At 51.8% G+C, this 57,671-nt stretch carries 42 protein-coding genes (1 of these 42 running past the window's edge); 25 read left to right on the forward strand and 17 right to left on the reverse strand.

Features of this window, described 5'->3' with window-relative positions; all coding sequences use genetic code 11:
* The coding region (locus JRI95_01570) for a single-stranded-DNA-specific exonuclease RecJ (GenBank protein ID MBW2060229.1) at window positions 1-1,131 on the forward strand (1,131 nt) is incomplete at its 5' end.
* 210 nt (window positions 1,132-1,341) lie between these two features.
* Here the strand turns inward: JRI95_01570 and JRI95_01575 are convergent.
* The 4 genes from JRI95_01575 to JRI95_01590 form a co-directional block, all read right to left on the reverse strand.
* Entirely contained in the window at window positions 1,342-2,202 is an 861-nt protein-coding gene (locus JRI95_01575; protein MBW2060230.1) for a protease modulator HflC, read from the reverse strand.
* A gap of 31 nt (window positions 2,203-2,233) precedes the next feature.
* Window positions 2,234-3,211, reverse strand: a complete 978-nt coding sequence (hflK, locus tag JRI95_01580) for an FtsH protease activity modulator HflK (GenBank protein ID MBW2060231.1) — start codon at window positions 3,209-3,211, stop codon at window positions 2,234-2,236.
* Window positions 3,212-3,388: 177 nt separating this feature from the next.
* Window positions 3,389-4,708, reverse strand: coding sequence for an amidohydrolase (locus JRI95_01585; GenBank protein MBW2060232.1), 1,320 nt, complete (start codon window positions 4,706-4,708; stop codon window positions 3,389-3,391).
* 112 nt (window positions 4,709-4,820) lie between these two features.
* Window positions 4,821-6,140, reverse strand: coding sequence for an amidohydrolase (locus JRI95_01590; GenBank protein MBW2060233.1), 1,320 nt, complete (start codon window positions 6,138-6,140; stop codon window positions 4,821-4,823).
* Between the two features lie 417 nt (window positions 6,141-6,557).
* Here JRI95_01590 and JRI95_01595 point away from each other — a divergent pair, with 417 nt between their 5' ends.
* The gene (locus JRI95_01595) at window positions 6,558-7,163 is read left to right on the forward strand and encodes a CBS domain-containing protein (GenBank protein ID MBW2060234.1); all 606 of its coding nucleotides are present in this window, start codon (window positions 6,558-6,560) and stop codon (window positions 7,161-7,163) included.
* Between the two features lie 124 nt (window positions 7,164-7,287).
* Window positions 7,288-8,466 carry a homocysteine biosynthesis protein gene (locus tag JRI95_01600; protein ID MBW2060235.1) on the forward strand — a complete coding sequence of 393 codons (1,179 nt, stop codon included), beginning with the start codon at window positions 7,288-7,290 and terminating at the stop codon, window positions 8,464-8,466.
* Window positions 8,467-8,597: 131 nt separating this feature from the next.
* Here JRI95_01600 and JRI95_01605 read toward each other — a convergent pair whose 3' ends face one another.
* Window positions 8,598-9,101, reverse strand: coding sequence for a TlpA family protein disulfide reductase (locus JRI95_01605; GenBank protein MBW2060236.1), 504 nt, complete (start codon window positions 9,099-9,101; stop codon window positions 8,598-8,600).
* Between the two features lie 49 nt (window positions 9,102-9,150).
* Window positions 9,151-11,298, reverse strand: a complete 2,148-nt coding sequence (locus JRI95_01610) for a U32 family peptidase (GenBank protein MBW2060237.1) — start codon at window positions 11,296-11,298, stop codon at window positions 9,151-9,153.
* Between the two features lie 405 nt (window positions 11,299-11,703).
* Between JRI95_01610 and JRI95_01615 the strand changes: the two genes are divergently transcribed.
* The 4 genes from JRI95_01615 to JRI95_01630 all read left to right on the forward strand — a co-directional run bounded on the left by JRI95_01615 (window position 11,704) and on the right by JRI95_01630 (window position 17,010).
* Window positions 11,704-12,654: an MBL fold metallo-hydrolase gene (locus JRI95_01615; GenBank protein MBW2060238.1), complete on the forward strand. Its 951-nt coding sequence runs from the start codon at window positions 11,704-11,706 to the stop codon at window positions 12,652-12,654.
* A gap of 756 nt (window positions 12,655-13,410) precedes the next feature.
* Window positions 13,411-14,727 (forward strand): AAA family ATPase, encoded by a 1,317-nt coding sequence (locus JRI95_01620; GenBank protein ID MBW2060239.1) that lies wholly within the window; start codon window positions 13,411-13,413, stop codon window positions 14,725-14,727.
* Window positions 14,728-15,420 carry a hypothetical protein gene (locus JRI95_01625; GenBank protein ID MBW2060240.1) on the forward strand — a complete coding sequence of 231 codons (693 nt, stop codon included), beginning with the start codon at window positions 14,728-14,730 and terminating at the stop codon, window positions 15,418-15,420. It begins immediately after the preceding gene.
* Between the two features lie 21 nt (window positions 15,421-15,441).
* A complete protein-coding gene (locus JRI95_01630) occupies window positions 15,442-17,010 on the forward strand; it encodes a VWA domain-containing protein (GenBank protein ID MBW2060241.1) in 1,569 nt (522 codons plus the stop codon).
* Window positions 17,011-17,477: 467 nt separating this feature from the next.
* Here JRI95_01630 and JRI95_01635 read toward each other — a convergent pair whose 3' ends face one another.
* From JRI95_01635 to JRI95_01670, 8 genes are all read right to left on the reverse strand, one after another.
* Complete coding sequence (locus JRI95_01635; GenBank protein MBW2060242.1) at window positions 17,478-21,173, reverse strand: SIS domain-containing protein; 3,696 nt, start codon at window positions 21,171-21,173, stop codon at window positions 17,478-17,480.
* A 285-nt stretch (window positions 21,174-21,458) separates the two neighbouring features.
* A complete protein-coding gene (gene moaC / locus JRI95_01640) occupies window positions 21,459-21,893 on the reverse strand; it encodes a cyclic pyranopterin monophosphate synthase MoaC (protein MBW2060243.1) in 435 nt (144 codons plus the stop codon).
* Window positions 21,894-21,964: 71 nt separating this feature from the next.
* Entirely contained in the window at window positions 21,965-23,074 is a 1,110-nt protein-coding gene (gene dnaJ / locus JRI95_01645; protein ID MBW2060244.1) for a molecular chaperone DnaJ, read from the reverse strand.
* 50 nt (window positions 23,075-23,124) lie between these two features.
* Window positions 23,125-23,388 (reverse strand): DNA-directed RNA polymerase subunit omega, encoded by a 264-nt coding sequence (locus JRI95_01650; protein MBW2060245.1) that lies wholly within the window; start codon window positions 23,386-23,388, stop codon window positions 23,125-23,127.
* Window positions 23,389-23,481: 93 nt separating this feature from the next.
* Window positions 23,482-24,894: a DUF4340 domain-containing protein gene (locus JRI95_01655; GenBank protein MBW2060246.1), complete on the reverse strand. Its 1,413-nt coding sequence runs from the start codon at window positions 24,892-24,894 to the stop codon at window positions 23,482-23,484.
* Entirely contained in the window at window positions 24,894-26,456 is a 1,563-nt protein-coding gene (locus JRI95_01660; GenBank protein ID MBW2060247.1) for a Gldg family protein, read from the reverse strand. Before JRI95_01660 ends, JRI95_01655 begins: the two co-directional genes overlap by 1 nt.
* Window position 26,457: 1 nt before the next feature.
* A complete protein-coding gene (locus JRI95_01665; GenBank protein MBW2060248.1) occupies window positions 26,458-27,225 on the reverse strand; it encodes an ABC transporter permease subunit in 768 nt (255 codons plus the stop codon).
* Window positions 27,218-28,186 carry an ATP-binding cassette domain-containing protein gene (locus JRI95_01670; protein ID MBW2060249.1) on the reverse strand — a complete coding sequence of 323 codons (969 nt, stop codon included), beginning with the start codon at window positions 28,184-28,186 and terminating at the stop codon, window positions 27,218-27,220. Before JRI95_01670 ends, JRI95_01665 begins: the two co-directional genes overlap by 8 nt.
* 219 nt (window positions 28,187-28,405) lie before the next feature.
* Between JRI95_01670 and JRI95_01675 the strand changes: the two genes are divergently transcribed.
* The 8 genes from JRI95_01675 to JRI95_01710 all read left to right on the forward strand — a co-directional run bounded on the left by JRI95_01675 (window position 28,406) and on the right by JRI95_01710 (window position 37,763).
* Window positions 28,406-29,938 (forward strand): YifB family Mg chelatase-like AAA ATPase, encoded by a 1,533-nt coding sequence (locus JRI95_01675; GenBank protein ID MBW2060250.1) that lies wholly within the window; start codon window positions 28,406-28,408, stop codon window positions 29,936-29,938.
* Between the two features lie 118 nt (window positions 29,939-30,056).
* A complete protein-coding gene (locus tag JRI95_01680; GenBank protein MBW2060251.1) occupies window positions 30,057-30,269 on the forward strand; it encodes a type II toxin-antitoxin system HicB family antitoxin in 213 nt (70 codons plus the stop codon).
* A gap of 715 nt (window positions 30,270-30,984) precedes the next feature.
* The gene (locus tag JRI95_01685; GenBank protein ID MBW2060252.1) at window positions 30,985-31,992 is read left to right on the forward strand and encodes a lysophospholipid acyltransferase family protein; all 1,008 of its coding nucleotides are present in this window, start codon (window positions 30,985-30,987) and stop codon (window positions 31,990-31,992) included.
* On the forward strand, window positions 31,934-33,055 hold the full coding sequence (locus JRI95_01690) for a hypothetical protein (protein MBW2060253.1): 1,122 nt from the start codon (window positions 31,934-31,936) through the stop codon (window positions 33,053-33,055). Before JRI95_01685 ends, JRI95_01690 begins: the two co-directional genes overlap by 59 nt.
* A 137-nt stretch (window positions 33,056-33,192) precedes the next feature.
* Window positions 33,193-35,046: an HD domain-containing protein gene (locus JRI95_01695; GenBank protein MBW2060254.1), complete on the forward strand. Its 1,854-nt coding sequence runs from the start codon at window positions 33,193-33,195 to the stop codon at window positions 35,044-35,046.
* Between the two features lie 212 nt (window positions 35,047-35,258).
* Entirely contained in the window at window positions 35,259-35,507 is a 249-nt protein-coding gene (locus JRI95_01700; protein ID MBW2060255.1) for a hypothetical protein, read from the forward strand.
* Window positions 35,508-35,531: 24 nt separating this feature from the next.
* Window positions 35,532-36,503, forward strand: a complete 972-nt coding sequence (locus JRI95_01705; protein MBW2060256.1) for a sulfite exporter TauE/SafE family protein — start codon at window positions 35,532-35,534, stop codon at window positions 36,501-36,503.
* Window positions 36,504-36,767: 264 nt separating this feature from the next.
* Entirely contained in the window at window positions 36,768-37,763 is a 996-nt protein-coding gene (locus JRI95_01710; protein ID MBW2060257.1) for an MBL fold metallo-hydrolase, read from the forward strand.
* A 150-nt stretch (window positions 37,764-37,913) separates the two neighbouring features.
* On the opposite strand, the gene JRI95_01715 is transcribed toward JRI95_01710, so the two are convergent.
* Entirely contained in the window at window positions 37,914-38,489 is a 576-nt protein-coding gene (locus JRI95_01715) for a carboxymuconolactone decarboxylase family protein (GenBank protein MBW2060258.1), read from the reverse strand.
* Between the two features lie 258 nt (window positions 38,490-38,747).
* Here JRI95_01715 and JRI95_01720 point away from each other — a divergent pair, with 258 nt between their 5' ends.
* From JRI95_01720 to JRI95_01765, 10 genes are all read left to right on the forward strand, one after another.
* On the forward strand, window positions 38,748-40,874 hold the full coding sequence (locus JRI95_01720) for an acetate--CoA ligase family protein (GenBank protein MBW2060259.1): 2,127 nt from the start codon (window positions 38,748-38,750) through the stop codon (window positions 40,872-40,874).
* A 222-nt stretch (window positions 40,875-41,096) separates the two neighbouring features.
* On the forward strand, window positions 41,097-41,783 hold the full coding sequence (locus tag JRI95_01725; protein ID MBW2060260.1) for a TVP38/TMEM64 family protein: 687 nt from the start codon (window positions 41,097-41,099) through the stop codon (window positions 41,781-41,783).
* A 126-nt stretch (window positions 41,784-41,909) separates the two neighbouring features.
* Window positions 41,910-42,839 carry a class II fructose-1,6-bisphosphate aldolase gene (gene fba / locus JRI95_01730; protein MBW2060261.1) on the forward strand — a complete coding sequence of 310 codons (930 nt, stop codon included), beginning with the start codon at window positions 41,910-41,912 and terminating at the stop codon, window positions 42,837-42,839.
* Window positions 42,787-43,713 (forward strand): cation transporter, encoded by a 927-nt coding sequence (locus JRI95_01735; protein ID MBW2060262.1) that lies wholly within the window; start codon window positions 42,787-42,789, stop codon window positions 43,711-43,713. Before fba ends, JRI95_01735 begins: the two co-directional genes overlap by 53 nt.
* Before the next feature lie 139 nt (window positions 43,714-43,852).
* Window positions 43,853-46,267 (forward strand): leucine--tRNA ligase, encoded by a 2,415-nt coding sequence (locus tag JRI95_01740; GenBank protein ID MBW2060263.1) that lies wholly within the window; start codon window positions 43,853-43,855, stop codon window positions 46,265-46,267.
* A 312-nt stretch (window positions 46,268-46,579) separates the two neighbouring features.
* Complete coding sequence (gene fdhF, locus JRI95_01745; protein ID MBW2060264.1) at window positions 46,580-49,321, forward strand: formate dehydrogenase subunit alpha; 2,742 nt, start codon at window positions 46,580-46,582, stop codon at window positions 49,319-49,321.
* Window positions 49,322-49,672: 351 nt separating this feature from the next.
* Complete coding sequence (locus tag JRI95_01750) at window positions 49,673-51,835, forward strand: TetR family transcriptional regulator (GenBank protein MBW2060265.1); 2,163 nt, start codon at window positions 49,673-49,675, stop codon at window positions 51,833-51,835.
* Between the two features lie 142 nt (window positions 51,836-51,977).
* Window positions 51,978-53,396 carry an amidohydrolase family protein gene (locus JRI95_01755; protein MBW2060266.1) on the forward strand — a complete coding sequence of 473 codons (1,419 nt, stop codon included), beginning with the start codon at window positions 51,978-51,980 and terminating at the stop codon, window positions 53,394-53,396.
* 91 nt (window positions 53,397-53,487) lie between these two features.
* The gene (locus JRI95_01760; GenBank protein MBW2060267.1) at window positions 53,488-55,086 is read left to right on the forward strand and encodes a hypothetical protein; all 1,599 of its coding nucleotides are present in this window, start codon (window positions 53,488-53,490) and stop codon (window positions 55,084-55,086) included.
* Between the two features lie 105 nt (window positions 55,087-55,191).
* Window positions 55,192-56,259, forward strand: coding sequence for an aryldialkylphosphatase (locus JRI95_01765; protein MBW2060268.1), 1,068 nt, complete (start codon window positions 55,192-55,194; stop codon window positions 56,257-56,259).
* Window positions 56,260-56,386: 127 nt separating this feature from the next.
* On the opposite strand, the gene JRI95_01770 is transcribed toward JRI95_01765, so the two are convergent.
* Both JRI95_01770 and JRI95_01775 read right to left on the reverse strand, forming a co-directional pair.
* Window positions 56,387-56,809 carry a cyclic nucleotide-binding domain-containing protein gene (locus JRI95_01770; GenBank protein MBW2060269.1) on the reverse strand — a complete coding sequence of 141 codons (423 nt, stop codon included), beginning with the start codon at window positions 56,807-56,809 and terminating at the stop codon, window positions 56,387-56,389.
* A gap of 324 nt (window positions 56,810-57,133) precedes the next feature.
* On the reverse strand, window positions 57,134-57,671 hold the 3' portion of the coding sequence (locus tag JRI95_01775; protein ID MBW2060270.1) for a hypothetical protein. The gene runs 995 nt beyond the window's last position; 538 of the gene's 1,533 nt are visible here — the last part of the coding sequence; the start codon falls outside the window, past its right edge; it ends in the stop codon at window positions 57,134-57,136.

Raw genomic sequence — 57,671 nt, forward strand, 5'->3', positions numbered from 1 at the left:
GTGGCCTTCTTCCTGGCCGGGGGATTGAGGAAAGTCATTCGAGACCGGGCCGAGGTTTCGTGCGCCCGCCTTCCGGAACTCACGTCTTATCTGGGCCTGGTGGCTTTGGGAACCGTGGCTGACATGGTGCCGCTGACCAGGGTCAACAGGATTCTCGTGAGTGAAGGTCTCAAACATTTAAGCAATTCGGCCTGGCCCGGCCTGGTTGCCCTTAAAGAGGTTAGCGACCTCGGTCCGGGCCGGCCGGTGACAGCGACCGATGTGGGGTTCAGGCTGGCGCCGCGCCTCAATGCCGCCGGGCGCCTGGATTCCCCGCAGCCAGGTCTCGACCTTCTTTTGACTCAAGATGCTGGCCAGGCGCAGGTCCTGGCGGCCATTCTGGAAAGCCACAACAATAAACGGAGACAGCTCCAGGAGCAGATCGTGCGCCAGGCCAAGGACATTCTACAGGACGATCTGTATGACAGGCGCAAGTTCATTATCCTGGCCCGTGAGAACTGGCACCGCGGCGTACTCGGTATCGCGGCTTCCAAGCTGGTTGAGACTTTTCACAAGCCCGCCATTCTGCTATCAATCAAAGACGGTCAGGCACAGGGCTCAGGTCGGTCAATCGAGGGTTTCAGTCTGTTTGAGGCCCTGAATCAATGCCAAACTATCCTGGATCATTTCGGCGGACATGACCAGGCTGCCGGCCTGGCTTTGATTGCGGAAAATGTTCCCCGGCTGGCCGAAGCCTTAGAAGAGATAGCTGTTCGGGAATTAGGTGAAAAAGACTTAAGCCCTGGGCTGCGCATCGAGGCGGAGCTGAGTCCGGAGGAGCTCACTCAGGGTCTGGTTCAGCAGCTTTTGAGACTGGCTCCCTTTGGTTCTGGGAATCCCGAACCCACCCTGGCTGTGGCCGGGCTTAAGGTTCTATCCTGCGCCATCGTCGGCCAGAACCACCTCAAACTTCGTCTCAAAGGCAGAAACCGTATCCTGGATATTATTGGCTTTGGTCTGGGAGATCTTTTACCCGACTTGGGACCTCAAGTATCAGTCGCTTTACGGCCGCTGACTTCGATCTATCAGGGCCAGGTCACTCACGGCTGGCAAGCTGTTGATATCAAGACAGAAACAGGTGAGGCGTCTTGATTGTGGCTGTTTTCAGCAGGAGACCGCGCCGCAGGCAGTGAGAAAACTCCCCCTTTTTAAAAGGAGAATTAAAGGGGTGATTACTTCGCGGAGCCTGTTAAGAGCGAACGCCAAGGGCTATAAATGACAAGCTCCAAGACATTTTAATCTTCTAATTTTGGGACATAACACTAGTAGCGGGGCCAAGCCTGCCTTTGTTTCGTGATTCTCCTATTGAGTAATTTTCTTCATATATTTGAGGAATTCGTCATCGTGAGTAAGCACCAAGGTAGTGCTCTCAGCTAAAGCCGTCCGGTAGGCCTCCAGGGAGCGTGTAAAGGCGTAGAATTCCTTGTCCTGGTTAAACGCTTCCGCATAAATGCGCGTTGCCTCGGCATCCCCATAGCCCTTGAGAGACTGGCTTTTGCGGTAACCCTCAGCTATAATTATAGTCCGTTTCCTCTCTGCGGTAGCCCTGAGTGTGATTGAGACCTCCTGGCCTTCAGAGCGGTATTTTTTAGCCTGACGTTCCCGCTCGGCCCGCATGCGGCCAAAAACGGCTCGTTCATTCTCCTGGGGCAGGTCAACCCGTTTTATTCGCACATCTCTGACACTGATCCCATATTCCTTGGCCTTGGTGTTAGAACGCTCGGTGACACTGTTCATGATATCCGAACGAAGCTTGGTAATGATATCAATCATGATGTGGCGACCTAGCTCGACCCTGAGTTCGGCATAGATAATGTCGTCCAGGCGGGCCATAGCCCCACTCACGTTACGCACGGTTTTATAGAACTGGAGCGGGTCAATAACCTGCCATTTGGCGTAGTTGTCCACCACGAGGTTCTTTTTATCCGCCGTGAGAATTTCCGCTGGAGCCGCATCATAGTCCAGGAGGCGTCTCTCAAAGAATTTGACCTCCTGTATGAAAGGCATCTTCATGTGCAAACCGGGGGCCTTGATGTCGCCGACCGGTTTCCCCAGCTGCAGGATAATGGCCTGTTTGGTCTCGTCCACGGTAAAGAAAACCATGTTGATGACAATGAGGGCCACAACGATAATGACCACGATTATTCCTAGTTTTTTGCTCATGTTTTTCCCCTCGTTGATTGAATGACGGTGATTACTTCTCTTCAGTCGCCTTCTGACCGGACCCAAAAGCTTGCAAGGGGAGAAGAGGCAGGACCCCCGCGGCGCCTTGAGACAGGATGAATTTACCGGATTCGGCCAGGATTTCCTCCATTGTTTCAAGGTAGAGCCTCTTGCGGGTCACCTCTTTGGCCTTGCGATATTCCGCCAGCAGTGCGAGGAATCGAGCGGCATCGCCCTGGGCGCGTTTGATCTTTGATTCTTTATACCCTTCAGCCTGCTGAACCATCTCGGCCGCCTTGCCTTTGGCTTTGGGTATGATGTCATTGGCGTACCCTTCAGCCTCGTTTATGTAACGATTCTGATCTTCCCGTGCTGAGGCTACATCTTTAAAGGAAGCAATAACCTGCTCCGGTGGCTGAACCTTTTGAAGCTGGACCGCAACCACCTCCAGGCCAGACTCATATGTGTCAAGGATTTTTTGGAGCGATTTTTTGGTGTCCTGCTGGATACGAAATTTGCCTACGGTGAGGACCTCGTCAATTTTGTTTTGGCCAACGACTTCTCGCATGGCCGCTTCAGTGGCATCCCTGATCGTCTTGACCGGATCGGCTACCTGGAAGAGGAAATTAGTCGGATGTTTGATCAGATACTGGACAATAAACTGAATATCAACGATATTCTCATCCCCGGTCAGCATGAGGGCCTCCACCGGAACGGGACGATACCTTGGTGGCGGACCCGGGTGCACCACCCGAAAGCCGATTTCAAAACGGCGCACTTGAGTCACCTTGGGCTTCATGACCGTTTCGATCGGATATGGTAGATGGTAATGGGGGCCGGGTCCGGTTTCCGATGTATAACGGCCGAATCGTTTAATCACGCCGACCTCGTCCGGAGCGACGATGTAAATTCCGGACAGGATCCAGATCAGGACCACGATGATGATCAGGATATAACCGGAAGGCAGCCTCTTGCGCAGACGATTGAAATCCGCCGCCAGTTTATCCATGTCCGGTGAGCCTTTTCCGTCTTTCTGCCATTTTTCCCAATCCATAGGTATAATTCCTCTTTTTTATTTAAAGGTTTTAATTACTGAAACAACATGTCCAAGCTTGAATAAAATAACCGTATATTGATATTAATATTATAGCCCATGTAGCAAGTCAAGACAAACCAACCAGGTGCGTTAACATTTTATCCGCGCCGCGATTTCCCGAACCCGCCCCATGATCTCGTCCAGGTCAAGCGTGTTTAGCCGACCGTCCTCGACCAGGACCTGGCCGCCCACGACAACGGTGCTGACCTCATGGCCGGAAGCGGCATAAACCAGGTGGGAGAAAGGGTTATACATGGGTTTGAGGTTGGGCTGGTTGAGATTCAAGACAATCAGGTCGGCCTGCCGCCCTGGGGTCAATGTCCCGATTCGGTCAGTCAGGCTGAGGGCCTCAGCCCCGCCTGATACGGCCAGGTTCAAAACCTGGGACGACGGAAGCGTGGTGGGGTCCCGGGTTGCGACCTTGTGCATCAACGCCGCGGTGCGAATCTCTCCGAAGAGATTGAGGTCATTATTGCTTGCCGGGCCATCGGTGCCTAAAGAGACACGCACCCCTCTTTTTAACATCTCGGGCACCCGGGCCAGTCCTGAAGCCAGTTTCATATTACTTTCCGGGCAGATAACCACCGGAACCTTTTTCTCAGACAAAAGATCAATCTCTTCATCATCTACGTGGACGCAATGCACGGCCAGGGTGGATTCATCCAGGAGGCCCAGGGCATCGAGGTAACGAACCGGCGTCTGACCCTGTTCCGAAAGGATTTGCCTGACCTCATTCTCAGTTTCAGCCAGATGAATTTGCAGGATGACACCGGTTTCCCGGGCCAGCTCCTTACTGCGCACCAGCGTAGCAGAAGAGCAGGTGTACGCAGAATGGCAGAAGACGGAAGGCCTGATCAGGTCGGAAACCCCGTTCCAGCGCTGTATAAACTCCCGCGCCTTGTTTACGTTTTCGGCTGGGTCCGGCTGGCCAGGCGCTGGAAAATCTATGACGCCCTGGCCCAAGACGGCCCGCATCCCCACTTCCTGAACCGCCCGGGCGGTCTGATCTTCAATAAAGTATCCATCCCCGACACAGGTGGTTCCTGAAAGGAGCATCTCGGCCAGGGCCAGTTTGGTTCCCCAGTAAACAAGGTCCTCGTTCACATGAGCGGCCTCAGCCGGGAAAATATGCTCATTCAGCCAGGCAGAAAGAGGCAGATCATCGGCCAGGCCCCGGAAGACGGTCATAGCGGCGTGGGTGTGGGCGTTGACCAGGCCGGGCATGATAAGGCCGGAATCAGTTGTGATGATTTTTTGGGCCTTGACTCCTTCCTGAAGGTCGGAAATGGACCCAACATTGACAATGATTCCATCGCGGATGGCAACGTACCCGCTGCTGATGGGAGCCGCCCCTGGCTCCAGGGTCAGGATCAAGCCGCCTTTAATGAGCACATCAATTTCTTGGTTCATTTCAAAATGCTTCCAAGGCGATCAGTTGGAACTAAGAAGGTCTGTCATTCGGGTTAAACATCCCCGCCTCTGACCAGGAAAACGCCTCGCAGCTTCGGCCGCATTTCGTGCCTTACTTCTTGATGACTTCAGCCATGATCTCAGAAATTTCAGCCATTTTAAGGAATAGCTCTTCCAGGTCCAGCGTCGTCAGACGACGATCCTCCATCAGAACCCGTCCGTGAACCACGGAATGAATCACATCCGCGCCTGAGGCGGCATAGACCAGGTGACTCCTCGGATTATAGAGCGGAGTCAGGTGCGGTCTATCCAGATCGAGAACGATCAGATCGGCGAGATATCCCGGGGCGAGGCGGCCGATTTTATCTCCCATACCGAGGACCCGGGCCCCGATGGTCGTGGCCATGTCCAGGACCGTATTGGCGTCCATGACCGTGGGATCGAGCCGGGACATTTTATGCAGCTTGGCCGTGATATCCATTTCACCAAACATATCAAGATTGTTGTTTGAAGCGGCGCCGTCGGTTCCCAGACCAACAGGCACGCCGGCGTCCAGTAATTCGGGCACCGGGGCTATGCCTGAGGCCAGCTTCATATTGCTGCTCGGGTTGTGAACCACCCTGACGCCGCGTTTGGCCAGAAGCTCAATTTCACCATCTTCAAGGACGACACAGTGATCGGCGATGAGATTGGGCGAAAGCAGGTCCAGGTTGTTTAAATGCTGAATCGGCGAGGCGTTATACTGTTTTTTAATGTCAGAGACCTCATGCGGTGATTCAGAAGCGTGGATGATCAGAGGCACCTTTTTTTTATCGGCCAGGTCTTTGCAGGCCTTAAGCAGGTCAGGGGAGCAGGTATAGAGCGCATGAGGTTCGACGGCGATGCTCACGCGCTCATGGCCGTGCCACTGGTCAATAAGCTTTGCCGTGAACTTGAGACTTTCTTCAGCAGGCCCATAATTAGGGGACGGGAAGTCATACAGAACTTCGCCCACCAGAGCCCTCAGACCCGACCGTTCGACCGCCCGGGCCACCTCATGCTCAAAGAGGTACATATCACAAAAAGTGGTGGTCCCTGAAAGAATCATCTCTGCACATCCAAGCAAGGCCCCCCAGTAAACCATATCGCCGGTCAATTTTTTTTCAGCCGGGAAGATCGCTTCGTTGAGCCAGGTTGCGAGAGGGAGGTCGTCGGCCAGTCCGCGAAAGCAGGTCATGGAGACGTGCGTATGCGCATTGATCAAACCTGGCATGACCAGAGTGCGGCCGCCGGTCAGAACCCGGGCGCCCGTTCCGTGAGCGGCCATAATTTCGTCTCGAGGCCCCACCGCCATGATTTTTGATCCGCTGACGGCTACCGCTCCGTTCGCAATGACTGCTCCCGGCTTGTCCTGGGTGAGGATGATATCTCCTGCTGCTATTAGATCGGCCATGGTCTTATTCCCCTTAAGTATTTAGGTCGGCTCGTTTCTTTAAATTCAGCGGCCCGGTTGTTAAATGTCCTGCCAGTATAGACATTTCCCCCGGCATTTCAAGACATTGAACTATCGCCTTTTAATAAGGTATTGACAACTACTTTGAGGCGCTATCATACTCAAACCTCGAAATTACGCCTCAGCCCTTTGGAGAGTTTTAATAATAGGCCTGACAAAGCTTATTTTAAGTGCCTGGCGGGCCGGGTATATAGCGCGCGGATTTTAATGTAGTGTTTAGACTTGGTTCCGCAGCCAGTTGAATCTGCCTGATTTGTTTCTATAATATAAAATATCTTTAAACCTTTTCCTTGAATTGTGCTCCGGTCTGATGATAGTCTGATTTCATGAAAAAATCTTTATCCCAAGGGATGGGAAATGCAGATTAATGAATTCATGAGCCGCGAGGTATTTACAGTCCAGGCAACGGCCAGCATCGAGGAGGCGGCAGCGTTGCTCAAGGAACACGACATCAGGCACCTGCCTGTGGTCGAAGGGAAGAAGCTGATCGGCCTGGTCACTGAGGGAGAGATTCGCGGTGCGATCTTTCCAGCCATGATCGAAGACATCGGAGTCAAAGACTTAATGAACACGGACCCCATAACCGTTCGCCCTGAGACCCGGCTCGAAGAGGCGGTCCGTTTGGTATATCAGCACAAAATAGGGTGCTTACCTGTAGTTGATCACGACGGGAATCTTATGGGCATCATAACCGTGGTTGACATGCTGGCTTCTCTGATCGAGCTGATGGGGCTTCTTTCAGAAAGCTCCCGGCTTGATTTGGCCCTGCCATCACGGCCCGAGGCCTTCGAGGAAGTTACCCATATTATTCAGGCCAATGGAGGCCAGATCGTCGGTGTGAGCCTGACGCAGGTGAGTGAGGGCCAGCCGGTTTATCTTTTTCGTCTTAAGAAAATGAATCTCGACCCTATGGTTAAAAAACTGGAGAAGGCCGGATTTAAAGTCATTTCCAAACTGGATTAAATTGTTGCTTCAAAGTTTTTATGCCAAAATCCAGCCAGAGAAAGATGATTCTGGTCAAATGTTTTCAAAACAGAGGATATAACCTTTACGCAGCCGATACGGGGCGACATGAAGCGAGGTCAATGTGGCTAGGAAGTACAAAGTAAACAAGACTTACCAGGAAATAAATGACCGGATCAAAAAGGGTAAGGCCGTCGTTTTAACCGCGGAAGAAGTCATGGCGGTGGTTAAAAAAAGCGGGCCGGTCAAGACGGCCCGAGAGGTGGATGTGGTTACGACCGGAACCTTCTCACCCATGTGCTCTTCAGGCGCTTTTTTGAATTTCGGACACACCAAACCGCCCATTAAGGCTTCCCGTGTCTGGATTAATGATGTGCCCGCCTATGCCGGTGTGGCCGCGATTGACGTTTATATCGGCGCAACCGAACCGGCTGAAGGCGATCCACTGAACAGTGTCTATCCAGGCGAGTTCAAATACGGCGGCGGACATGTTATTCAGGAGTTGACCGCGGGTAAGAAAGTCAGGCTTCAGGCCACAGGTTATGGCACGGACTGTTATCCGAGGCGAGATTTTGAGAAATCCTTCACCGTGAATGAACTCCCGGATGCGATCCTCTGTAATCCCCGCAATGGGTATCAGAATTACAACTGCGCCGTCAATTCGACCAGAAAGATAATTTACACTTACATGGGGCCTCTCAAGCCTCATTTTGGAAACGCCAACCACTGTACCTCAGGCCAGCTGTCCCCGCTTTTTAATGATCCATACTTCATGACCATCGGCCTGGGCACCCGGATCTTTCTGGGCGGGGCTCAAGGTTATGTCACCTGGCCGGGAACACAGCACAACCCTGACCCGCCGCGAGGCAAAAACGGCGTGCCTCTCAAGATCGGCGGAACGATGATGGTCGTGGGCAACCTTAAAGAAATGAACCCCCGCTATCTGGTCGGGGCCTCCATACTCGGGTACGGCTGCACTCTCACCGTTGGACTGGGTATCCCCATACCAATTCTCAATGAGGAGATAGCCCGGTTTGTGGGGGTTTCTAATGACAAGATATTTACCCAGGTCGTGGATTATGGTGTGGATTACCCCAAGGGAACGGGCAAGACGTTGGGCCAGGTCAGCTATGCCGAACTTTTTTCCGGCACGATTACCTTGGCTGGAAAGGAGATTCCAACCGTCCCTCTCTCTTCTCTGATAATGGCTCGTGAAATTGCCGAAATTCTCAAACAATGGATCCAGCAGGGTGAGTTCCTGCTGGGCGAACCCCAGATGCTCCTGCCTTCGGTTCGGAAATAGGAGAGACAAAGGCATTTTCTCAGGCCGAAATAAACCCCGTCGCTCGTCTGACCGCGCTTAAGCCAGGCAAATATGAGAGCAGGGTTTATCCCCGTGCGGACAGGTTCATTCGGAAAATTATTTTTTTTAGCTTAAAGCAGGGCCTTGATTTCCCTTTCCCAAAAATTCCTCTGGACAACTCCGGTCACCTGCCTCACGGTTTGACCCTGACGATTGATCAGGAAGCTGGTCGGTATCCCTCTAAAATTCCCGTAATCCCTTACAATCTTTTTTTTCTGCTCGCCAGCGTAAAGAACGATGTAATTGACCTTATACTGGGCTGCAAACTGCCTGACGCGTCCCATGTCCGAGGTGTCGAGCGAGACGCCGATGATGTTCAAGCCGGATGGTCCGTATTTCTCTTGGAGCTGCACGAAGTCCGGGATTTCTTCCCGGCAGGGCGGGCACCAGGTGGCCCAGAAGTTGAGAAGGATCACTTGGCCTTTAAAGTCCGACAGGCCGATCATCTTGTGCTCCAGGTTTGGCAGGATAAAGTCCGCGGCCCGGGGGTACTGCTTGTCATTTTCCGCAGTGCAGGAAAGCATCACTACTGACAGAGCCAGGAGCATGAACAAAAGGCGATAGGTTTTTTTCATTAACAATGCCTCTTTTTTGCTTATTTTCATAAATGTAACACGGCCTGGTTCAATGTAAACCCCGCCTGAGGTTGAATTTGGAGCTTCCCTTGATCGGCCGGCCCTTCCTGATGGCTTCCCTCACTTCACGGGCCGTTGTCCGGGGATGCGGATCGAATTCCAGGTCAATAATGAAGGCCTTCACACCGGCCAGGGACTTGAACTTAAGCAGCGGGGATAGAAACATGGGCTGTTCGGCAAAAACCTGGCAGATTCCACCATTAACATACAGCCTGAATCGTTCCCGGCGAGAACTCAACACCGGCAGGTTATCCCTGAGACCGGCTGGATTGAAACGCGAGGTGAACAAAGGAGGACGGCCATAGATATAGAGCAGACGGGCTATCGGGCCGGGCCGACTCAATATCCGCCTCAAGCCCTTTTCATCGTTTTCCACGGATAACGTCACTCCGTCCAGCCCCAGGACCTTAAGCTGCGCCTCGGCCTGAGTATTGAGGCAGTTGAGGCGGTGGTCGGCATAGATTTTCAGCCTGCGGCCCGGCCGCTTAATAAGGGACTGGCTCAACATATCAAGATGACCCAGATTGGAGATCATCAGCCCGGCGAAATTCATTCGTTTCAGAGCCGTCAGATCCTGACGGAGCTCCTCCGCTTCCGGACCGAAGAGCAACGGCGGCAAGGCCCAGATCACCCGTTCGAATAAATGACCCCGCCGCCGCTTGAGTTTCATGGCCCGTTTCAGGTTGGACCTGGTCAAAGGCAGGATGATTCTGCCCGGCTTGAGCTCGCTCAGGTCTGAAACTTCCTCGGTTCGAGCCACCCGGTACCAGGCCTCGGGCCTAGATCGGCCGGTCGGAGCCAGGGCTGTCCTGGACCTTGGTTTGAAATCGTTCAGGATTCGATTCAAGTTTTGGGAGGCCTTGAGCCTTGGGAGCGGAGCTTTTTTAAAATCCATGATAAAAGGGGAACGCAGGGATTCCTTTTCTCCGCGGGCGCTGTCCACCTTGAATATCAGGTCGCCGCTGGACAGTGGGAAGGGTGAGTTTAAAACGACTTCCTGCCTTTGAGCTGCTTTTTTAATCTTTGATTCGGCCTGTATCATTGCCTTGAGGGTAAAGGCCTGGCGCTCGCCGCCCCGCTTGAATTGCGCCCGGAGACGATCCCCGACCATGACTTCGGACTTCAGCTTTATGCGGCCGCCGCCTTGGACCGGTTCCTTGATCCGGCCCAGGTAGAGTCCTGATGTGGGGGAAAGGTCCGGGGCCAAGGCATCGGCCGGTTGAGAACTTAACAGGAAGCCTTTTGAACCTTTGCGCCCCAAACTCTTCTCGATCAGGCTTCTGGCCTCAGCCAGGGCCTGCTCCCAGTTCTCCTCTGAAGCGTCCACTAGTATTCGGTAGGCCTTGACCACAGTGGAAACATAATGAGCTCCCTTCATCCTGCCTTCAATTTTTATGGCAGCCAGGTTCAAATTTTTCATCGAGCGTATCAGCTCGGCTGCGTCCAGATCGGTCGGGGAAAAAAAGTAGGCGGTCCTCCGGCCGCTGGTATAACGCCGGCGGCAGGGCTGAGTGCAGGCTCCCCTCAGGCTTCCTTTACCGCCGAGAAAGCTGGACATGAGGCAGAGTCCGGAAAAACAAAAGCATAAAGCCCCATGGACAAATACTTCCAGGCCGAGGTCCGTATTTTGAGACAGCGCTTTGATTTCCTTCAGGGTTAGTTCACGGGCCAGGATGGCCCGATCAAACCCGAGCTTTTCCAGAATACGAAGTCCGGATAAGTTGTGGCAGCCCATCAGCGTGGAAGCATGGACTTCGAGGATGGGGAAGTGCTTTTTAATCATATTTAAAAGACCCAGGTCCTGAAGGATGAGTGCGTCCGGTTTGATTTGAACCAGGGCTTCCAGCGTTCGGGCCGCTGGTAAAAGGTCCTCCTCTTTGAAAAGGGCGTTAATAGCGATGTAAACTTTAACTCCACGTTCGTGAGCCACCGGAACCAGCCGGGCCAGATCCGTCAGGGAAAAATTTTCGGCAAAGGCCCGGGCTGAAAATTCCTTTAGGCCTAAATAAACGGCGTCCGCACCGGCATCAACGGCTGCGGCCAGGGTGGCCAGGCTGCCTGCCGGCGCCAGAACTTCCAGCTTGCGCCTAGCCATGTGACTTAAAAAGGGTCTGGATTGGTCTTTGGTTTTTTTCAAGCGCTGATTCCTCAAATTCGCTGACCTGCCTGGTGAGCATGGCCAATACGGTTGCGATCGTGATTAAGACCTCAGTGGATTTTGACTTTTTCAGCCTCTTTTGTCCATAAAAAATATTGCGCTTTTTCCTGAAGCCTGCCTGTTTTTTTATATATGTATTTTTTCGCGATGAAGGCAGGGGCCTTCATCGGGTAATCCTCAATCCAAATTTAATCTCTTGTTAAGTTTGAAGAGATGCTGGAAAGACCCCTTGTCAGCGGTCGGGCCGTTGAAATAGTCTGCGTTAAGATTAGACCAGCAATTATAGCTTGTGAATACCAATCGTATATGCTAACACTAACAACAATTCCTGATCAGAAAGGCCGCTTTACAGGGTAGAAACTCTGATGATAGCCGGGAGAAACGATGCTGGTGAAGTTCTGGGGGGTGCGGGGCTCAATTCCGGCGCCGATCCGTACAGAGCAGGTTAGCGCCAAGATAATAAAGGCCCTGAGCCTGGCTAAAAATGTAGACCTTGAAGACGAAGAAGCCATTAGCAGCTTTGTCCAAGGCCTGCCTTTTGAGATTAAGGGAACTTATGGCGGAAACACCGCATGTGTGGAGGTCCGCAGCGGAGAAACGATTATCATCCTGGATGCAGGTTCTGGGGTCAGGGACCTGGGGCTTTCCCTTATGAAAGACAAATTTGACGAGGGAGAAGGCACCGCCCATTTTCTCATCAGCCATACGCACTGGGATCACATTCAAGGCTTCCCTTATTTCGTCCCGGCCTTGGTTTCGGGCAATCGAATTCTGATATACAGCCCCAAAGAGGATCTGGCCCAGAGGTTCATTGCCCAGCAGATGGATCAGGACATGTTCCCAATTCGTCTGGAGACCATGGGGGCTGAAATTGAATTCGTGCGTCTTGCCGAGCAGAATGTGGATATCGGCGGGCTCTCGGTCAGCCATATGTTGATGCGTCATCCCGGCGGGTCGTATGCCTACCGGCTGGAAGAGAATGGCAGAGCGCTAATTTACGCCACCGATGCCGAGTATCCAAAGCTCAATCAGACGGCTATTCAGCCTTATCTTGATTTCTTCACAGGCGCGGATACCCTGATATTCGATGCCATGTATACCTTTTCCGAGGCGGTGGCTAAAATAGGCTGGGGGCATGGCGCTGTCTATGTTGGAGTTGATCTAGCCGTGAAGGCCGGTGTTAAACGCCTGGTGCTCTTTCATCACGAGCCGACGTATGATGATGATAAGTTCAAGGAAATCCTTGAGAAGACCAAAACCTACTACAATCTGGTCCGGGAAAACACTGACCTGGAGATCATAATAGCTATGGAGGGGCTAGAGCTTGAAATTTGATCCGGGTAAATTGGCTTTTTTTAAATTTTTGGTTCATCTGAACGCTCTGCCTTTTTTGTTTAAAAGAGAGCTGGAAGACTTTTCCCAGGCATAAGAATATTACATGACTCCTAAATTCAGCAATATCAGAGCCTCAATCAATAGACCCGATAAGCCCCTTCGCTCGAATTCATGACCTTACATATCTGGTTGCCAGGGTTTTTTCAGCAGCTTTTTTGGAGATAAACCAGATTTAAAATCCTCGTCCATCCCGGTTAAAAGTCATTTTCAAGCCCCCAGCATGTTGCTCCTGTTAACCGATGCAGCTCATACCAAGTTGCGATCAAACATTTACTAATGAATCGTCATTGCGAGCGAAGCATAGTAGGGTTGGCCTTTATTGACATATGAAAGACCAGAAATATACGGGCGGGGATAAACCCCGCCCCTACTCTAAACCGGTATTGTAGGGGTGGGGTTTATCCCCGCCCTCTTCCAAAACTTGAAAATAGTTTCTTTGCCAAATAACCCTATGGCTCCTGCCGAAGGACCTAGCGCTCGCAATGACAGGAAGGTGGATTTTGTACATAGTTGAATGCAACTTAATATTATTTTGTCTCAGGTCATTTAAGCCCAAGGCAGGAGATGGTTGGAGGGTCAAAAAAAATGCTTCGAGATTCCATTGTCAATCCTTCTCTGGGATGATATCTTGAATATCAAATCGAAATTCACAGCATTGCCGCTAGGGCCAGAGGCAAGAACATGGAAAATGGCAGTATGAGACAGAAGGTTAGAGATATATACGGGTTTATCCAGAATAACCTTTATCTGAACCGCCCGGATATGAGGGTGGGGGAGGAATCCTTCAACTCAGCGCTTCTATTCAGCCTCTTGACCGCCCTGAATCGCGGCAAGGAACTCATCATCGGTGAACCGGGGCTCGGAAAGACCACGTCGGCCGAGTATGTCGGCGCCATGATCTATCGGCTGCCGCTGGGTTTAATTTGGGCCAGCGAGGTCTCAGGTCACCCGGAACAGACCGAGGAGAAGATCATCGGCCGACCCGATCTCGGTCGCCTGAATCAGGGTGAGGAGGTGGTGGTCTGGTCCTATCTGGCTCAGCTTCCCATTAAGATCATAGATGAAATCAACCGACTTCCCGAGACCAAGCAAAGCATGATCCTGGATGGTGTGGACCGTGGCAACTGGGAATACCTGAACGATGTGATCATCAATGAGGAGTTCTGCCTCTTTGCCACAGCGAACTATCAGGACCGGGGGACCAATACCCTGATCGCCCCGTTGATAGATCGGTTCGATGTGATGGTGGAATCCAGGCATCCAGGTGCTAACATGGCCTATTTGATCGGCATGAAGGAGAGGTATGAGAATGTCTTGAGAAGGCCTCAATACGAGCGAAGGTTTCAGGAGATCCTGCTTAAACGGCAGGACTATCACGACAAAATGAAAGGAATCGAGAAACTCTGTGATCGTTTCGGAGAGCACATGGACAAGGAATTTCAAGTCAAGATGTTAAGCCGGGGAGAAAGAGAACAAATTCGAGGCTCCATCCAGGAGCTTCCCCTGGATCTTGACGCCAACGCCTTTCTGAGGACCGGAATTGCCGAGTTATCCTTCTGCTATAAATATGGCCAGAAACGCACCGACGAACATTGCGGGGAAGGCTGTCACTACACAGGCTATCTCTGTCACCGTATCAAGAACTGCATTTCCAACCGCTTTCCCATATCGGTCAGAACCTATGCCCAAGCCCTGGCGTGGCTGCTCGGGGATGAAGCTGTGGGTGTTGAGCACATCAAGGCCGTGATGCCTTACACCCTGGCTCACAGGCTTCAGTGGAAGGAGGAGTACATCGCTCAAAAACAGGGAGACGAGCGCAGGGATCCTTTTCAGATCCATATGGCCAGGGAGACGGTCAACGAGATTTATAGACGGTACAACGAACAGAGCCATCTCATTAAAAACGCCCTGGCTGTGGCCTATCAAGCCCGATCGGGTGAAGATTTAGAGCCTATTGAGGGAGATCACCCGATCTATGCTGAAATCAAGCGAGATCTCAATGAGGTTAGGTAGATGATAAATCTTTTTCAGGATTTTAAGGATTATCCTTATACAAAAAAGGAGATCCCTCTCGACCGTATCGTCCGGGCCAAGGAGAGGGTCATGGACGAAATCATAGGGGGATATTTGAAGCTTGTGGAGGAGGAGGTTAAGGACCTGGTCTGGCTGGTGGAACACAGCCGGGTCGTGAAAACATACTCTTCCGCGCTGCAAACCATCCAGGACCTTAATTACGACATTGATGACATCGAAGAACTCTGCCTCGAACTCTCCAAAGGGAAGAAAATTCCTTATCTGATCTCAGGTCCCGCAGGCGTATATATTTCTGCCTTGTGTAACAATGTCAAGGAAGAAATTATCCACCTCAGATTAAACGATCTCGAACAGACCTTTCATTTCCTCGGTTACCGGCTTCCTGAAGAAAAGACTCTTATTCTCGAAGGCGACATGGGCGATTTTATCGGCGCCGGACTCTCAGGGGGAAAGCTGATGGTAAAGGGTTCCGCCGGAAACTGGACCGGTGTGGGAATGATGAAGGGTGAAATCTTGATAACAGGATACGCCGGGCAAAATACAGGGGAATGGATGAGAGGCGGGGAGATCCATGTTGATGGCCAGATTCAGGGAATTGGAAAAAGGATATTCGATGGATGCATTTACCAGCGAGAACGGCTTGTCTTTCCCCGTGACCAGGCCACAAGCTGACAGAAAAAAGAAGTGCGGGAAGTGACGGATAGACGAGAAAGCAAATACGATCCATTGATTAAAGATATCTGGGTCAAGGTGCGGGAAAAGCATTTCTTTCCTGAACTGCCTGATCCAACTATCTCCGAATCAATGGACCGTGTCGCCCTGGAGATCAAGAGTAAGCAGATCACGTTGAGCCAATCCTTCATGGAAAAGGCGGCCGAGCATCTCCCCATGGAAAACGTGATCGAGGCCCTTCTTGATCACGGCGTAGCTCATTATACTTACTGTCCCTGGGATTTTCATACCCATCTGATCCTTTATCAACAGGCCAAGAAAGTCCTCAAGGACAAGGACATGGCCCAAAAATCAACTGACTACTTCATGGATGTGGTTGCTGACACCCATTGCTTCAAGGAAAAGGATACACCGATTCCTGAACTGTACCGCCACCTCGATAAAGGGGTCATGGACGAAGCCATCCACGCCCTGTACCAGAAGATATGGGCTGAAAACCTCAATGTTCAGGGTTATGAGGAGTTGTCCAGAAAGCTCTCTCGAATCCCATACCTTGACAGGAAACTATGGCCCGAGAGTCTCTACCGCTTTTCAAAAATACTTCAGGGTCTGCTGGAATCGGAAAAAGAATCCGGGGCGCTGAACCAAACCAATCCCATGGGGCAAAATGATTTACAGAGATATTCTTCCGAGGAGATAGATCAAGGCCTCAGAGAGTTCGCCCTGACAACAAGCAACCCGGGTGAATTTAAGGAACTCGTGAAGGATTTCGAAGAGGAACTTCAAGAGGTGGAGAAGGAGCGTAACCAGAACATGGGTCTCGGGCCGGGGTCCCCTCTGGATGCCAATGTTCTTTTTTATATGAAGCTGGCCGAGAACTACTCCCTCCCGATAAAGAAAACTCCCCTCGAAATGAACGGTTCCCTTTACCCTTTTAGTCACTCACCCTGGGAAGTTGGTAAACCGTTTCGGGATATTGATCCCTGGACAAGCTTTGGAAAGGTGATGCCCGGGATCACTCAGGTTTGGGAGCGGAGAGAGGGCGCAACCTTCGGTGAGGAGGAAGGGACGCCTGACTGCATTATTGTCATTGACTCATCAGGCAGCATGACCAACCCCAGACAATACCTCTCTTACGCCGTCCTGGGCGCAAGCTGTGCTGCGGACGCTTACCTCCGAAACGATGCTTCTGTGGCAATTTACAACTTTAGCGACGCTAACGCCGGTGACAGGCTTGTCCTTGATTACACTCGCGACAGAAAGACGATTTATCAGGCCGTCTGCCGTTATTTTGGAGGAGGCACCAAGCTTAATGTCGAAGACATCAAATCCCTCCAGCGTCCATCCCAACCCGACATCTTCATCATTACCGATATGCAAATTACTAACCTGGAGGTTCTCATCGGCTATCTCAATGAGCTTGAGAATCGGGTTACCGCCGTTCATATCGGGGAAAACAAATATGTCAGGCACTTCTGGAAATCCATGGCCATCCGGAAGAGTATCAGTATCTATCCGGTCCATAAAAAGGAGGATATTCCAAAGATCGTCCTTGGAAAGATTAAAGAATATTTTAAATCCGTCTCCTGAAGCAGCAGTTATACATGAATACTATAATGCTGGTCGGGTTTGGTGAGAATTTCAGACCCTGGGCCTAGGTCAAGGCCTGAAGTCTTGGCCTTTATTGACATCTGAAAGACCAGAAATATACGGGCGGGGATAAACCCCGCCCTTACTCTAAATCGGTATTGTAGGGGCGGGGTTTATCCTCGCCCTCTTCCAAAACTTGGAAACAGTTTCTTTGTCAAATAACCCTATGGCTTCTGCCAGAGGGCCGGGGGCTCGCAATGAAATTCATTAGTAAATGTTTGATCGCAACCTGGTATTAATCTTTTTCCCCCCGCTACCGCAATTGGCAGAAGAACTTTCCGATTATGCCCGTTTGGAAGGAATTCCTTTTCAATCGGAAGATATTGTCGCCATTGACGCTAAAGGCATAAGCCAGGAATATAAAGAGACTGAGGGGAACCACCTTTTGAGAAAAAAAGGGTTTCCGCTCAGCCGGCAGCAGGCGCTTCGCTTTTTAGCTCAGCGGCGATGTGTTCGGAAATCTTCTCGGCTGAAGCGCCGAAGAGGTCTTCGATGGGAAGATAATCCAGGTATTCGTCCTTCCAGAGGTGGCCGATCTCTTCCACCAGGTTTCGGATGTGATGATACTTACCGCCCAGGGCTTCGAGCTTCTTTTGAACTGGCACTTCCTTTTTGAATTCAATGTTGAACAGCAGGAGGTGATCAATTTTGATATCACTGGAAATAACCGGAACGACAAGAATACTTCTGCTGTCCCTTTTTCCTTTGCCAATAAAGACATTCCCCTGCTTGACAATGATGCGCTTGGTCCCCCGGAGCTTGTTGTCGCTCTCAACCCGTGAAGCCAGGTCTTGGGCGCTGCCTTCCTTCTTGACGACGTAAATGGTCGAATCTTCAACCGGCTCGCCCAGTATATTCAGCCCGGCGATACGGTAAAGGGTAGTCCCTTTTATCTCACTGATGATCTCCTGCATACGCCTCAAGACCAGGATATTGCTGGTCGTGAGATGATTCTTGTCAAAACCACCGATTTCGAGTGCGTCGAAAAGAAGTCCTTCCACCTTTTCCGAAATCCTGCTCGTTCCGACGGTAACGGTCTTGGCCTGGTGCTTGATGGCGTCAATGGGCCGGGCCATCTCCATGATGATATTCCCAATGTATTCGAAGAAGGCCCGCAGCATGTTGGGAGCGGTTCCCCTGAACCCGAAATCAAACTCAAAATCAGAAGAAGGCAGCCTGCCTGCCAGGTACTTCAGCAGGAGCGTGATATCCGAGGCCGCACAGGTGGCCATGGCCGTGGCGTACCGGTCCTGTCTTATCCTCTGCTTGAAGACCCGGTAAATCTGCGCCGCCTTTTCCCTGAAGGACTCGTCCAGCACAATCTCGTAAATATCCAGGCCCTTGGCCAGGGAGCTGTTCACGTGTTCATGAATCTCCTCTCGGAAATTGAAGAGGTGCCGTGATTCCTCATTAATGGCCAGGGCGGCGTTGTATCCCCAGATGTGACCGGCGAGGGTATTGATGATCGGGGCAAAGCGCTCGGTGATTTCAGGCACATAAATAACCGCATCGGCATAAGGATCAAACCGGTGTTCGCCTTCCGTGGCTACGACAATGGGTGTGCCTTGATGCGCCTTGAAGATAGCCGTGTCCTTGACAATGTCGCTGATGACGTCATCACTGTTGCCTGCCGCGCAAATGAAAATCAGCGGCTCAGCTGAAAGGTCAATGTGCTTCTTGTCTTCGACCACGTCAGAGGAGATGGTTTTATAACAAAGCTCGCTCAGTTTTATTCTTATTTCATCGGCCGAGATTTTATTAGGCCCGCTGCCCACCACGGCCCAGTCTTTTTTGGTTACGGCGAACCTCTTGGCGGATTGACCGATATCTTCAGCCACGGCCAGGACCTTCTCCATGCAGGAAGGCAGCCTCCACAGTTGTTCTATCTCGGACAGAATGAAATCGTCGCTCAGGGTCCCGAGCAGTTGAGCCACCTTGAGGCCCAGGATGCTGCCAGCCACGATCTGGGAGTAGTAAGCCTTGGTGGAAGCGACCGACATCTCGATGTCTCGGCCGCTGCTCGTGTAAAGCACCCCGTCTACCTTAAAGGTGATGTCCGAGTCGCGCCGGTTGACAATAGCCAGGGTGTGAGCGCCCCGTTCTTTGGTCATGTCCACGGCGCGATTGGTATCGGTGGTGGTGCCGGACTGCGAGATGGCCACCACAAGGGTGTCTTCTTGCGTCTCTTCGAGCATGAAGCCGCTGAATTCGGACGCCTTCACAGCCGAGATCTGAATGTCTGCTCCCTTGAGGTAGTATTTGAAAAACTCGGCGCATCCCAGGGCCGCCACGCCAGCGGTGCCCTGGCCGATAAAAACCACCTTTTTGATTTTCCTCTCCCGGATGGCCGTAGCCAGGCGGGATGGGATCACCGAATCATCCAGGAGGATCTGGGGCCGCCGGTGGCCGTCTTCCTCAAGAATGGCCAAGCAGCCTTGAATCGTCTGTTCAACCGACCGGGGTGACTCCGAGATTTCCTTGAGAAAGTAGTGCGGGTAATGCTGACGATCAATGTCCCGGGAGGTGATTTCGGTTTCATTGATATCCTGTTCAGAAAGCCTGATCGGGGTTCCGTCATAATACATGGCCTTGATCCCCTCAAGGCCTCCCTGGGAGTCGCAATCCAGGACGAAGATCTGACCTTGAATTTTGCCCGAAATCCCGTGCACCATCTTCTCCCCGTCCAGCTTGAGATACCGGGAAGTCTGCTCTACAAAACCGTAAACCTCAGAGGCAGGCACATAATGATCCTCAGCCAGGCCGACAAATATAGCCTGCCCGCTCCCTTTTTGCGCCAAAAAAATTTTCCCGGGGGCAAGATCGCTGTGCATGGCAATGGCATGGGAGCCCTCAAAATCACTCATGGCCAGACGAAAAGATTCCTCAAGACCCCTACCGCTATTGAGAAATCTTCCGATGTGAAGGGGAATGATCTTGGTGTCCGTGGAAACCTCCTCCGGAATCGTTCTGCCTGTTTCCCTTTCAAAATCCTGCTTCAGGCTCTGGTAGTTGTCAATGTCCCCGTTAAGGCAGACGTGGATAATCCCGTCAGAACCGTCAGGATCGTTGTCCACCGGATGGCAGTTCGGCACGCTGATCTCACCGACCGAGGCCCAGCGCGTATGCGCCATGGCGCTGTGATGCACGTGCGGCAGCCTGACCAGACGCTGAAATATGTCATCCTTCTGAACCTGCTCCCGCAGGAATCGAACATTATCCCCCAGGCTTCCCACCTCGGCCGCCACCTTATAGGTGAATACCAGGGAGGTCCACGTATCCTGATTATTCATCCTGATGCTGCGATTGGACAGGACGCGGTCAGCCTGTCTGGCCTCAAACTCATCAAAGAAATCGTTTTCTCGCAGCCCTTCTTGAAACGCCTGAAAGTCGGCCTTGCTGAGCCCGAAGAGGATCGAAATCCCGGCAGAATCTCTTCCCCTGACTTCAAGCCGATCAAGGTTGTTGAAGATGAGGTTGAGCTCCTTGAGCCGACTGACGGCCTGCGGCGTCTTGTCGTAAGAATCACAGCGCCCGAGGCTGCTAATTTCATCAATATTAAAAAGGATGTCACGCTTCAGGGACCACAGGATGTCCCGGACGTCGGACAGGCGGCGGGCGATGAGTTCGTCTTCTTCCGCTGTCAGGCGCGGCTTGTTCAGAAGCTTCAGCTTCTCCTCAGTTTCAATGAGGTTTTCGAGTTTGTTGCAGCAAACCGCAAGCTGCCTCTGCTGGCTTTGGCTTGAAAATACTTCGTAAAAACCATCCTGGCCTTTCAGTTTCCCGCAGAGACCTTTTATCTCTTGCAGGAGCTCCGGCCCGCCGAGGTAATATGCCTTTTGCTCCAGACCTTCCTTTTCGAGCCTCTCTCCATGGTGTGCTAAAAGCTTCTCCAGCTTGGGTTCAAGCTCCTGAAGGATCGGCCGTTCCTTTCCGGCCGACCGCCTTTTAAAGGCCAGCACGCCTGTGATCCCGCAGTTTAACACCGTGGGTTGGTATGGAAACAGTATTAGTGAGCCTTCCGGGACCGTTTCCAGGCTTCTTCCCCAGTATAGACTGGTGATGCCTTTTACTTTCAGAAACGTCTTTATTCTTTTTCGGATCATATCTTTTCCAACTATATGCTAACTGTCCGGGCCAAGAGATATAAATCGTTTTTCATTATAGTATCATAACCTAAGATCATGAAAACTAGGGCGATTGGCACAATCACTTTCCGTATATAGCTTTTTAAGCAGCTAAATATCACGGCTGGAAGCGGGTTACTCCCATTTCTGGGGCTTGGCCCTGACTTTATGACCGCTGGGAATGTGAAGTACAAGACCCTGGCCCGGGAACATTTTTTCCCGGGTATCAGGGGGACATGTTGACCTGGCTGGGACACATGAACATTAATTGCGCTTCCAGGTTCCGCTTTGACCGCCTGATTTTTCCAGGAGCAGTATATCTGAGATGACCAGGTCCCTATCCAGGGCCTTGACCATATCGTAGATCGTTAAAGCGGCGGCGGAAACTGCAGTCAAGGCTTCCATCTCCACGCCGGTCCGCCCCTCAGTCCTAACCTCGGCAAAGATGTCTATCCGCCCCTGGCCAGGCCTGGGTTCAAGTGTAACCTGAACATGGGACAGGTTTAAAGGATGGCATAAAGGGATGATCTCCGGGGTGTGTTTGGCAGCCATGATGCCGGCCACCTGGGCCACGGAAAGGACATCGCCTTTTTTAAGGCCGCGATCAATTACCAACTGAAGGGTCGCTTCGGACATCGAAACCGTGGCCCGAGCCTTAGCCCTCCTCGTCGTAACCTCCTTCTCCCCGACATCAACCATCTTGACCCGCCCGCGCTCATCGAGATGGGAGAATTCCGGCTGGCTGGCGGATTCCTGCCAATCGTCCCGGCTCAATGAAGGGCCTCCTTGACCTTGTCCGCGGCTTTATCCATCCAGGACCGTTTCTTCTTTTCCTGTTCCAGTAAGGCGAACTCCTTGAGCAGTCCCTCCTGGCGTTTGGTCAGGTCAACAGGGGTCAGGACCTTGATTTCCATAATCTGATCGCCCCGGCCCCGGCCTCGTAGACTTGGAAACCCCGCCCCTTTGAGGCTCAGGACTTCCCCGTTCTGAGTACCCTTGGGGATAGCCAGCTTTCGATTGCCATTCAGGGTAGGAACCTCAATTTGGGCGCCTAGAGTGGCATCTGCCATAGAAACGGGAATACGGCAGATAATATGATCTCCTTCCCGTTCGAAAAATTCATGAGGCCGTACATGGATCACCACATACAGATCACCGTTTGGGCCGCCCTGCCCTCCGGCTTCGCCTTCCCCGTGCAGCCGCAGTCTTGATCCGGTATCAACACCGGGAGGAATCCGAAGCGAAACGACTTTCTCTTGCTCGACCCGGCCCCGACCCTGGCACTCGGGACAGGGGTCATTGATAACCTTCCCCTGGCCGCCGCACCTGGGACAGGTTGTTGACAGCCGAAAAAAGCCCCTGGTTTGATTGACCTGGCCCAAGCCCTGACAGGTGGGGCAGATTTGAGGTCTGGTTCCAGACCGGGCGCCAGAGCCTTCGCATGCGCTGCAAATCTCCAAACGGGGGATGCGCAGCTCGATCTCCTTGCCAGTTGCCACATCCTCAAAGTCTATCTCCAAATCGTAGCGCAAATCTTGACCTGGCACAGACCAGGAACGTGAACGCCGCCGACCGGTCCCGAAGAAATCGTCGAAGATGTCTGAAAAACTCGAAAAGATGTCTTCAAAGCCGTGGAAACCCTGAAAACCGGCCCCCTGAAGCCCTTCATGGCCAAACTGGTCATAAAGCTGCCTCTTCTCGGGATCGTGAAGAACCTCGTAGGCTTCAGCCGCCTCCTTAAACTTTTCTTCGGCCTCCTTGTCCCCTGGGTTTCGGTCAGGGTGATATTTCAGCGCCAGTTTTCGGTATACCTTTTTAATCTCTTCCGTATCGGCATCCCGGGCGACACCCAAAACCTCATAATAGTCCGGTTTATTCACGTCTGCTTATCACCTTCCCGACCGTAGCCTGCAAAAAAACTGAAGCCGTCTTATTCGATGTCGTCTTCAGCACCGTCCTTTGCGTCAGAAAGCTGTAGCTCATCCTCGTCCTGACGATCATACTCATCAATATTATCCTGTGTTATCGCCCCGCTGGCTATCTCGCGCAGCGCCAGGACCACATCCTTGTTATCCCGATCAGACATAACAGGAGACCCGGACCGAATCTGGCGAACGCGGCGCGCGGCCAGGTGGACGAGGGAGAAACGATTATCCACTTTTTCCAAACAATCTTCAATAGTTACTCGTGCCATATCTTTACCTCGCTCCCTTTGTATCCTGCATAAATTTTTAACCGACCATATTATTTTACCATAATTCGTTGTTTTTATCCCTAGTTAAACAATCTACCTCTTTCCGGTGTTTGACTCCTCCTTAAAGGAGGCGGCCGGAGGTTTGAAATCAGGCAACAATTTTTCCAAAAAATCCGAATTCACCAGAACCACCGGATCGGTTCCGGCTCTTACAGCCAGGAGTTTCCCCGAGGCAGGCCTGGTGGAAAGAATTAGCTCAGCCAGGGGCTTTTCTGCACCCCGCAGCTTTATCTTGAAATCCGGCTTGTCCAGGCCGTATTTTTTAAGCGTTTCCTGTGTCGAATCCAGTAAGCGCTTATATTCCAGGTCTTCAAGGTCCATAAGAAAACTTACAATATGATGCTCCTCGGTCTGAGCCTCCTTAGGCTCGGAGACCTTCCAATGACCTTCCACCTTCTTGGCCTTGAGTGTTTGTTTCGGACCGCTTACCTCTATGAACTGAACGGCATGGCGATTAAATACCAAAAGATGTTTGTCTTTAATATCAAAAGGGGTCTGCTTTAAAACCTCAAAGGATTCTGCGTCAATAAGCAGGACCTCATCAGGGCGTTCACTATTTTTGGCCCAGTAGCCCTCGATTTCAGACCTGTCCTGTTTTTTTTCGTCAGTCACAGCCTTTTTCTTGGCCTGGCCCACGACAATCTCAGCGATAAGCTTTCCCCGGCTTAAGGCCTGTACCTTGACCAGGGGGTTATTAAAACCATATTTATCGTTGTCCGCCTGGGCCGATACAAATTCCTTGATCTCCCCTTTAATTCCTAATCTAAAAAGCTTCTCGATCTTGACGTTATCAGCCTGTCCAAGGTTGGGCTTGATAATGTCCCATTTCTGAGGCCCGACCTTCTTTAACTCCCCCTCCGCCGGGATTAGAAGGCGCAGGCCGTCAATTTTTGTCCGGTCAAAAATGACCAGGTCCTTGTTCCTGAGATCATAAAGGGTCTTATCAAGCGTTTGCTGCAGGTAAGCGGGGATGGTAAAGACCTCGCTGGTGCGCCCCAAGCGAGCGTAATAATATTCGGCCAGAGGATTTTTACCGCCCACATAGAGAGTCGGAGCCAGGGCCTTGGAATCTGCCAGGAAGGTCAGGGCCTGAGCAGGCTTTTCCAGGCCAAATTCAGTCATATCTTGGACCGGCTTCTTGAAAATACGCTCCTTTTTTTCCCCTAAAAAACGGTCAATCACGCTTTTGGCCGCCCAGGCCAGAGCTGGAGTCTCGATCGGTTCAGTAATCCACCACTCATCCTCGCCCCGACGCACCAAATAAATCTCCATATCCCGGTTTATTAGCTTAAAGCCGGTAATCTCTTCATCGTCGAGGGTAAAGAGCCTGGCCTGCGCCTCCTCAAATTCAGCCTCCTTGTCTTTGAGTTTAACTTCATACATAAAATAAAAGACACCGAGGATGATGAAGATGACCAGGTAAACGATCAGTTGACGGGGTTTCATTAGCGGCCTCTTCGGCGAACCAGGACCAGGGTTCCTATTACGAGAAGAACAAAAGGCAGGGCAACCACGGGCAGCCAGAAGACAAGCTTCCCTTGCAACGGCGATAAGATGAGCGGGTCTGATATCATCTCCTTGGGCCGAATGGACACCAGATCTTCCTCTTCAGCCAGCCAGCTGACAGCACTGAAAAAGAGGTCGCCATTGCCTTGAACGTTGACATAGCTGTTGCTCACGAAATCAGAATCACCGAAGACGATGAAACGACCCTCTGTCACGGTCCGGGTCTCCGCTCTAGAGCTGCTTTCTTCCTGCCTGTCAACACCCTCCACTGTTCCGACCACGCAGACGGACACCGGTCCGGCTAAGTCTTCTCCTTTGACATACCTGGCTCGACCCCGCCGCAGCTCCTCCAGGTTGGTCTCACCCCAGGCCTGTTTCTCGGTCTGTGCCAGGCTCCCGGCCTTCACGCCTTTAACCTTCCCTTCAATCACTGATACGGACCTGGCATAGGGGAAGAAGGAGGCCAGGGTAAAATTCCTGGTGACCGGGTGAGAGGTGTACTGCAGGATGACCGGCATGGTGTAATCGGCGCCGTATATACGGCTCAGTTGGTCCACAATGACGTCATCTCCCAGCCTGACATTAAAGCGGGTCAGGAACTTAACCAGCCTGGGACAGGTCTCAGGATCAATCATGAAGACGACCTTGCCGCCCCTCTTGAGATAGCGCTCCATGGCTTTCATCTCATTCAGGAAGAGATCTTTCCGGGGCCCGGCCACCACCAGAACGGCTGCGTCGAGAGGCGCGTCTGCAACCTGCATTAGCTTGAGTTTTTTCAGTTCGTAGTTCTGGTCTTCCAGGGTCTTTTTTACGGTACTGTAACCGTCCCGTCCGAATTCTTCGATGTCCTTTTCTCCATGGCCGACAAGGAAATATATCCGCTTCTTGTCTGTACGAACCAGCCGAATAATGGCATTGGTGAGCTGCTCCTCGGACAGGTTGAAAAGCTGTTCATTCCGTCCGGCAGCCTCGACCACGATGGTCCCGTTTCGAGTGACTTTGGCCGCCCTGACTCGAGCTGGCTCCCGGTCCGGGTCAACCATTTCGTATTCAAATTTAGATGAAGCGTGGGCGTACTGGTCCAGGATATCCCGCGCCAGGTCCTGTCCCGGACTATTTTCCTGAAAAAAGGCCTCGGCCTTGACCGGCTCTGTCAAACTCTTGAGCACCTTGACCGTCTGAGGCGCCAGGCTGAAACGCTTATTTTGCGTCAGGTCCCAGCGGGCGCTATGCCGGACTGTCATGATGGAAATAAAAATAATAATGCCTAGAACCAGGAGAACCGACAGGACAGAACCTGCTCCATACCGGGCCTGGCGGCTGAAAATGAAGGTCCGGATTTCTTTGAAATTGAAAAAGATATATACCGCAAGGCAAACGAGGGCCAGGACCCAGGGGACAAGATAGGCAGCCAGACGTTCAGGAACCAGAGCATAGGTCGCCGCGCCGATCAGGGCCAGAAGAACAGCGATCAATCCAAGGTAACGCGTAATGCTCTTCATGTCAGCCTCTCCACCGCTTTGATTCCAGAGCGCGCAGCGTCAGAAAGAGAAAAAAGAAGATAAAGCACAGATAGTAAACCAGATCGGCCGTATCAATAAGGCCTCTGTTAAAGTTTTGAAAATGCTTGATAAGGGAAAGGTAAGCCAGAATATTCCCGATGTCCGGACCGACCATGGAGGAAGTCCAGCCAATAAGCCAGAGGACAAGCAGGACTCCAAAGCTGACGACCGAGGCCACAATCTGGTTCTCGGTCATGGCCGAAATTAACACTCCCAGGGCCATAAAGGCCGCGCCCATAAGGAAAAGACCCAGATACCCGGACAGGACCACGTCCGGGAAGCTCTTTCCCATAAAGAGGAGGATGATCTGGTAGGCGCCAGTCAAACCCAGCATAATCGCAAACACCGCCAGGGCCGCACCATACTTGCCCAAAAGCACCTCTATGTCCCGGAGAGGGTAAGTAAACAGCAGTTCATAGGTTCCGCTTCTTTTTTCTTCAGCATAAAGCCGCATGGTCAGCGCCGGAATCATCAGGAGCATGACTAGGCTCATGTTGGAAAAAAGCGGACTCATAACGATGCCAGATAGATTGACTCTAAAAAGCTGGGGATTCTGCGCCGCCTGAAAGCTTATCAGGGAGTAGTAGGAAACGCCGGTGTAGAAGAAATAACCTGCCATTACGAGAAAGATAACCATGACGGCGTAAGCAATGGGTGAGGTGAAATAGATTTTAAGCTCACGTTTGAAAACAGCCCAGAAATTACGCATCCGAGACACCCTCCCCATTTGCGGCCCCTGATTCCTTGTCTTCCTGGGTCACCAGATTGATAAAGATGTCCTCAAGCGTGGCGGTAATAGGGGACATCTCATAAAGGTCCCATCCAGCCTCGAATATGGCGCAGGCGAGACGCGGCTGAATCTCCTCTTTCGGCTCGATATCAATGATGAAGATTCCCGGGCCGTCGCCTTCTGCCAGACCCAAAACGCCGTCCACTTCAGCCAGCCTGGCCCTGACCTCCTCAGGTGGGCCGCTGCTCCTGAGCCGGACTCTATTACTCCCGGAAAGCTCAGCGCTCAAGTTTTCAGGGGTATCCTCGGCCACAATCCTGCCCTGGTGGATAATGACCACCCGCTCACAAATCATGGATACCTCGGGCAGGACGTGCGTCGAAAGAATGACTGTCTTTTCTCCGGTAAAATTCTTGATCAGGTTCCTGATCTCCACGATCTGCTTCGGGTCCAGCCCGATGGTCGGTTCATCAAGGATGAGCAGTTCCGGATCACCGACCAGGGCTTGCGCCAGCCCGACGCGCTGACGGAAGCCTTTGGAAATATTTTTTATGGAGCGCTTGATGACCGGGTCGAGCCCGCAGGATTCAACCACCCGGCCGATGGCTTTTTTACGCTGAAGGCCATCCAGGCCCTTAACTTCGCCCACAAATTTAAGGTAATCCTCAACGATCATCTCCTTGTAAAGCGGCACGTTTTCCGGGAGGTAGCCGATCTTCTTCCGCACGGCCAAAGAGTCTTCAAAGACATCCAGCCCCCCGATGCGAGCCGAACCGCTGGTCGGAGGGAAGAAACCGGTCAAGATACGCATGGTAGTGGTTTTACCGGCGCCGTTCGGCCCCAGGAAGCCCAAAATCTCGCCCTTGTTCACCTGAAAGGTAACGTCCCGGACGGCCGCCACAGGACCGAAGAACTTGGAAATATGATCAACCTCAATCATCTCGGCTCCATACTGAAAATAGTGCGAATTAACATCTGATGAGCCTCAAGTTAGTTAGAAAATGCAATATAGCACGAACGGGGTCAATATTAAAAATGAATGAAGCCTAATTTAAACACACCTCTACCTTGCCAATCCCTAGCGAATTTTGCTATAACAAATAAGCATTATTTTGTGAATTTCAAGATAAAAGCTCTAATTTTTTAAGGGTGTATTTTCTTGCTTTCTCAAGTGATCAGCGGAGCGCTTCTGGGCATCGAGGCCTATCTGGTCGAAGTCCAGATTGATCTGGCCAGGGGACTGCCATACTTCACCACCGTCGGCCTCCCAGAAGGAGCGGTTAAGGAAGCCAAGGACCGGGTTAAGTCGGCCCTTAAAAACTGCGGCTATATCTTCCCCCGGGGAAGGGTCACGGTTAATCTGGCCCCGGCGGATGTAAAAAAGACCGGGGCAGCCTTTGATCTCCCCATGGCCGTCGGCCTGCTGGCCGCCCAGGGGTTGATCGGTCCGGAAAAGCTTTCCGACTACCTTCTCCTTGGGGAACTCTCCCTTGACGGCCGCCTGCGTTCCATCAACGGCGCCCTCTCTCTGGCCATGGCGGTCCGTGACGAAGGCTTGAAAGGAATCATTCTGCCTGAAGAAAACGCCCCTGAGGCTGCGGTCGTGGAAAAGATTGACGTCCTCCCTGCCCCTCATCTGCCAGCAGTGGTTGAGTTCCTGACCGGAGACGGCGACCTGACGCCTTACAAGATAGACCTGGCTTCAATCTTCAGCCAGAGCGCCGTCAAGGGGTTGAACCTCAACGATGTGCGGGGCCAGGAGCATGTTAAAAGGGCTCTGGAGGTTGCAGCGGCCGGAGGGCACAATATGATCATGATCGGCCCGCCCGGCGCTGGCAAGTCCATGCTGGCCCGGCGTTTTCCAACCATCCTTCCGCCCCTGAGCTTCAATGAAGCCCTGGAAACAACCCGGATTTACAGCGCGGTCGGCCTTGTTCCACCTAATGAGGCCTTGCTAACGACCCGGCCGTTCCGTGCGCCGCACCATACCATCTCCGACGCCGGACTGATCGGCGGGGGCCAGGTGCCCAGGCCGGGTGAGGTCTCCCTGGCTCACCACGGGGTCCTTTTTCTCGACGAACTGCCCGAATTTAAAAAGAACGTCCTGGAGGTCATGCGCCAGCCCTTAGAAGACGGCCAGGTCACCATCTCCCGCGCCATCATGTCCCTCACCTTTCCGGCTCGTTTCATGCTCGTCGCGGCCATGAACCCCTGTCCCTGCGGTTACTTCAGCGATCCGCTTAAGGAATGCACCTGTACTCCAACGCAGATCCAAAGATACCGCTCCCACATCTCCGGCCCGCTTCTGGACCGCATAGACCTCCATGTTGACGTCCCCGCGGTTAAATACAAGGAACTTGGCACCGAAACATCTGGCGAGCCTTCGGAAATCATCCGGGAAAGGGTCACAGCAGCCCGAAAAATCATGGGCCAACGCCTGGCCCAGACCGAGCTTTACACCAATGCCCAGATGGAGAACGTTCACCTGCGCCAGTTCTGCCAGCTTGGCAGCGAAAGTCAAAAATTGATTGAAACCGCCATGGAACGCCTGGGCCTCTCGGCCCGGGCCTACACCCGCATCATCAAGCTGGCCCGCACCATCGCCGACCTGGAAGGGGCCACAGATATCGCCTCGCACCATCTCAGCGAAGCCATCGGCTACCGCAGCCTGGACCGGGCCGGGAATTGGTGAGAGGGTGGATGAAGAATGGACTGCGGCCACCTTTTTTGATCACAGCGCTTAACTTCTGGTACTATTATAAATAATAACTCCTATGGACTAATTGATATTTGTACGAGGGGGGTAATCCATGAAATTTAGAATTTTAATCGAGCAGGACGAAGACGGTGTGTTCGTGGCTCAATGCCCGGCTCTGCCTGGGTGCATTTCCCAAGGGCAAACCAGGACTGAAGCTGAAGCCAATATTAAAGAGGCCATAACAGGCTATCTGGAAAGCCTCAAAAAGCATAATGAACCTATCCCGCCGTCAATTACCGAAGAAATCGTGGAGGTGGCCATTTGAGTCCCCGTCTGCATCAATTGGGTATTTAAGCCGGTACTGAACAAAGGGATAGCAAATCCCAGAGCTTAATGGATGAATGACGGGTGGCCCCGACAACCTTCTTGTTGTCGGGGTCGCGAAGCGACAGGAGGTTGATCGAAAAAGATTGTATGGCTTTGATGAATGAATGGGCATCCGAATGATGTATCATACCGGAGAACAGGCGCACTTTTTTACATTTTTAAACAGGCGTGCGATTGAACATTTTTACCACAACTATGAAAAAGAGATTTATGACGTGGTGTTGATTGGGCAAGCTCAGTAGGCGAACCTCTTGTGCTTACGCACCCCGACAATGCTGTCGGGGCCTTCTCTCACCCGTCGAATAGACCCACCAAGTACAGACCTTCCCCGGCAAAATTATCCCATCAATAAGCGTCAAAAATTTGACAATTAGAATATTTCCAGCCTTTAAATCGCTTCCCGTTTCTTGACGCGGCCTTTTATCTTCACACCTTCTAACCCCATAACCATTTGAAATTACAGCAATTACCTCAGCAATCCTCTAACACCTTGATTTAACTTGTCAAAATAAAAAAGCAGGGCGCCGGGTGGAATGAAAATTGCTCGAATCATTAATAGCCACCAGCTTGATGGCCGATACGAATAATAGAAGGCTCAGGAATCATCTGAGTCCGAATCTCTTTGCTCATTCATCTGGCAAAAGGAATTGCCTATGCCCTGGCCTCCAGATCATCAATCCACCACCTCTCCCAAAGACAAGAGGCTGAGCCGCTTCCTGCAATCTCCCCTTATTACCCTTTTCTTCGGCCATCTCCCGCCTTCACTGAGTCGGCATTATCTTGGCCTTTTTGGGCTGGCCTACTTCCGGTTCGCGGCCGATGAACGCAAGACGATCCAGCGGGCTCTGAACTTTTGCCTGCGGGACGGGCTGACTCCTGGAGAAGCACGGCGCCGTTGGACCCGGACGCGAAGAGGCATCATTGACCATTATTACGAGAAGCTTTTTCTGGCCTTTCCGGCGGCTGAGCGCGTGCGGCGGAGCCTGGAGCGGCAGGTTGAGGTCAGCGGTCTCAAAATCCTGGACCAGGCCCTGACCGCGGGTCGCGGCGTCATCCTGGTCACCGGTCATTATGGCGCAGTGGAATTCATTCCCGCGGTTTTGTCCCTCAAGGGCTACCCGGTCACGGCCATGGTGCATTGCAATACCAAAACCTTACGTAAAATATTGGATGAGAGGTCCGCCTTGGTCGGAATCAATATTCTGGACCCGAAGTCTGAGTCTGTCTTTTTTTCTGTCATTAAAAATCTCCAGCAGGGCCGCATCCTGGTGACGCAGTGTGACGAAATTAATATGTGGCGTCCGTACCGGAACAAGAAGGTAAAATTCCTGGGTCTCGAAGTAGGCCTGGACAGATCGCTAGACATCATGGCACGGAAGTCCAAGGCCCCGGTCCTGTTCGGCCTTAATCACAGGCGCGGCCGGAGGCGATACGAGCTGGTAATTGAGCAGCCTGCTCAGCATCCGGCGGCCCAGGCGCTTGAACTGACCTCCGCCCAATGTTTGGCCATTCTCGAAACTCATATTTACATGCATCCTGAGGCGTGGTATGAATGGAAAAAATTAAAGCCCTTTGTGGAGCGTACTATTTCTGAAGTCAGTAATGAGAATCTCCAGCGCCTCCGCCTATCTAATCAAATGGCCTTTCACTCTGCCGGTTGAGCACAGTCTGGCCCGCAATGTGGCCACGGAAAATCTTATCGTCAAACTCAGTGACGAAGACGGCCGATCCGGCTATGGGGAAGGGATTCCGCGCAGTTATGTTACAGGTGAAACAACGGCCGAATCCCTGACCGCGCTTCAGTCTATATTTTTCCCCCTGGTACTGCGCCAGAAGATTGAACCCCGCCAGGCCCTGAACTTCCTGTCAGTAAACCTTCCCGGCGAAAAGATAGACCAATGGCCCGCGGCCGCCTGTGCGGTTGAAATCGCCCTGCTGGACCTGGCCGGGCAGATCCTGAATCAACCCTTAAGCGAGATACTGGGCGGGTGTGTGAACGAGAGCCTGACTTACAGCGCCATCATCACCATTTCCGGGCCGGACCAGCTTGAAAACATCATGGACTTGATCCAGGCCGTGGAGGCAACCGAAATCAAGGTCAAAGTCGGCCATGAAGGCGACCTGGACCTGGTTGCCAAGGTCAGACGCACCTTCGGTCCTAAAACCGATTTGCGCGTGGACGTCAATGGGGTCTGGTCCACCGAGGACGCCATAAAAAAGATCCTGGTTCTTCAGGAACTTGGCATATCGGCGGTGGAGCAGCCGGTGGCTAAAAACAACCTCAAAGGTCTGGCCGAGGTGACCCGGAAGGTGAAGCCTTTGATTCTCGCCGATGAGTCCCTCTGCACCGAGGCCGACGCTCAAGCGCTCATTGAGGCCAGGGCCGTAAGCGGCTTCAACCTGCGGCTGTCCAAGTGTGGAGGCCCGGCTCGTACCCTGAAACTCCTTAATCTGGCCCGCCAGGCTGGCCTGGCCTGTCAACTCGGCTGCCAGGTCGGAGAACTGGGTCTCTTGAGCGCAGCCGGCCGTCACTTTGCCGCAACCCAGCCGGACTTAATACATCTGGAAGGCTGCCTGACGCGATTCTTCCTCACCAGGGATATTATTAAGGAAGACCTGAGTCCAGGTTCCGGCGCGAAAGCCGCGCCTCTGACAGGATCGGGCCTGGGTGTCACCGTTCTTGATTCTGCCTTAGCAAACAGCCACCTTTTTACCCTCCCCTGAATTTTTTCACCAGATAATATTATCTATAATTTTTTAAACTTCTGATTCTACTTGACATAAATGCTAAATCAATTTATCATAAATTAGTAAATTTAATGATAAATTAGCTACATTTATGATCAAGTATAGAGGCTTAGATGCAACCCGCGGACATGGAACGCCACAATAGCTGTATTAATACGCTGGCAATCATTGAATACATCTCCCGTCATTATGGGAATCCCGAGGAGCTCCTGGTGGGTCTGGAAGAGGAGCTGCGGGGCGTGCCTGACCCCATGGCTTTTCTCAAGGATTCAAACAACTGGGTTTCATCTGATATCTGCCGTAAGATGTACGCCAATGCCCGGCGGATCAGTGGTGATGAAAATGTAGCCTTTAAGATTGGTTTCGAGTCGGTAACTTACAATAAGCTGGGTTATATCTCTCAGATACTGTTAAGAATCTGGTCGTCCCCTAGTCAAGCCTGGCGTCGTGTCGAGCGTATCAACGAGAAATTCAATCGCAACAAGGATATTGAGGTCGTTCCTCTGCCTGGGAAACGTATCATCATCAGATTGCGCTGGTTCAGGCACCTCAACCTCACCACGGATTTTTGTCTGGTAAACCGTGGTATCTACACGGCCATTCCAACGCTCTGGGGCCTGCCCCCGGGCAAGATTGTTGAGACTCAATGCCAGTTTAAGGGCGGGTTCTATTGTGAGTTTGACGGAACCTGGGAGGAACGTTCCCTATTACACCGTCTCAAGCTTTTTCTTTCGACCAAAACTAAGCTTGCCAAGGAAATACTCACCGAGATCGAGCGGGACAAGGAGCTTTTAGAAAATAAGTATCGTGAAGTCGAAACGCTGAACAAGCTCTTGCATCAGAGGATTGATCAGCTCCTCAGCATCCAGCAGGCCAGTGGGGCTATCCTCTCGGAACTTGATCTCGGCACCCTTCTGCCGACCATCCTCAATTTATTCATCAAGGAGATCGGCTATAACCGAGGTATCCTGATGCTCATTGACCGGGAGACGGAGACGCTGCGATTTGTGGATGGCGTGGGCGAGGACCTCTCGGCCAAAGAGATGCTGACCGACTACGAGGTGGAACTCTCACGTTATCAGGAGAACATCCTGGCCTATGTGGCGGCTAAAGGACAGCCGGTGATAGCCGAAGACGTCTCCAAGATGGATCTCAACCCGGATAATATTATCATCAGCAAATTCCACCCCCGTTCTATTGTGCTGCTGCCTTTGAAGGCCCGCGGTGAGGTCATCGGTGTTCTTGGCGCGGATAAAACTACCGAGGCCCCGGCCCGTCCGGCCTTAGATCAGGAGTACCTGCAGGGCTTTGCCAACCAGATGGCCCTGGCCATTGAAAACGCCCGGATGTATACAGAACTCAAAGAAGGAGTCCTGACCACGATCCAGGCTCTGGCTGCGGCCCTGGAAGCCAAGGACCCTTATACCCGAGGCCATTCCGAACGCGTGGCCCGCTACGCCGTTCGGTTGGCGGAACGAATCAATCTCTCATCAACCCAGATAGAAAAAATTCGGAGCATGTGCCTGGTCCACGACATCGGGAAGATCGGGATCAATGAGCAGATTTTAAACAAACGCGGACGGCTCATGGACCAGGAGTTTGATCATGTCCGCGAGCATCCCAATATTGGACGCAACATCATCAAGCCACTTAAACTGAGCTCAGAGGAGATTGCCCTTGTCAAGCATCATCATGAACGCTTTGACGGACATGGATATCCCGATGGTTTGAAAGGTGAAAGCATCCCCATTGAGGTGCGGGTGGCGACGGTATGTGATGCATTTGACGCCATGACCAGCGACCGTCCCTACCGCAGAAGCCTACCCCTGGACAAGGCAATAAAAGAGCTCGAAGAAGGCGCAGGAACCCAGTTTGACCCAGGCCTTGTTCCCATCTTTGTAGATATGATCAAGCAGGGTGAAATCCAGGACATCATGGTTAAAAGGGTTACCCTCCGGGCGGTCTAAACCCTTGTCTCCTTACCAAAAATAAATGAATCCTGAAGCGCGCTTTTCTTCGGACCCTGAGCGTGGTAGTTTAGCTTTTCCGTGTGTCAGGATCAGACCATGCTGAGATCATTTCAAGCCAGGCGCTGAAACATGCCAGCCAGTTTTTACAGGGACGTCAAAAAGATCAGTACCATAATGATTTTTCCAGGCTCTGGTTTTTCCCGGCCTTTATGGTCCTTATCCTGGTCGGCTACATCCTGGACCCGGTGGTCAGCTTCTCTGCCGAACATTCACATACTCCCAAAGGCGTAATAGGCTTTTTTGTGCTGGCCACACTGACTAGCCGGCCGGAGTTCAAATCCACATTGGCCCTCTTGAAGAGAGAAAAAACCCTGGCCGCCATTCTGAACATCACGGTTTCGAACATCACCAATATCTGGCTGGCGGTGACCGGGGTTTTTGTCCATCTGCTGTTTTAGCTTTCAGGGAGAAAGAGAGAGGTCATGGTTTTTCCAGTCTCAGGTGTTGAGGTCGCCCCCTGGATCCCGCCCCTGGTAGCCTTTGTTGTCTCCTTTTTCACCTCAATGGGCGGTGTTTCCGGGGCCTTTCTCCTGCTGCCTTTTCAGGTCAGCGTTCTTGGTTTCAGCAGTCCGGCCGTCAGTCCCACCAATCTCATTTTTAATATCATTGCCATTCCCTCCGGTGTTTACCGCTACATCAAAGAGGGCCGCATGGCGTGGCCTTTGACCTGGGTTGTCATAGTCGGTACCTTGCCGGGAATGTTCATCGGAGTCGTTATCAGGATTAAATACCTGCCCGACCCAAAGAGCTTCAAGATGTTTGCGGGTTTTGTTCTTTTATTTATCGGCTTCCGGCTCTTTTACGATCTAATCCGACGTAAGGATAAAGCCCGGACTGAGGCCAAGGCCCTGGAGGAGCGATTCAATCGGAGAATTCGAGAAGCACGAGTTCGGAATGAGTCCCGGCTGGCTTCCGGCCTGCCGCCCGAGGCAATGGTCAAGACCATTAGGTTTTCCTTAACCCGGATCGTATATCAGTTTTATGGCGAGACCTTCGGCTTTCCCACGTATGGTATCTTTATCCTTTCATTCCTGGTCGGTATCGTGGGCGGGGTTTACGGTATTGGCGGCGGAGCCATCATTGCCCCCTTCTTTGTGGCGATTTTTGGATTGCCCATCTATACCATTGCCGGAGCGACCCTGGCCGGGACCTTTATCACCTCGATCTTCGGGGTGATCTTTTACCAGCTTATCGCTCCTTTTTATGCCACCGCCGGGCTTGCCGTGGCTCCGGACTGGATGTTAGGCGCTTCCTTTGGCGTGGGGGGGCTGGCCGGAATGTACTGCGGGGCCCGTTTTCAGAAATTCGTCCCTGCGCCGTACATCAAGGTTTTACTGGCCCTGATTATCCTCTTCGTGGCTTTAAGATACATCAGCCAGTTCTTCCTGGCCTGAGAATTCATGTTTACGTCTGTTTTGAATCCAGCCCTATGAGAAGCCCGGGCTGAACTGAATCAAGTTATTAGGTTGACGGATAAACCAGTCCATAGTACCTTTTGCCTTGATGCAAACGAGGCAGGTTTTCATTTTTCAACTCAAACAAGCATCAGCGATGAAAATTGAAAGGCTGCCTTTTTTAGTCCGGGTTGCTAGTCAGAGGAAAGATCATGGGAGTCGTTCCCTAACAGTCTGGAAAATATTACATTTAGGAGAAAAGTGATCATGGAAGAAATTTTACCTCAGCTTTACCGCATCATAGTCCCTCTTCCCCGGAACCCGCTCAAGGAAGTCAACTCCTGGGTGTTCACCACCGAGGATCGTAACCTGATCATTGACACCGGTATGAACCGGAAGGAATGCTCCGAGGTTCTGCTAGCCGGTCTGGAGGAACTGGGTGTGGACTTGGAAAAGACCGATTTCATCGTAACTCATCTGCACGCCGATCACCTCGGCCTGGTCTCAAGCCTGGCCAGGGAGAACGCTACAATCTATATGGGCCGGCTTGATGCGTCCATGATGGAGTCCGGCGGCGGCTGGCACAGGATGACTGACTTTGCACGCCGGGGGGGCTTCCCGGAAGAAGAACTTCAAGCCGCCATATCCAATCACCCCGGGTATAAATACGGTCCGCAGCAAAAAATGGAATTCACCTATGTCGGTGATGGAGAAATCATTCAAATCGGGGATTACTCATTGGAGTGCGTGGAAACTCCCGGCCACAGCCAGGGGCATATCTGCCTTTACGATCAGGAGAAAAAGATACTTTTTTCCGGGGATCACATCCTGATTGACATCACACCCAATATCCAGTGCTGGTCCCATGAAGAGGATACGCTTCGTCAATATATCGAGAGTTTAAACAAGGTAAACAAATTGCCCATGGAGCTGGTACTTCCAGGGCACCGTCGCATAATCGAGGATCCCAGGGGGAGAATAGAAGAATTAAAAACCCATCACCGCAACCGATGTAACGAGGTCCTTTCCATTCTAGAAGAGGGTGATAAAAACGCCTACCAGGTAGCTTCGAAGATGACCTGGGATATTACCTACAAGACCTGGGATGAGTTTCCTGTTTCGCAAAAATGGTTTGCCACCGGAGAAGCGAACGCTCACCTGGTTTTCCTTGAAGGCAAGGACCTGATCAAACATGAAACCCGGAACGTGTTGGATATCTATTCGGTCAATGGAAAGGCTCGCCTGGAGAGTGTTGACTGATATCCCTGTGTTTTAAGGCGTCAGAGCCTCTAGGAGTTCATATCTTCGAAGAAACAAACCATTGAGATCAGAAGCTAAGCAGCCCCGGCCCCGAAATAGCCGCCGGGACTGATTTTTACCTGGCTGGCACGCCGGTAGGACGATCAATTATCATCGGCCGGGCATTTTATGAGGCAAAACATCCTTTAATTCACGCATGAGGTCCTCCTCAACCTCCACCTCAAACGTCTCCAAAAACTTCGCCACCATGGACCAGTAGCCGATGGAAAGCGTCAGCTCCACCAGGCTGGCGGGATTCAAAAACTTCGCAGCTAGGGTAAAGGTTTCCTCAGTCGGCCGGCTGTCACGAAGCACTTCTTCGGTAAAGGCCAGGACGACTTTTTCCTCAGCGGTAAAAAGCGGCGACTCCGGCCAGTTCTCAATATCTTCGATCTGTTCGCGAGTCAGCCCCACCCGCAAGGCAATAGGAACATGCTGGACCCATTCATAGCGCGATCCATGTGATGAGGCCACCCGAATAATCGCCAGCTCCCGAAACCGCGGGTTTAATTCTGCCTTGAAAAGAAGCCTGTTCCCAAACCGGAGGAATTCCCGCACCGAACCAGGACTGTGCGCCAACATGCGGTGAATATTCATGATGCGGGGATTGTTCGCCTTAAGTTTAACAAAAAAATCCTGCACCTTCTGCGGTGTGTCTTCGATACGAGCGTAAGGTATCTTGGCCATAGCTCCTCCTTGTTAGCCCTAGTTTAGATCATCCAAAGGCCTGAAACATAGCGAGCATAGCATCACCCAACCCGTTTGGGCAAGCGCTGCTTTGATTCCCAGGTCTCAGCCTCTGCTCCCGGCTCACAGATCTAATATCTTGAAATGATCTCGACAACTGCCTGCAAAAAGGATATACACATAGTAAATCCATTAGTTTTAATCGAAAAAATCCTGAAGGGATAACCGCATGACAAAGGGTCCCGCCAAGGAGGAATAATGCCGAAAAACATCCAGTTAATCATGAACCCGCAATCAATAGCTGTCGTCGGGGCCACAAACCGCGCTGGCAGCGTGGGCCGGGCTGTTTTTATCAATATCCTCAATGCCGGTTACCGAGGGGTGCTCTACCCGGTCAACTCCAGGGCCCGCTCAATTCAAAGCGTGAAAGCGTACCCTTCCTTGCTGGACGTGCCTGATGAAGTTGACATGGCCGTGATCATTGTCCCGGCGGAAACCGTTCTGGCCGTCGCGGAACAGGCAGCCCGGAAAGGGGTTAAAGGAATCGTGGTCATCACCGCCGGTTTTAAGGAAGTCGGCGGTCGGGGTGTGGAGCTTGAGAATGAACTGAGGGAACTGGTGGAGACCCGGGGGCTTCGCCTGATCGGCCCTAACTGCCTGGGCATTATCAATACCAATGATGACATCTCGCTTAACGCCAGTTTTGCCACCAAGATGCCCAAGAAAGGGAATATAGCTTTTATTTCACAATCAGGGGCCTTGTGCACCGCGGTGCTCGATTTCGCCGCAGGCAGGAACATCGGCTTTTCAAAGTTTATCAGCTTTGGAAACAAAGCCGATGTGAACGAGATTGATCTGCTGCGGTATCTCAAGGATGACCCGGACACGGATGTCATCCTGATGTACCTGGAGGATATCAGCAACGGCCGCGAATTCATCCAGACCGCGAGCGAGATCACATGGGATGTTAAGAAACCCATGCTGGCCATCAAGTCCGGACAATCTCCTGAAGGGGCGCGGGCAGCCGCTTCTCACACCGGGTCTCTGGCCGGCTCGGACACGGCTTATGACGCTATTTTCTTTCAGAGCGGTATTCAACGTGTCTTGGGGATCAATGAGCTTTTCAACTATGCTGTTGCCTTTGCCAGCCAGCCGGTCCCCAAAGGGAATCAGATTGCCATCATCACCAATGCCGGTGGTCCGGGCATCATGGCGACCGACGCTGCGGTGCGCCATGGTCTTTCCCTGGCGGCCTTTTCAGATGAAACACTTAAAAATTTAAAAAGCGATCTGCCAGCGACGGCCAGCATCCAAAATCCGGTTGACGTCATCGGGGACGCCACGCACGAACGTTATGAAGCCGCCATTCGCCATATTCTTCAGGACGAGGCGGTGCACGGCGCCATCGTCATTCTGACCCCCCAGGCCATGACCGACATCCTGGAAACCGCGGAAATTCTGCCTCGTGTCATTCAGGGCATTGATAAACCGGTCCTGTGCTCCTTTATGGGTATCGTGGACGTGTCCGAAGGCGTCAGATACCTGGAAGAACATCATATCCCCAATTATTCCTTTCCTGAAGCCGCTGTCAGAGCCATGGACGCCGCTCTCCGCTTCGGTAAACTCTTAAGGCTTGAAAGACGAAGGTTTGTTCGAGTGAGCGCCGACCGGGAGAAAACGGCCCAGATCATCAAGAGATACATTGCCGGTAAAGAGAGACACTTCATGCCTGAAGACGAGGCCAATGAAATTCTCGAGTGTTACGGGTTCCCCATCCTTAAGAGTCAGGTGGTTGAGGATCGGTCAGGGTTGGAAGCGGCGGTCGAAGAAATCGGTTTCCCGGTGGCCATGAAGATTATTTCTCCGGATGTTGTTCACAAATTCGACGCCGGTGGGGTGCGGTTGAAAGTCAAGACGCTCGAAGAAGCCCGCCAGGCCTTTGAAGAGATTATTACAAACGTAAAAAAATTTAATTCCGATGCGGATATCAAGGGGGTCTTGATCGAAAAGATGGCCAAGGGCGGGATCGAGGTCATCCTCGGGGCGACAAGGGACTCAAAGTTTGGACCGGTGTGCATGTTCGGCCTCGGAGGAACATTTGTCGAGACCCACAAAGACGTTACCTTCCGGCTGGCCCCCATGTGGGAGATCAGTGCGGAGATTATGATCCAGAGCACCAAAGCTTATGGAGTCCTGACCGGAATCCGCGGGCAAAAACCTTGGGACATCAACGCCATTAAGGATTGCATCCTGCGGCTCTCCCAGATGGTCACCGATCATCCAGAGATCGCCGAACTCGATATCAACCCCATGATTGTCTACCCGGAGGGTGAAGGGTGTATAGTGGCTGACAGCCGCATGCTCTTGACTAGGGAGCCGGTCTGATATCGTGGCTGATCCTGATGGCCGCTATGGAAACATGGCATACGGCGGTAAGCAAACCATGCCGGGCCGCTCCCTGGAATCAATTGAACCAAAAGTGAAAATATGCTACCTGTTCGGTAGATGCTGGGTCTGCAGGTTTTAGTCTCGATAAACCCAAACCCTTTAATGAGGCAGACGTGTATTCTTGTTCTGTTTTAAATGTCTGAAAAGCAAAAGTTTAAAATGAACCGTTGGGGCTGGGCCCTCCTGCTGGTGCTGGCTGTGGCCGTCCTGGCGGCCGTCTTCGTCCTGAGCCCGCTCGGCGCCTGGATCTGGCGGATGAACGATCTCCTGACCGATAAGGAAGGGGCCAGAGCTTACATCCTTTCTTTTCAGCCCTTTGCGATCTTTTTTTATATCGGCCTCCAGGTGATACAGGTCGTCATGGCCCTTATTCCGGGCGAACTGACCGGCTTTTTGGGTGGATTCATTTTTGGTGCTGGCCCGGGCTTTCTATATTCCATCATCGGCTTAACCCTGGGCTCTGCTCTGGCCGTTTCCATCGGCCGGGCCTTTGAGCGGGTCTTTGTGGAAAAGATCATTCCGGCCAGGATTTTAGATAAATTCGAAGCTCAAGTTGATCGGTGGGGTCTGCTGACCGTTTTTATTTTCTACCTCATTCCGGGCGCGCCCAAGGACTACATGTGCTACCTCATCGGTCTGTCACGTCTGCCGCTGCTGCCTTTTATCATCGTCTCTTCGATTGCCCGCATGCCTGCCACGCTGGTCCTTAACCTTCAGGGGGCCAAGGTGTTTGAAGGTGACTGGACCTTCCTGGTTCTGCTGACCCTGGCCGCCCTGATCGTCCTCATCCCTCTTCTTATCTTTAGCAGCCGCATCCAGAGGTATTTTGGCGTCAAGGGAGTGTAAAACGGGGGAATCCTTTGGAGATTCAATACTGGCGTGCAGGTGATCACTTTCTGTTGTGCGTTTAATCATTTGTCTTTATAAGTAGATCAATGACGTTTACAGAATTTTTTACTAAAGGAGGGCGATATGGGGTTGGTCAGTTTAAAGGAAGTTCTTGAGAAGGCGGATGCTGAAGGCTATGCCGTCGGGGCTTTTAACTTTTCAAATCTGGAATACCTGACCGGGATCATGGAGGCAGCCGTGGAAAACCAGTCTCCAGTCATTATCCAGACCACCGAGGGGGCCATAGGATACGCCGGCCTGAACCTCCTGGTCGCCATGGCCAAGGCAGCCGCCTCAAGCGTTCCCATCCCGGTTGTTCTTCACCTGGATCATGGCAAGGATATTGATCTCATCAAGGCCGTGATTGAGGCCGGATACACCAGTGTCATGATTGACGCCTCGGATAAACCCTTTGCCGAAAACCTGGCTGTGACCCGGGGTGTTGTGGAGATGGCTCATCCCCACGGCGTCTCGGTTGAAGCTGAACTGGGCCGGCTTAAGGGTTTAGAAGACCATATTGACGTTTCCGAAAGCGAAGCGTACCTGGTAGACCCGGATGAGGCGGAAGAGTTTGCCCGGGAAACTGAAATTGACGCCCTCGCCCCGGCCGTGGGCACGGCTCATGGAGCTTTCAAGTACAAAGGCGAGCCCCGCCTTGACTTTAAGCGCATGGAGCGCGTCAAGTCTGTCACCGGCCTGCCTCTGGTCTTGCACGGGGCTTCCGGGGTGCCCGCTTGGGTGGTAGAAAGGGCGACACGCTATGGCGCCGATTTGCCAGGCGTAAAAGGCGTGCCAGATGAACTGGTGGCCCGGGCCGTCAAGGCTGGCATAAACAAGATCAACGTGGATACTGACCTGAGACTGGCCGGCCTGGGGGCTCTGCGCCAGGTCCTGTCCGAAGAGCCGACCGAATTCGACCCCCGCAAGCTCTTAGGGCCGGTCAGGGCCGCAGTCAAGGAAGTTGTTCAGCAAAAGATCGCTTTGTTCGGTTCGGCCGGGAAAGGGAGAATTTAACCTGCAAGATGAGTCCAGCCAGATCGGCCAGCGCGTGACCCTGATTGGGGTCGCAGTCAACGCCTTTCTGATTATCATTAAGCTTCTGGCAGGCCTGTTCGGGCACAGCCAGGCCCTCATCGCCGACGCCATCCATTCCGTGTCTGACCTTTTCACCGACGCGGTCGTCCTTCTCGGGCTGAAAATCGGTCGAAAAGCCGCTGACGAGGGGCACCCCTTTGGCCACGCCCGTTTCGAGACCCTGGCTTCAGCTATAGTTGGACTAGCCTTGACTGCCGCAGCTATTTTCATCGGGTTTGAAGCGGCTCGGAATATTTATTTTCATGTTGAATACCATCCTACCTGGCTGGCTGTGGCTGTAGCCGCCTTCTCCATCCTCATCAAGGAAGCACTCTACCAATACACCATACGGGTGGGGCGAAATATCAAGAGCATGGTGGTCACGGCCAACGCCTGGCATCACCGCTCAGACGCCCTGTCCTCGGTAGCCGTCCTGGCAGGCGTCATCGGCGCTCAGATAAGGCCGGGCTGGCATATCCTTGACTCTTATGCCGCCCTGGTGGTGACCGTCCTGATCCTGAAGGTGGGATTGGAAATTATCTATAACGCATTTCGGGAGCTAACAGACACGGCTCCCGGGCCTGAAGTTCTGAACGAGGTCAGGCGATGCGCTCAAAGCGTTCCCGGCGTTTTCGGCGTCCACGACCTCAAAGTCCGGACCTCAGGCGGCCTGATGCAAATGGAGGTCCATATCACGATTGACGGTCAACAAACGGTAGCCGAAGGACACCGCATCGCCAAAGAGGTTGAAGCCTGCCTGGTTCGGGACCTGGATAACCTTTTTCAGGTCATTGTCCACGTTGATCCAGTTTAGGCTTTTTACAGACTTAAAAAGATAAAAATACTCAATTCCGCTTGACGCCCCGTGGCTGTTGGGTTAAAAATTTCTTAACCGTAAACATGGTTACTACTGCCAGGATGGAAAGGGAGTTCCGATAAATCAAGGGGAAGATATGAGAAAGTACCAGCACCAGGCCATTGAGTCCAAATGGCAGAAAAGGTGGGACGATTCAAAACAATACGATGTCAATCTCAAAGAGGCTGCCCGGCCGTTCTACAACCTGATGATGTTTCCCTATCCCTCGGCCGAGGGGCTGCACGTGGGTAACGTCTTTGCCTTTGTCGGGTCTGATATCCAGGGCCGCTTCCACCGCATGAACGGCTGGGACGTCTTCGAGCCTATTGGTTTTGACGCCTTTGGGATTCACTCCGAAAACTTCGCCCTCAAGGTCGGCACCCATCCGGGCAGACTCGTACCCAAAAATATAACCCACTTCCGGGAGAACCAGCTCAAGCGCATTGGTAATATGTACGACTGGACCCACGAGGTGGACACCACTTCCCCTGAATACTACCGCTGGACCCAATGGATTTTTATTCAGCTTTACAAGGCCGGCCTGGCCTACCGGGCCACGGCCCCGGTCAACTGGTGTCCTTCCTGCAAGACCGTTCTGGCCGCCGAACAGGTCGTGGGCGGCCAGTGTGAACGGTGTTCCACCACGGTCACCAAGAAGGACCTGGCCCAGTGGTTTTTCAAAACCACGGCCTTTGCCCAGAAGCTTCTGGACAACCTTGAAATAATAGACTGGTCGGAAAAGACCAAGGTCGCCCAGCGCAACTGGATCGGACGGTCGGACGGCGCCCAGGTTGTCTTCAAGCTGGAGGGGCATGATGAAGCCTTCGAGATATTCACCACCCGGCCTGACACGCTTTTCGGCGTGACTTACATGGTTTTTGCCTCGGAGCACCCCCTTTTAGATAAAATCGTCACTGCGGCGCAGCGCCAGGATTTCGAGACCTATTATGCCCGGGTGGCGAGAATGACTGAAATCGAAAGGCAGGCCGAGGGTCTGGAAAAGACCGGCGTCTTCACCGGCGGCTATGCCATCAATCCGGTCAACGGCGAGCGGGTTCCCATCTGGGTTTCCGACTACGTGCTCATGGGGTACGGCACCGGGGCCATAATGGCTGTCCCGGCCCACGATCAGCGTGACTTTGAATTCGCCACCAAATTTGGCCTTGAAATCCGAACCGTCATCTCCCCGGACGGTCAGGCTCGCCCTCTTAAGAAGGCCTATACCGGCAAGGGAGTTATGATCAACTCCGGCTCCTTCAACGGTCTTGACTCCGCCGAAGGCATCCGCCAGGTAACCGAATGGCTGGCGGAAAAAAAGCTGGCCCGCTTTCAGGTCAATTACCGTCTAAGGGATTGGTGCATCTCCCGCCAGAGATACTGGGGGCCGCCCATCCCCGTTATTTACTGTGAAAAATGCGGGGCGCAGCCGGTGCCTGAGACCGACCTGCCTGTGCTCCTGCCTGACATCGAAGACTACCAGCCCGATGGCAGCGGAGACTCGCCCCTTAAAAAAGCGCCTGAGTTCTATCACACTACCTGCCCATCCTGCCACGGACCGGCCCATCGCGAAACCGATGTCTCGGATAACTTCCTCTGCTCGGCCTGGTATTTTTATCGCTATCCGTCAACCGATTTCAACGACCGGGTCTTTGATCCAACCCTGACCAAAAAATGGCTGCCGGTTGATCTTTATGTCGGCGGTAATGAACACGCTGTGCTCCACCTGCTCTATTCCCGTTTTCTATGCATGGCCCTTCACCAGATCGGTTTGATCAGCTTCGAGGAGCCCTTCAATAAATTCGTGGCTCATGGCATCATTACCAAGAACGGCGGCAAGATGAGCAAATCCAAAGGCAATGTCGTCATTCCGGACGAATTCATCAAACTTTACGGCGCCGATGCCTTCAGGGTCTATTTGATGTTCATGGGTGACTACCTGGAGGGTGGGGACTTCAGGGACGAAGGCGTACCGGCCATGCGCGGTTTTCTGGACAGGGTCTGGAGCCACATCACCGGCGAGGGATTGGATTCGGCCGAACCGACCGATGATGAGACCCTGTACTGGCTTCACCATACCGCCAAGGCGGTCACGAACGACCTCAAACGCTTTTCTTACAACACCGCCCTGGCCCGGCTCATGGAACTCCTCAATCATATCTCCCGGACATCCCTTAAAAAGCGGGTGGTGAACGAAACATTCGTCAAGCTCCTGGCCCCCTTTGCCCCTTATTTCTGTGAGGAGTTGTGGGAGCGCCTTGGGCACGATAAAAGTGTCTTTAAGGAGTCCTGGCCCGATTACCGGGAAGAGTACACGGCTCGCCAGACGATTGAATACGTGGTTCAGATCAATGGCAAGGTGCGGGCCAAGCTCCAGATGGCCGTCAATCTGAGCCAGAATGAGATCGAAGCGAAGGTCATGGCCAATGAAAGGGTTCAAGCGCTCACCAGGGGAAAAGAGATCGTCAAAAAGATATTTGTTCCCAACAAACTGGTGAACCTGGTGGTCAGATAATACCGCGGCTTCCATGCGTAATGATTTGATGTCTCTGGCGGTTTTTTCAAACACGCCTCCCTGAAATACCGTGAGATAGCTTTTTTATTTCAAGCTTTATTAATTTAAGAGGAATATGACCGCCGTCACCGGCACATAAAAAGGCCGGGGATTTAACGATTCGCCTGACTTTTTTTAGTTTTGAGCTGATCTTTCTTGGGTGAACTGAATGATTAGGTTTACGAGATAATCACTTTTGACTTGACTATACAGGTCTGAAAAGGCATATAAGTGATCGTGATTTGCCAAGTTTAATTGCGGAGGAAGGATATTGTGAACTCAGAGCAGACCTTAACGATCAATGAGAAGAAGGTGAGTTTCACTCCTGGTCAGACACTTTTAGAGGTGGCCAGGGAAAATGGAATTGATATCCCGACGTTATGCTATCTGGACCGCTGTGAGCCAACCGGGTCCTGCCGGATCTGCTTGGTTGAAGTCAAAGGGGCCAGAGCGCTCGTGGCCTCCTGTGCCATGCCTGCGGCCCCGGGTATGGAGGTTCAGACCGAAAGTGAAGCGGTGGTAAAGGCTCGGCGGATGGTCATTGAGCTTTTGCTTGCTTCAGGCGAGCATAACTGCATGACCTGCGAGGCCAACGGGGAATGCAAGCTCCAGGATTTGGCCTATCGCTATCAGGTGGAAACGATTCGTTTCTCCCGACCCATGGAATATTTCCCCATGGAGTCCAGTAACCCGCTCATTATCCGGGATTTCAGCAAATGCGTGCTTTGCGGCCGCTGTGTTCAGGCCTGCAATGAGATTCAGGTGAACCTGGCTATCTCGTTTGGTTATCGCGGCGCGAGGTCCAAGATTGTGACCAAAGGTGACGTTCCCCTGGAAGAGTCGGACTGCGTCTTCTGCGGCGAATGCGTCGGTGTCTGTCCGGTCGGAGCCTTGGTGGAAAAGAAGGCCCGTTACAAGGGCCGACCCTGGGAAGAAACCAAGATCAAAACCACGTGCTCATACTGCGGCGTCGGATGCCAGGTTTATCTACACGTCAAGGACGGCCAGGTCTTAAGAGTTACCGGCGTGGAAGACGGCTTGCCCAACCTGGGAAGCCTCTGCGTAAAAGGCAAGTTCGGTCATGAGTTTATTCACTCCAAAGAGCGCTTGACCACCCCGCTTATTCGTCAGGCGGATGGGTTCCGGCACGCCACCTGGGACGAGGCTCTGGATTATGTGGCCAAGCGTCTGAAAGAGATCAAGGAAAAAGATGGACCGGACAGCCTGGCCGGACTGAGCTCGGCTAGTGTCACCAATGAAGAGAACTACCTCATGCAGAAGCTGGTCAGGGCCGGCTTTGGCACGAATAACGTTGATCACTGCGCCCGTCTCTGTCACGCCTCCACCGTAACCGGTTTGGCCACTGTTTTTGGCAGCGGCGCCATGACCAACTCCATTGCTGAAATCGAAGACGCCGATGTTATCCTAGTCATCGGCTCCAACACCACCGAAACCCATCCGGTCATCAGCACGTTCGTAAAGAGAGCCACGCTTGGCAAGGCTAAACTCATCGTGGCTGATCCGCGTAAAATTACCTTGACCAATTTCTCCGAGGTCTGGCTCCGTCAGCGGCCGGGCACCGATGTGGCCCTGATCAACGGTATGATCAACGTCATCCTGTCAGAGGGGCTTCAGGATCAGGCCTTCATTGACGATCGCACCGAGAATTTCGAGGACCTTAAAAAGGCTGTGGCGGAGTATCCCCCGGAAAAGGTAGAAAAAATCACCGGCGTTCCGGCGCCTGACCTGATCGAAGCCGCCAGGATTTACGCTAAAGCCGAGAAGGCTTCCATCCTGTATGCCATGGGTATTACACAGCACACCAGTGGCACTGACAACGTAAAGGCTCTGGCCAACCTGGCCATGGTAACCGGTAACCTTGGACGCCCCTCCACCGGAGTAAACCCCTTAAGAGGCCAGAACAATGTCCAGGGGGCCTGCGACATGGGGGCATTGCCCAATGTTTACAGCGGGTACCAGAGTGTGACAGACCCGGCTGTCAAGGAAAAGTTCGAACAGGCCTGGGGTGTGTCTCTTCCTGATCAGCCCGGGCTGACCGTTGTAGAGATCACGAATGCTATTGATGAAGGCCGGATCAAGGGCCTTTACATCATGGGAGAGAATCCCCTTATCTCTGATCCGGACGTCAACCATGTCGAACAGGTCCTCAAAAAATGTGAATTTCTGGTGGTGCAGGATATCTTCCTGACCGAGACGGCCAGGCTGGCCGATGTGGTCCTCCCGGGAACCAGCTTCGCGGAAAAGGAGGGAACCTTTACCAATACCGAACGCCGCGTCTCCAGGGTGCGTCAAGCCGTGCAGCCGGTAGGGGAGGCCCGCGGTGACCTCGAAATCCTGAACGACCTGGCCTCCCGTCTGGGCCTGTCCTGGACCGCGGACACCGCCGAAGCAGTCATGGCGGAGATCGCTGCATTGACCCCGTCCTATGCCGGAATTTCTTATCCGCGCCTCGAAGGAAACGGGCTCATCTGGCCCTGCCTCGATAAGGATCATCCTGGAACTCCCATCCTCCATGTGAGCCAATTCACGCGGGGTCTGGGTCTTTTTACTCCTGTTGAGCACCGGGAGCCAGCTGAACCGCCATCTAACGATTATCCCTTCACCCTGACCACGGGCCGGATACTCTATCAATACCATACCGGCAGCATGAGCCGGCGCTGTGAGCCTCTTGATTACCTGGCGCCGCGCTGCGAGGTTGAAATCAATCCGGCCGATGCCGCAGAGCTGAGCATCAGCGACGGGGATGGGGTTATGGTCTCATCCAGACGCGGCGAGATCGTGGCTACCGCCCGGGTGACGGATATAGTCCCGGCCAAGGTCATCTTCATCCCCTTCCATTATGCGGAAGCGGCTGCCAACAGGCTGACTATTGCTGAGCTCGATCCTGTGGCCAAGATACCGGAATTCAAGGTCTGCGCCGCTAAGCTGGAAAAGGTTGAAGAGGCTGAAACCGGTGAGGGTGAGGAGGCTGAAGCCTCGGCCCAGGAAGCCTAGTTCCTTTTTATCCAGTGGATATAATCTCCGGGGCCTCACATTGAGGCTTTGGAGATTTTTTTTAATCATGGCCGGTTAGACTAGTTCTCATAAATATATTCCTTTGCAGAAAAATAATACCCAATAAGGAATATAATTCTGACAATCGCTATAGTATAGATTGTGGTTGTGGTTACTTTGTATCTCTGGATCATGAAGTGAAGTAATTTTCATTAAAAAACTTGACAGGCGTAACCAGGTTGTATATTAACATACCTATCAGTAAATTAAATAGTTATACATACCGGTTGGTATATTCATTTACAAATGAATACTATTATCTGCCGCCTCACACACTAGGGCCTGGAAATCTTGAAGCACCTGTCTTCCAAAAAGCGACAAAGTGAAAAAACCATCTCACGCATCCAGGAGGTGGCGATACGATTTTTTGCCAACAAGGGCTATCATGGAACCTCGCTTTCTGATATCACCAAAGCGGCCAACATCACCAAAGGAGCCCTGTACGGCCACTTTGACAGTAAAAAAGACCTTTTCCTCAGTCTGCTGAGCCAATATCGGCTTGACTTCCTTAATCCCTTAATTGAAGCCACCAATGCCACACCCGGCCATGCCCTGGACAAGCTGAATGGTTTGCTCAGATTCACTTCCGACTTTTTAGATAAGAACCCTGAACAACTTCGCATGGTCATCATTGTTTCGGCTGATCTTTTAAAAGCTGAGAGAGAGATCGAGGAAGAACTTCAAAATCTATATAGCGACTATTCACGCTTGCTGCGGCATCTGGTTGAGGATGGGCAGAGACAAGGAATTTTCTCCCTGGAGTTAGATACCGATGCCTTGGTGAATGCCATCATCGCCTTTCAGGAAGGCTCAGTTTTGCATAGCCAGCGATGTCAGGACCCCATGGACCTGCGTAACTACTTACAGACCTGCTGGGACGTCATGCTTGAAGGGTTTCAATCACATGGAAAACTGCATGATAGGACCAGCTCTCGATTTGCTAGGCGGTCAGTCCCGAGCCCGAGAAAGAAAAAAAAGGCCAGAGGAACGTTTACCCTGGGATGTCCGACTCTGGGCGATGACTCATTTGATCCGGCATTAGACCTATCGGGCCAGCAGTTGAAATATTATTCTACTCTAATTTATGACGGTCTCATGGCCAGGAACGGTGAAAACAGATTAATCACAGGTTTAGCTGAGAGTTACACCGTTTCCGAGGACAACCGCGCCCTCACCTTCAGCCTGAGAAAAGGCGTTAGATTTCACAATGGCATGGAACTTACCGCTGAAGACGTTAAGTTTTCAATCGAAAGAGCGCTTCGTCCCGACATCTTTCTCGCTTCGGTTCGGGTAGCCGAAGTCACGTCTGTACTAGTGGGAGTTGACATCATTGATAAATACACCTTGCGTTTCAATTTGAAGAGACCGTCGGCACGGCTCCTTGAACGTCTTAGCGACTACCTCCTTATCTTACCCAAAGCCATTTACGAGCAGAACGAGGAACTTTTAAAGACAACCGGCCTTGGTACAGGACCGTTCAAATTAGTGAGAAGGCAACCCTCTCAGTCGCTCACACTGGAAGCCAATGAAGATTACTGGAATAAGTCTCGGGCGCCCTCAATCAATACTCTGATCATGAAGGTCATACCGAATCCAGGGGCCAGATGGGCAGCACTGAAGTCAGGGGAAATTGATTTTGCTGAATTTACTGGAACTCCCTTTGTTAGAGAAGCTGAAAATGAGCCGCGAATGAAAGTATTTAATTGCAAATCCAGCGAGGTCATATTCTTTGCCCCAGTCGGTCATACCTCGGAAGATCCTTCAACCAAGCCTCTGACGGATGTTCGGGTCCGAAAAGCACTAACTTTGGCTATTAATCGCCAATCTATCGTGGACACAGTTTTCTCAAGGCAAGGCACTGTTACACCGACGATACGATTCCCCAATGCCAGAGGTTACAAGGCGGACCGTAAGCCTCTGCCTTATGATAAAGGCATGGCTCAACAACTGCTGGCAGAAGCCGGCTACCCGGATGGATTTGACACAGAGATACATTACTGTTCAACCATAGTACCACCGGCTTTAGCAGAAGTCATTCAGCGCATGTTACAGGAGGTTGGAGTGGCCGCGAAATTGGTCAATTACGAGGTAAGTCCTTTCTATCGGGATTTACTTATAGCAAAAACTATGAGAGGTATGACGCTTGTATCCTACAGTACCTTAAACGACACGCAGATATGGGGCAACTATCGGTTAATTGCCACACGGACACTGAATGCGCCCAAGGCGGAGGTGCTGATGATAGAAGCCGAGGCTTCATTTGACGAGGAGGTTTGGGATGATAAGGCTGCTCAAATAGAAGAGACTTACTGGCAGGAACAATACTGCATCCCCATTGGGGCCATGGGCGTCATCACCGTTGCTGGCCCGAGGGTCAAAGAATGGAAAAGTTATCCGAAAGCCGCGGGGATTATGAGTCCGGTCATGGATTACTCAGATTTAAGGCTTGAGTGAGGATAGATAAGACAGGAATAGATACATTCTTATACGGACAGGGAAACTCCAGAAAGCGAACCACACCTGAGAATATGAGAAGGTACCTGAAGTGTTTGAACACTGAACCACACTCCTTTAAAACACGAAAACAGGAGGAATCATGGAAAAGTACGATTTAGTCATCAAGGGAGGGCTGGTTATAGACCCGGCCAGCGATTTTGAGGATGTTTACAATATCGGAGTCCGGGAAGGTAAAATCACGACGCTAACCCTTAATAAGATTGAAGGTGAAAAGGAGATTGACGCCTCAGGGCTCGTGATCTCACCCGGCTTTATTGATGTTCACTCTCATGTTGATGGAACAAACAGGGCGGGAGAATATAGCGCCTTGATGGGGGTTACAACACTCATTGGCGGAAACTGCGGTACATCTCACGCGGTTGAGGGGTCTGATGTGGGAGCGTTTTTAGAGCGCATTGATAAAGATGGATTCCCCACAAACCACGGTTTTCTGATTGGGGCCTCGAATTTGAGGGAAACGTTAGGGGTAGACCGCTACGACCCGATGGAGGATGAAAAGATCCCGAGGATGGTGGAACTGGTCGAGGAGGCCATATCTCAAGGCGCCCTGGGCATCTCCTTTGGCCTGGCTTACTCTCCCGGTACAACCGAAAAGGAACTTACGGCGCTTTTCAGGACAGCCGCCCGCCACGATGTGATAGTCGCCGTCCACCCCCGTTACATGGGTCGGGGATTACCCGGATTTACCTTAGGCGCCGTGGCTGGTGAGGAGGAACTTATCGAAGTTGCGAAGAATACCGGTACCAGGCTCCAGATATCCCATCTTGGGAGCCAGCTCGGTTGGAAGTCGAGACCCTACGATGCCATTTTAACCAAAGGATTGGAAACCATTGAATCAGCCAGGGAAGCAGGTGTGGATGTAACGTGTGATTGTCACCCCTATGACGCCTGGTGTACCGCTGCAGGGGCAGCCGTCCTGGACCATTTCCAAAATCCCTTTCTCAAAGAAAAATTCGAAAAATATCAGGGTGTGGGCATATCGGATATAGAGGTGACCAGCGGTCCTCATAAAGGCAAGTGGCTCAACGAGGAACTCTTCAAGCAGGTCAGGCAGGAGGACCCCATGACTCGCGTCGTCGGTCATATGATGCAGGAGGACCTGGTGGTGAGAACTTTAATGAACCCATATGTGATGGTTGCCTCGGATTGTGTTTACGATGATGAAGGATTTCCAACACATCCCCGTGGGGTGGGCACATTTGCAAGGGTGCTCAGGAGATTGGTCAAGGAACGAGGCGTTTTGACTTTCAAGGAGGCGCTTTACAAAATGACTGTTCAGCCTGCGATCAGATTTGGGCTTGATCAGAAAGGGAGAATCGCCGTGGGAGCCGACGCCGACTTCACCATCTTCGACTTTGATACCATCGAGGACCTGGCCACCTACCCGGAGCCTGACCAGGAGAACAAAGGAATAATATACGTGATTGTGGACGGAGTGCCGGTGGTGGCCAAGGGTAAACTTAAGGAGGTGACCCCGGGAAGGGCTCTTAGGCATTAAACAGTCAAGAGAAAGGAGGGGATTTAGATTTAATTTAAAGGCTTAGGACAACGAAAATGCACAAACAATTACTATTTAAGGAGAACGAAAGATGAAACAATTTAAAAAAGAAACACTATCTTTTAAAGTATCGAGTTTATTGACCTTTTGTTTGTTGATAATGTGTATCATCAGCTTTGGTTTAACCACTACTTCTGTGGCTGCCGAGCCGCAGCGTGGAGGAACGATTTATGCCCGCTTTGCCGCTGAGCCAAGAACATTAGACCCTCATATGGTGACTACCACAGAAGAGGACGGTCTACTTTGCAATCTTTACAACCGCCTCATGCGCTGGAACAAGGACATGAGCAAACTCGAGCCTGACCTGGTGGAGAGCCTTTCAAGGCCAGATGATCGCACTCTGGTAATCAAGCTTCGAAAAGGCGTTCATTTCCATAATGTTCCACCAGTCAATGGCCGAGAACTCACATCAGAGGATGTCAAATACAGCATCGAACGGGCGGCAGGAATGCACGGTAAAAAACAACGCTTCATGGCACGTTCACGCTTCGAAGGCAAAATTGAATCCATCACCACACCGGATAAATACACCGTCATTTTCAAAACCAAAGAACCTTACGCGCCCTTCCTTCGTTATGCCTCAGCCTCGGCTATCGTTGCCAGGGAGGCCGTGGATAAATTTGGAGATTTAGGGAGGCGTGCCATAGGCACCGGCCCCTTCATCTTGAAGGACTACCTTAAAGGCTCCCATCTCACCCTGGTACGAAACCCAAATTACTTTAAGAAGGGACTTCCTTACCTGGACAAGATCATTTTCAAGTTCATTCCGTCGTCCGCGGCCAATATGAGTGCATTTCTGGCCGGGAAGATTGATAACACCCAGGTTTACTTCTTTCAGCTTGCGACGATTGAAAAGGAGGCCCCCACAGCCACCGTAGTGAAACAAAAGGGGAATCTGACCTGGGTCCTTCGAGTGCCTCCTGTGACCGATACTCACCCTCTCAAGCCGCCGTTTGACAGCAAAAAAGTGAGGCAAGCCATCTCTATGGCTATTGACAAGGCGAAACTGCTGAAAGTAGCATGGGGCGGCTATGGCACGGTACAGGTTGGCTCGATCCCCAACCGGCCTCCATATTCCCTGCCCGCGTCGGATCAGGTGGAATACAACCCTGAAAAAGCCAGAAAATATTTAGCCGAAGCCGGGTATCCCAATGGCTTTACAACAGAGCTGCTCACCTGGAATCAACCCTATATGACCAAGCCGGCGCAGGTAGCTAAAGAGATGTTAAAAGAGGTAGGGATTAATGCAGAAATAAAGGCTTTGCCAATGGCACAGTATTTTACCCGGGTCTACAAATATAATTACGACATGTCCCTGCATGTTATGGCCTACTCGGACGACCCGGATCATGGACTCACCCCTACCTTTGGAAGAAATTCCACTTACTACAAGTGGAAAAACGAAGAAATCTGGGATTTGATAGAGAAACAAAGTAAAACCATGGATCCCAAAAAACGTGTTGCTGTCATCCGGGAAGTCCAAAGAAAGCTTGTTGATGACGCGCCGGTCACATTTCTGTACACCACAAATATTTTCACAGCCTTTCAACCGCGTGTTTTCCCCAAGGATACTTATTTAAACCCCTTTCAAATGTTCCTTTTTGAGCAAACGTGGCTCACGAAAAAGTAGGCATGGAAATTGGCCGCCGGCTCTCTAAGGAGACGGCGGCCATTTCCCTTCACTTGTTCGAGGGATTACTTAAAAAAGAAAAATTAATAAAAAGGAGCCTCTAACATGAGCTACACCAAGTCTCAGCTCGCCGGTCAGGCCCTGACAGTACTGGGACCGATATCCGTGGATGACCTGGGCGTCACGCTTAGCCATGAGCACTGCCTGATTGATATAACCTGTGTATTCGTTGAACCAGAGGAGGCGACAGCCAGGAAGCTTGCCTTTGAACCGCTCTCTTTTAAAAATGCGGGCTACATTCAATACCACGGGACAGAGAACCGAGACAATTTACTACTGCTGGACGAGGAACTAGCCCTGACGGAAATTTTACCCTTTAAGCACGCTGGCGGCGGAACAATCGTTGACGTTACCAACGTTGACTTAGCCAGAGACCCGCTTGCTCTTAAGCGTATTTCCAATGCCACTGGCTTAAACGTCATCATGGGCGCCGGTTACTATGTCAGGGTGGGCCAGAATCTCGAAGTCATGGATAAACGTAACGAGGAGGACATCGCTGAAGAGATTGTAAGAGACATTTTAGAAGGGGTGGGGGCGACAGGTGTTCATGCTGGTATTATTGGTGAGATTGGCTGCTCATGGCCGTTAGAGGATTGTGAAAGGAAGGTGCTGCGGGCGGCTGGCATAGCTCAGAAAGAGACAGGAGCGCCTTTAAATATTCACCCCGGCCGCTTTGAAGACGCACCTTTCGAGATCGTTGCGATACTTAAAGAAGTGGGCGCAGATTTAAGCCATACGGTCATGGACCACATGGACCGCACCATCTTCGACTCGAAAAAACTTTACAAGCTTGCCGACTTTGGCTGTTACCTGGCTTTTGATGAATGGGGTTCTGAAGGCTATTACCCGGAATCCCTTTCTGCCATCACTGATATTATGAATGATACCCAGCGCATCGCCTATATTAAAGACCTTATGTTGAAAGGATACGGCAGCCAGATTCTTATATCTCACGATATCTGCGCTAAAAGGCGCTACATGGCCTTTGGCGGACATGGCTATAATCATATCTTGTACAATGCAGTTCCGGCTATGCGAAGGCGAGGGCTGAACGAAGAGCAGGTAAACGATCTGTTGATAGAGAACCCAAAGCGATTCCTGGCCTTCAAATAACAGCCTTCCCAACCACGAACAGACCAAGAGGCATTCGAGATATGATCTGGCTGATTAGATTAGAAATTTTTTTAATGAAGGCTTTAACCCAGATTAACCGAGAATTACAAGGGAATCCCCCCAGTCCTTATAGCGCAACAAAGCGGCGGTCGAGGTCAACCAGGCGGCTGGCCAGAGTATAAAGGATCCTCTTCACGAACTTGAGCTGAATGCTGGGTTCCAGGGTATTGATTTTGAGGGGGTCGAAACGAAGACAGAAGCATTGATCCCGGGCGACCACATGAGCGGTGCGCGGTTTGCCTGCCAGGGCATTGATTTCACCAAAGATGTCGCCCGCACTCAGCACGGCCAGAACCTTGTTGTTCTTAACCACGCTCACCTGGCCTTTGATGAGTAAATACAGATAGAGATCGTCTTCTCCTTCGGTAATGATCCGCTCGCTCGTACCGGCCTTGACCCATTCGGCAACCTCGAGAATTTTTTCGATCTCATCGTCTGAAAAAGTCTTGAAAAAATCCAGGTGCCTTAATATTTCCGGACTGGCATCCATACCTTAACCTCATATCCAGTTAAGATTGTACTTTTCCTTAATTATACAACGATTGAATGAACTTAACCAGTAATCTTGGTCTGGTAGCTGCCTTCAAAAAGCCACAGATCCCCCTGATCTCTGATTAAGAGTTTAAAATCAGAGATGGTACATCGTCAAGGATTATTTGACTTCTGTGTCAGACGCTAAAGAATATTCAGATGATAGGAGATAAAGTGACCTTGGGCTGGAAGGACCGGTAAAGGATAAAGATGGTCGCCAATTAAATTTATTCAACTTTAAGAGGCAATGAGTGAAAGGTCCATTCCAGTGAGCCATAACGGCTCATTTTTTTTGCAAAACAGTACTTCGTGTCATGCCTGCGCCCACGGAGTCGAACAGGATGATGCGGGCCTTTTTTAAATTTTCGAGATTCATGTTTATCGGGAAGCCCTGGATGGTATCTGCCTTCAGCGTACCGCGCTCAAGATCATACGGAAGTCTTTGCATGCAAACCACAGAACAATTGCCTCGCACATGGATGTTGGTCACCATTTTGTTGGCAACATAATCAACCACGTCCTTTTTCAGATCCGGCTGACCGTTATTTAAGACCTTATCCAGGGTCAAGGGTATCATGGCGAAATTGGCCTGATGTTCAATAAGAAGGTCAAGGTCATCCATGGTCAGATTGTTTCTGGACAATAACTCAATAATATGGGGCCTGGCCCCGCGGGTGGCATACAGGAAGACGCCTTTCCCGTCCATTGATCCCCAAATGTCATCCTCTTCAGTGTCAACCTCGATATAATTAGCAAAACATCCATGAGTGCTAGTATGAGAGTCAATAATACCCGCGCGAGGCCTTTTAAAAATAAATCCC

This window comes from Deltaproteobacteria bacterium, from assembly GCA_019308995.1.
GTDB lineage: Bacteria > Desulfobacterota > Desulfarculia > Adiutricales > JAFDHD01 > JAFDHD01.

What these genes read in the sequence shown, in the direction of transcription:
- JRI95_01720 (MBW2060259.1), top strand. Translation starts at nt 38,748, where the DNA reads ATGCCGAAAAACATCCAGTTAATCATGAACCCGCAATCAATAGCTGTC.
- moaC (MBW2060243.1), bottom strand. Translation starts at nt 21,893, where the DNA reads ATGGTTGATGTCGGGGAGAAGGAGGTTACGACGAGGAGGGCTAAGGCT.
- JRI95_01765 (MBW2060268.1), top strand. Translation starts at nt 55,192, where the DNA reads ATGAGCTACACCAAGTCTCAGCTCGCCGGTCAGGCCCTGACAGTACTG.
- JRI95_01670 (MBW2060249.1), bottom strand. Translation starts at nt 28,186, where the DNA reads ATGATTGAGGTTGATCATATTTCCAAGTTCTTCGGTCCTGTGGCGGCC.
- JRI95_01595 (MBW2060234.1), top strand. Translation starts at nt 6,558, where the DNA reads ATGCAGATTAATGAATTCATGAGCCGCGAGGTATTTACAGTCCAGGCA.
- JRI95_01665 (MBW2060248.1), bottom strand. Translation starts at nt 27,225, where the DNA reads ATGCGTAATTTCTGGGCTGTTTTCAAACGTGAGCTTAAAATCTATTTC.
- JRI95_01725 (MBW2060260.1), top strand. Translation starts at nt 41,097, where the DNA reads ATGAACCGTTGGGGCTGGGCCCTCCTGCTGGTGCTGGCTGTGGCCGTC.
- JRI95_01755 (MBW2060266.1), top strand. Translation starts at nt 51,978, where the DNA reads ATGGAAAAGTACGATTTAGTCATCAAGGGAGGGCTGGTTATAGACCCG.
- JRI95_01655 (MBW2060246.1), bottom strand. Translation starts at nt 24,894, where the DNA reads ATGAAACCCCGTCAACTGATCGTTTACCTGGTCATCTTCATCATCCTC.
- JRI95_01585 (MBW2060232.1), bottom strand. Translation starts at nt 4,708, where the DNA reads ATGAACCAAGAAATTGATGTGCTCATTAAAGGCGGCTTGATCCTGACC.
- fba (MBW2060261.1), top strand. Translation starts at nt 41,910, where the DNA reads ATGGGGTTGGTCAGTTTAAAGGAAGTTCTTGAGAAGGCGGATGCTGAA.
- JRI95_01760 (MBW2060267.1), top strand. Translation starts at nt 53,488, where the DNA reads ATGAAACAATTTAAAAAAGAAACACTATCTTTTAAAGTATCGAGTTTA.
- JRI95_01605 (MBW2060236.1), bottom strand. Translation starts at nt 9,101, where the DNA reads ATGAAAAAAACCTATCGCCTTTTGTTCATGCTCCTGGCTCTGTCAGTA.
- JRI95_01575 (MBW2060230.1), bottom strand. Translation starts at nt 2,202, where the DNA reads ATGAGCAAAAAACTAGGAATAATCGTGGTCATTATCGTTGTGGCCCTC.
- JRI95_01635 (MBW2060242.1), bottom strand. Translation starts at nt 21,173, where the DNA reads ATGATCCGAAAAAGAATAAAGACGTTTCTGAAAGTAAAAGGCATCACC.
- JRI95_01740 (MBW2060263.1), top strand. Translation starts at nt 43,853, where the DNA reads ATGAGAAAGTACCAGCACCAGGCCATTGAGTCCAAATGGCAGAAAAGG.
- JRI95_01705 (MBW2060256.1), top strand. Translation starts at nt 35,532, where the DNA reads ATGGTTTTTCCAGTCTCAGGTGTTGAGGTCGCCCCCTGGATCCCGCCC.
- JRI95_01685 (MBW2060252.1), top strand. Translation starts at nt 30,985, where the DNA reads ATGCCCTGGCCTCCAGATCATCAATCCACCACCTCTCCCAAAGACAAG.
- JRI95_01715 (MBW2060258.1), bottom strand. Translation starts at nt 38,489, where the DNA reads ATGGCCAAGATACCTTACGCTCGTATCGAAGACACACCGCAGAAGGTG.
- JRI95_01620 (MBW2060239.1), top strand. Translation starts at nt 13,411, where the DNA reads ATGAGACAGAAGGTTAGAGATATATACGGGTTTATCCAGAATAACCTT.
- JRI95_01615 (MBW2060238.1), top strand. Translation starts at nt 11,704, where the DNA reads ATGCTGGTGAAGTTCTGGGGGGTGCGGGGCTCAATTCCGGCGCCGATC.
- JRI95_01650 (MBW2060245.1), bottom strand. Translation starts at nt 23,388, where the DNA reads ATGGCACGAGTAACTATTGAAGATTGTTTGGAAAAAGTGGATAATCGT.
- JRI95_01590 (MBW2060233.1), bottom strand. Translation starts at nt 6,140, where the DNA reads ATGGCCGATCTAATAGCAGCAGGAGATATCATCCTCACCCAGGACAAG.
- hflK (MBW2060231.1), bottom strand. Translation starts at nt 3,211, where the DNA reads ATGGATAAACTGGCGGCGGATTTCAATCGTCTGCGCAAGAGGCTGCCT.
- JRI95_01770 (MBW2060269.1), bottom strand. Translation starts at nt 56,809, where the DNA reads ATGGATGCCAGTCCGGAAATATTAAGGCACCTGGATTTTTTCAAGACT.
- JRI95_01680 (MBW2060251.1), top strand. Translation starts at nt 30,057, where the DNA reads ATGAAATTTAGAATTTTAATCGAGCAGGACGAAGACGGTGTGTTCGTG.
- JRI95_01690 (MBW2060253.1), top strand. Translation starts at nt 31,934, where the DNA reads ATGAGAATCTCCAGCGCCTCCGCCTATCTAATCAAATGGCCTTTCACT.
- JRI95_01695 (MBW2060254.1), top strand. Translation starts at nt 33,193, where the DNA reads ATGCAACCCGCGGACATGGAACGCCACAATAGCTGTATTAATACGCTG.
- JRI95_01625 (MBW2060240.1), top strand. Translation starts at nt 14,728, where the DNA reads ATGATAAATCTTTTTCAGGATTTTAAGGATTATCCTTATACAAAAAAG.
- JRI95_01660 (MBW2060247.1), bottom strand. Translation starts at nt 26,456, where the DNA reads ATGAAGAGCATTACGCGTTACCTTGGATTGATCGCTGTTCTTCTGGCC.
- JRI95_01700 (MBW2060255.1), top strand. Translation starts at nt 35,259, where the DNA reads ATGGTCCTTATCCTGGTCGGCTACATCCTGGACCCGGTGGTCAGCTTC.